At 69.4% G+C, this 55,100-nt stretch carries 58 protein-coding genes and 4 pseudogenes (2 of these 62 cut by a window edge); 23 read left to right on the forward strand and 39 right to left on the reverse strand.

Features of this window, described 5'->3' with window-relative positions:
* From OG927_RS01155 to OG927_RS01165, 3 genes are all read right to left on the reverse strand, one after another.
* Positions 1–255: the beginning of a hypothetical protein gene (locus tag OG927_RS01155; RefSeq protein WP_124283302.1), read on the reverse strand. The gene continues 339 nt to the left of window position 1, outside the view; 255 of the gene's 594 nt are visible here — the first part of the coding sequence; the start codon lies at positions 253–255; the stop codon falls past the left edge of the window.
* Positions 252–554 carry an RNA polymerase sigma factor gene (locus OG927_RS01160; RefSeq protein WP_241192008.1) on the reverse strand — a complete coding sequence of 101 codons (303 nt, stop codon included), beginning with the start codon at positions 552–554 and terminating at the stop codon, positions 252–254. Before OG927_RS01160 ends, OG927_RS01155 begins: the two co-directional genes overlap by 4 nt.
* Before the next feature lie 77 nt (positions 555–631).
* Positions 632–1,093 (reverse strand): hypothetical protein, encoded by a 462-nt coding sequence (locus OG927_RS01165; protein WP_124283300.1) that lies wholly within the window; start codon positions 1,091–1,093, stop codon positions 632–634.
* A 589-nt stretch (positions 1,094–1,682) separates the two neighbouring features.
* Between OG927_RS01165 and OG927_RS01170 the strand changes: the two genes are divergently transcribed.
* Positions 1,683–1,937, forward strand: coding sequence for a DUF6332 family protein (locus OG927_RS01170; RefSeq protein ID WP_056787584.1), 255 nt, complete (start codon positions 1,683–1,685; stop codon positions 1,935–1,937).
* A 531-nt stretch (positions 1,938–2,468) separates the two neighbouring features.
* On the opposite strand, the gene OG927_RS01175 is transcribed toward OG927_RS01170, so the two are convergent.
* The gene (locus OG927_RS01175) at positions 2,469–2,957 is read right to left on the reverse strand and encodes a hypothetical protein (protein ID WP_330319530.1); all 489 of its coding nucleotides are present in this window, start codon (positions 2,955–2,957) and stop codon (positions 2,469–2,471) included.
* Between the two features lie 256 nt (positions 2,958–3,213).
* A complete protein-coding gene (locus tag OG927_RS01180; protein ID WP_056787587.1) occupies positions 3,214–3,681 on the reverse strand; it encodes an NUDIX hydrolase in 468 nt (155 codons plus the stop codon).
* Positions 3,682–4,434: 753 nt separating this feature from the next.
* On the opposite strand from OG927_RS01180, the gene OG927_RS01190 reads away from it, so the two are divergent.
* Both OG927_RS01190 and OG927_RS01195 read left to right on the forward strand, forming a co-directional pair.
* Positions 4,435–4,611 (forward strand): hypothetical protein, encoded by a 177-nt coding sequence (locus OG927_RS01190; protein ID WP_199862721.1) that lies wholly within the window; start codon positions 4,435–4,437, stop codon positions 4,609–4,611.
* 576 nt (positions 4,612–5,187) lie between these two features.
* On the forward strand, positions 5,188–5,424 hold the full coding sequence (locus OG927_RS01195; RefSeq protein ID WP_242413070.1) for a MarR family winged helix-turn-helix transcriptional regulator: 237 nt from the start codon (positions 5,188–5,190) through the stop codon (positions 5,422–5,424).
* 429 nt (positions 5,425–5,853) lie between these two features.
* Here OG927_RS01195 and OG927_RS01200 read toward each other — a convergent pair whose 3' ends face one another.
* The 3 genes from OG927_RS01200 to OG927_RS01210 form a co-directional block, all read right to left on the reverse strand.
* Positions 5,854–6,045 (reverse strand): hypothetical protein, encoded by a 192-nt coding sequence (locus OG927_RS01200; protein ID WP_056787590.1) that lies wholly within the window; start codon positions 6,043–6,045, stop codon positions 5,854–5,856.
* A 101-nt stretch (positions 6,046–6,146) separates the two neighbouring features.
* Positions 6,147–6,752: a DUF5134 domain-containing protein gene (locus OG927_RS01205; protein ID WP_330319531.1), complete on the reverse strand. Its 606-nt coding sequence runs from the start codon at positions 6,750–6,752 to the stop codon at positions 6,147–6,149.
* 73 nt (positions 6,753–6,825) lie between these two features.
* Positions 6,826–7,272, reverse strand: coding sequence for a cupin domain-containing protein (locus OG927_RS01210; protein WP_056788223.1), 447 nt, complete (start codon positions 7,270–7,272; stop codon positions 6,826–6,828).
* 714 nt (positions 7,273–7,986) lie between these two features.
* Between OG927_RS01210 and OG927_RS01215 the strand changes: the two genes are divergently transcribed.
* Both OG927_RS01215 and OG927_RS01220 read left to right on the forward strand, forming a co-directional pair.
* Entirely contained in the window at positions 7,987–8,496 is a 510-nt protein-coding gene (locus OG927_RS01215; protein WP_056787595.1) for a hypothetical protein, read from the forward strand.
* A gap of 510 nt (positions 8,497–9,006) precedes the next feature.
* The gene (locus OG927_RS01220; protein ID WP_209471186.1) at positions 9,007–9,627 is read left to right on the forward strand and encodes a TetR/AcrR family transcriptional regulator; all 621 of its coding nucleotides are present in this window, start codon (positions 9,007–9,009) and stop codon (positions 9,625–9,627) included.
* 505 nt (positions 9,628–10,132) lie between these two features.
* On the opposite strand, the gene OG927_RS01225 is transcribed toward OG927_RS01220, so the two are convergent.
* The 3 genes and pseudogenes from OG927_RS01225 to OG927_RS35945 form a co-directional block, all read right to left on the reverse strand.
* Entirely contained in the window at positions 10,133–10,849 is a 717-nt protein-coding gene (locus tag OG927_RS01225; RefSeq protein WP_330319532.1) for an NADPH-dependent F420 reductase, read from the reverse strand.
* A gap of 972 nt (positions 10,850–11,821) precedes the next feature.
* A complete protein-coding gene (locus OG927_RS01230) occupies positions 11,822–12,808 on the reverse strand; it encodes an aldo/keto reductase (protein WP_056787606.1) in 987 nt (328 codons plus the stop codon).
* 299 nt (positions 12,809–13,107) lie between these two features.
* Positions 13,108–13,227, reverse strand: a pseudogene (locus OG927_RS35945) (SDR family NAD(P)-dependent oxidoreductase); the annotation flags it as partial.
* Between the two features lie 229 nt (positions 13,228–13,456).
* On the opposite strand from OG927_RS35945, the gene OG927_RS01240 reads away from it, so the two are divergent.
* From OG927_RS01240 to OG927_RS01255, 4 genes and pseudogenes are all read left to right on the forward strand, one after another.
* Positions 13,457–14,347 (forward strand): helix-turn-helix transcriptional regulator, encoded by an 891-nt coding sequence (locus OG927_RS01240; RefSeq protein WP_330319533.1) that lies wholly within the window; start codon positions 13,457–13,459, stop codon positions 14,345–14,347.
* 340 nt (positions 14,348–14,687) lie between these two features.
* Positions 14,688–15,170: pseudogene (locus tag OG927_RS01245) on the forward strand (succinate dehydrogenase); the annotation flags it as partial.
* Positions 15,171–15,423: 253 nt separating this feature from the next.
* On the forward strand, positions 15,424–16,170 hold the full coding sequence (locus OG927_RS01250) for an SDR family oxidoreductase (RefSeq protein WP_056787617.1): 747 nt from the start codon (positions 15,424–15,426) through the stop codon (positions 16,168–16,170).
* A 113-nt stretch (positions 16,171–16,283) separates the two neighbouring features.
* Complete coding sequence (locus OG927_RS01255) at positions 16,284–16,820, forward strand: GNAT family N-acetyltransferase (protein WP_056787621.1); 537 nt, start codon at positions 16,284–16,286, stop codon at positions 16,818–16,820.
* A 429-nt stretch (positions 16,821–17,249) separates the two neighbouring features.
* Here the strand turns inward: OG927_RS01255 and OG927_RS01260 are convergent.
* Together OG927_RS01260 and OG927_RS01265 are read right to left on the reverse strand one after the other, a co-directional pair.
* Positions 17,250–17,491: pseudogene (locus tag OG927_RS01260) on the reverse strand (WhiB family transcriptional regulator); the annotation flags it as partial.
* 104 nt (positions 17,492–17,595) lie between these two features.
* The gene (locus OG927_RS01265) at positions 17,596–17,718 is read right to left on the reverse strand and encodes a hypothetical protein (RefSeq protein WP_274923017.1); all 123 of its coding nucleotides are present in this window, start codon (positions 17,716–17,718) and stop codon (positions 17,596–17,598) included.
* A gap of 519 nt (positions 17,719–18,237) precedes the next feature.
* Between OG927_RS01265 and OG927_RS01270 the strand changes: the two genes are divergently transcribed.
* Positions 18,238–18,828, forward strand: coding sequence for an RDD family protein (locus tag OG927_RS01270; RefSeq protein WP_056787625.1), 591 nt, complete (start codon positions 18,238–18,240; stop codon positions 18,826–18,828).
* A 538-nt stretch (positions 18,829–19,366) separates the two neighbouring features.
* Here OG927_RS01270 and OG927_RS01275 read toward each other — a convergent pair.
* The 5 genes and pseudogenes from OG927_RS01275 to OG927_RS01295 all read right to left on the reverse strand — a co-directional run bounded on the left by OG927_RS01275 (position 19,367) and on the right by OG927_RS01295 (position 22,799).
* Complete coding sequence (locus OG927_RS01275) at positions 19,367–19,948, reverse strand: BLIP family protein (RefSeq protein ID WP_124283291.1); 582 nt, start codon at positions 19,946–19,948, stop codon at positions 19,367–19,369.
* 192 nt (positions 19,949–20,140) lie between these two features.
* On the reverse strand, positions 20,141–20,605 hold the full coding sequence (locus tag OG927_RS01280; protein WP_330319534.1) for an SMI1/KNR4 family protein: 465 nt from the start codon (positions 20,603–20,605) through the stop codon (positions 20,141–20,143).
* Positions 20,606–20,864: 259 nt separating this feature from the next.
* Entirely contained in the window at positions 20,865–21,491 is a 627-nt protein-coding gene (locus OG927_RS01285) for a glyoxalase (protein ID WP_330319535.1), read from the reverse strand.
* 10 nt (positions 21,492–21,501) lie between these two features.
* Positions 21,502–21,958 (reverse strand): annotated as a pseudogene (locus tag OG927_RS01290) (helix-turn-helix transcriptional regulator).
* Between the two features lie 430 nt (positions 21,959–22,388).
* Positions 22,389–22,799, reverse strand: a complete 411-nt coding sequence (locus OG927_RS01295; protein WP_056788229.1) for a VOC family protein — start codon at positions 22,797–22,799, stop codon at positions 22,389–22,391.
* A 1,428-nt stretch (positions 22,800–24,227) separates the two neighbouring features.
* On the opposite strand from OG927_RS01295, the gene OG927_RS01300 reads away from it, so the two are divergent.
* Positions 24,228–25,568: an ABC transporter substrate-binding protein gene (locus OG927_RS01300; protein WP_056787637.1), complete on the forward strand. Its 1,341-nt coding sequence runs from the start codon at positions 24,228–24,230 to the stop codon at positions 25,566–25,568.
* 381 nt (positions 25,569–25,949) lie between these two features.
* Here OG927_RS01300 and cpt read toward each other — a convergent pair whose 3' ends face one another.
* The 4 genes from cpt to OG927_RS01320 form a co-directional block, all read right to left on the reverse strand.
* On the reverse strand, positions 25,950–26,483 hold the full coding sequence (gene cpt, locus OG927_RS01305) for a chloramphenicol phosphotransferase CPT (RefSeq protein WP_330319536.1): 534 nt from the start codon (positions 26,481–26,483) through the stop codon (positions 25,950–25,952).
* Between the two features lie 228 nt (positions 26,484–26,711).
* Positions 26,712–27,374: a lysophospholipid acyltransferase family protein gene (locus tag OG927_RS01310; protein WP_330319537.1), complete on the reverse strand. Its 663-nt coding sequence runs from the start codon at positions 27,372–27,374 to the stop codon at positions 26,712–26,714.
* Positions 27,375–28,121: 747 nt separating this feature from the next.
* Complete coding sequence (locus OG927_RS01315; RefSeq protein WP_330319538.1) at positions 28,122–29,057, reverse strand: SDR family oxidoreductase; 936 nt, start codon at positions 29,055–29,057, stop codon at positions 28,122–28,124.
* 140 nt (positions 29,058–29,197) lie between these two features.
* A complete protein-coding gene (locus OG927_RS01320; RefSeq protein WP_330319539.1) occupies positions 29,198–29,923 on the reverse strand; it encodes an SDR family NAD(P)-dependent oxidoreductase in 726 nt (241 codons plus the stop codon).
* 706 nt (positions 29,924–30,629) lie between these two features.
* Here OG927_RS01320 and OG927_RS01325 point away from each other — a divergent pair.
* The gene (locus OG927_RS01325; protein WP_330319540.1) at positions 30,630–31,121 is read left to right on the forward strand and encodes a COG4315 family predicted lipoprotein; all 492 of its coding nucleotides are present in this window, start codon (positions 30,630–30,632) and stop codon (positions 31,119–31,121) included.
* Between the two features lie 14 nt (positions 31,122–31,135).
* Entirely contained in the window at positions 31,136–31,714 is a 579-nt protein-coding gene (locus OG927_RS01330; RefSeq protein ID WP_241192006.1) for a DUF6529 family protein, read from the forward strand.
* Positions 31,715–32,077: 363 nt separating this feature from the next.
* Here OG927_RS01330 and OG927_RS01335 read toward each other — a convergent pair whose 3' ends face one another.
* The 4 genes from OG927_RS01335 to OG927_RS01350 form a co-directional block, all read right to left on the reverse strand.
* Positions 32,078–32,407, reverse strand: a complete 330-nt coding sequence (locus OG927_RS01335) for an NIPSNAP family protein (protein WP_056788235.1) — start codon at positions 32,405–32,407, stop codon at positions 32,078–32,080.
* A 139-nt stretch (positions 32,408–32,546) separates the two neighbouring features.
* On the reverse strand, positions 32,547–33,857 hold the full coding sequence (locus OG927_RS01340) for an NAD(P)/FAD-dependent oxidoreductase (RefSeq protein WP_330319541.1): 1,311 nt from the start codon (positions 33,855–33,857) through the stop codon (positions 32,547–32,549).
* Between the two features lie 632 nt (positions 33,858–34,489).
* A complete protein-coding gene (locus OG927_RS01345; RefSeq protein WP_330319542.1) occupies positions 34,490–34,699 on the reverse strand; it encodes a hypothetical protein in 210 nt (69 codons plus the stop codon).
* 352 nt (positions 34,700–35,051) lie between these two features.
* Entirely contained in the window at positions 35,052–35,498 is a 447-nt protein-coding gene (locus OG927_RS01350; protein ID WP_330319543.1) for a hypothetical protein, read from the reverse strand.
* A 479-nt stretch (positions 35,499–35,977) separates the two neighbouring features.
* On the opposite strand from OG927_RS01350, the gene OG927_RS01355 reads away from it, so the two are divergent.
* Both OG927_RS01355 and OG927_RS01360 read left to right on the forward strand, forming a co-directional pair.
* Positions 35,978–36,610, forward strand: a complete 633-nt coding sequence (locus tag OG927_RS01355) for a LysE family transporter (protein WP_330319544.1) — start codon at positions 35,978–35,980, stop codon at positions 36,608–36,610.
* A gap of 157 nt (positions 36,611–36,767) precedes the next feature.
* The gene (locus OG927_RS01360; protein WP_209471171.1) at positions 36,768–37,265 is read left to right on the forward strand and encodes a hypothetical protein; all 498 of its coding nucleotides are present in this window, start codon (positions 36,768–36,770) and stop codon (positions 37,263–37,265) included.
* A gap of 67 nt (positions 37,266–37,332) precedes the next feature.
* On the opposite strand, the gene OG927_RS01365 is transcribed toward OG927_RS01360, so the two are convergent.
* Positions 37,333–38,100 carry an NPP1 family protein gene (locus OG927_RS01365; protein ID WP_056787679.1) on the reverse strand — a complete coding sequence of 256 codons (768 nt, stop codon included), beginning with the start codon at positions 38,098–38,100 and terminating at the stop codon, positions 37,333–37,335.
* A gap of 253 nt (positions 38,101–38,353) precedes the next feature.
* Entirely contained in the window at positions 38,354–39,445 is a 1,092-nt protein-coding gene (locus OG927_RS01370) for a hypothetical protein (RefSeq protein WP_330319545.1), read from the reverse strand.
* A gap of 240 nt (positions 39,446–39,685) precedes the next feature.
* On the opposite strand from OG927_RS01370, the gene OG927_RS01375 reads away from it, so the two are divergent.
* A complete protein-coding gene (locus tag OG927_RS01375; RefSeq protein ID WP_408058027.1) occupies positions 39,686–41,131 on the forward strand; it encodes a hypothetical protein in 1,446 nt (481 codons plus the stop codon).
* 248 nt (positions 41,132–41,379) lie between these two features.
* Here OG927_RS01375 and OG927_RS01380 read toward each other — a convergent pair whose 3' ends face one another.
* Positions 41,380–42,213 carry a PepSY domain-containing protein gene (locus OG927_RS01380; RefSeq protein WP_056787686.1) on the reverse strand — a complete coding sequence of 278 codons (834 nt, stop codon included), beginning with the start codon at positions 42,211–42,213 and terminating at the stop codon, positions 41,380–41,382.
* Positions 42,214–42,413: 200 nt separating this feature from the next.
* Positions 42,414–42,668, reverse strand: a complete 255-nt coding sequence (locus OG927_RS01385) for a DUF5133 domain-containing protein (protein WP_124283277.1) — start codon at positions 42,666–42,668, stop codon at positions 42,414–42,416.
* A 274-nt stretch (positions 42,669–42,942) separates the two neighbouring features.
* Here OG927_RS01385 and OG927_RS01390 point away from each other — a divergent pair, with 274 nt between their 5' ends.
* The 6 genes from OG927_RS01390 to OG927_RS01415 all read left to right on the forward strand — a co-directional run bounded on the left by OG927_RS01390 (position 42,943) and on the right by OG927_RS01415 (position 47,957).
* Positions 42,943–43,197 carry a DUF6296 family protein gene (locus OG927_RS01390; RefSeq protein WP_056787693.1) on the forward strand — a complete coding sequence of 85 codons (255 nt, stop codon included), beginning with the start codon at positions 42,943–42,945 and terminating at the stop codon, positions 43,195–43,197.
* A 139-nt stretch (positions 43,198–43,336) separates the two neighbouring features.
* Positions 43,337–44,098 carry a DeoR/GlpR family DNA-binding transcription regulator gene (locus OG927_RS01395; RefSeq protein ID WP_056787699.1) on the forward strand — a complete coding sequence of 254 codons (762 nt, stop codon included), beginning with the start codon at positions 43,337–43,339 and terminating at the stop codon, positions 44,096–44,098.
* On the forward strand, positions 44,095–45,042 hold the full coding sequence (gene pfkB / locus OG927_RS01400) for a 1-phosphofructokinase (RefSeq protein ID WP_056787702.1): 948 nt from the start codon (positions 44,095–44,097) through the stop codon (positions 45,040–45,042). Before OG927_RS01395 ends, pfkB begins: the two co-directional genes overlap by 4 nt.
* A 79-nt stretch (positions 45,043–45,121) precedes the next feature.
* Entirely contained in the window at positions 45,122–47,194 is a 2,073-nt protein-coding gene (locus tag OG927_RS01405) for a PTS fructose transporter subunit IIABC (RefSeq protein ID WP_124283276.1), read from the forward strand.
* A gap of 53 nt (positions 47,195–47,247) precedes the next feature.
* Positions 47,248–47,520, forward strand: a complete 273-nt coding sequence (locus OG927_RS01410) for an HPr family phosphocarrier protein (RefSeq protein WP_056787710.1) — start codon at positions 47,248–47,250, stop codon at positions 47,518–47,520.
* 2 nt (positions 47,521–47,522) lie between these two features.
* Entirely contained in the window at positions 47,523–47,957 is a 435-nt protein-coding gene (locus OG927_RS01415; protein ID WP_056787715.1) for a protein-tyrosine phosphatase family protein, read from the forward strand.
* Between the two features lie 51 nt (positions 47,958–48,008).
* On the opposite strand, the gene OG927_RS01420 is transcribed toward OG927_RS01415, so the two are convergent.
* Both OG927_RS01420 and OG927_RS01425 read right to left on the reverse strand, forming a co-directional pair.
* On the reverse strand, positions 48,009–48,296 hold the full coding sequence (locus tag OG927_RS01420; protein ID WP_056787718.1) for a hypothetical protein: 288 nt from the start codon (positions 48,294–48,296) through the stop codon (positions 48,009–48,011).
* 123 nt (positions 48,297–48,419) lie between these two features.
* A complete protein-coding gene (locus OG927_RS01425) occupies positions 48,420–48,857 on the reverse strand; it encodes a DUF2000 domain-containing protein (protein WP_056788241.1) in 438 nt (145 codons plus the stop codon).
* 87 nt (positions 48,858–48,944) lie between these two features.
* Here OG927_RS01425 and OG927_RS01430 point away from each other — a divergent pair, with 87 nt between their 5' ends.
* Entirely contained in the window at positions 48,945–49,784 is an 840-nt protein-coding gene (locus tag OG927_RS01430; RefSeq protein ID WP_056787723.1) for a helix-turn-helix transcriptional regulator, read from the forward strand.
* On the opposite strand, the gene OG927_RS01435 is transcribed toward OG927_RS01430, so the two are convergent.
* From OG927_RS01435 to OG927_RS01465, 7 genes are all read right to left on the reverse strand, one after another.
* The gene (locus OG927_RS01435; RefSeq protein ID WP_056787728.1) at positions 49,745–50,254 is read right to left on the reverse strand and encodes a mycothiol transferase; all 510 of its coding nucleotides are present in this window, start codon (positions 50,252–50,254) and stop codon (positions 49,745–49,747) included. The two genes, OG927_RS01430 and OG927_RS01435, sit on opposite strands and share 40 nt — an antisense overlap.
* Positions 50,255–50,327: 73 nt before the next feature.
* A complete protein-coding gene (locus tag OG927_RS01440) occupies positions 50,328–51,335 on the reverse strand; it encodes an alpha/beta fold hydrolase (protein ID WP_124283275.1) in 1,008 nt (335 codons plus the stop codon).
* A 99-nt stretch (positions 51,336–51,434) separates the two neighbouring features.
* Entirely contained in the window at positions 51,435–51,668 is a 234-nt protein-coding gene (locus tag OG927_RS01445) for a hypothetical protein (protein WP_056787735.1), read from the reverse strand.
* Positions 51,669–51,676: 8 nt separating this feature from the next.
* Entirely contained in the window at positions 51,677–52,348 is a 672-nt protein-coding gene (locus OG927_RS01450; RefSeq protein WP_319099899.1) for a TNT domain-containing protein, read from the reverse strand.
* Between the two features lie 125 nt (positions 52,349–52,473).
* Complete coding sequence (locus tag OG927_RS01455) at positions 52,474–52,914, reverse strand: nuclear transport factor 2 family protein (protein WP_372450654.1); 441 nt, start codon at positions 52,912–52,914, stop codon at positions 52,474–52,476.
* Between the two features lie 99 nt (positions 52,915–53,013).
* Positions 53,014–53,724 (reverse strand): DUF4230 domain-containing protein, encoded by a 711-nt coding sequence (locus OG927_RS01460; RefSeq protein ID WP_124283272.1) that lies wholly within the window; start codon positions 53,722–53,724, stop codon positions 53,014–53,016.
* Positions 53,725–53,854: 130 nt separating this feature from the next.
* Positions 53,855–55,100, reverse strand: partial view of a glycoside hydrolase family 48 protein gene (locus tag OG927_RS01465; protein WP_241192031.1) — the 3' end only. 1,592 nt of this gene lie beyond the right edge of the window; 1,246 of the gene's 2,838 nt are visible here — the last part of the coding sequence; its start codon lies off the right edge, out of view; the stop codon is at positions 53,855–53,857.

Raw genomic sequence — 55,100 nt, forward strand, 5'->3', positions numbered from 1 at the left:
GAGGACAAGCGCGGACGGGGTGGCATCGTGGGAGCCCATCGCGCCCCAGGCGATGCCACCCGCCACGATGAGTGCCGCTGCTGCTACGAGTGCCAGACGGCGGCGGGGCCGGTGGGAGGGTGACGGCAGGGTCCGCGCATCGCTGTCGACGGTCATGGTGGCCTCCATCAGCCGGTGGGGATCGAGTGGAGGAGCCACCGAGGCCGACGCGGGGTCGGCTTCCTTCAGCCGGGCGAGCAGTTCCGCATCGTTCACCGGTCGCTCCTTCCTTGTCCTTCTCCAGACTTATGTGCGGCCAGGACGCCGTTCTTTCGCTCCAGCATCGCGGCAAGTCTTTTCTTCGCCCGATGCATTCGGATGCTGACGGCGTTCGGTGTCATTCCGATCGCCTCGGCAATCTCGCGCGGCGCCAGCCCCTCCCATGCCCAGAGCAACAGCACCTCGCGGTCGACCGGGCTCAACCTCGCCAGTGCGGAGTCCAGCTCACCGTCACCGATGTCCTGAGTCCCCGGCCACGACGCAGGAGCCCGTGTGGCACGGGTCAGCCGCTCCACCAGCCGCAGCCGACGCGCTTCGGCCCGGCGCGCGTTGGCCAGACAGCCACGAGCAACCCCGTGTGTGCTGGCCGGCTTCAGCAGGCGTCGTACTTCCAGGCATCGTCCTCCCATGTCCAGGGCTGTTCCTTCTTGTCGAACTTCGGCAGGCCGGTCACCTTGTACGAGACGCTGGCAGTGTCCCCCAAGAGGTTCGCGCCGATGTCCGCCGCCTCATGGTCCGGGCCGTAGTCCTTCGCAGCCTGGGTGACTACGGCACCGTGTGCCTCTGGCGTGATCTGGGCCCGGCAGCGCTGGGACAGGGCGCGGTAGGCGGTGTCGGTGTCGCCCTCGAAGTACGCCTTCGTGTAGTAGCCCACGGCGTTACTCAGTTCGGCGGCATCGTCGCGGGGCGGGTCGGCGCTCTCCTTGGCGGAAGGGACGGCGGCGGACGAGGACGGTTTACTCTCGGCCGCGTCGTCGTCGTCCGAGGCGCAGGCGGTCAGTGCGGCAAGCAGCAGGGCAGCGGTGGTGAGCGAGGTGGTGGCGCGGGTGTACAAGGGGCCCCCAGGATGGTGCGGTCAGTGGAGGAATGCTGGCACAGAAGGCCGCGAACATTCCCATAGGTACGGGATTGAAGCAGGGCCTGCCCTGGTGGGCATAGCCGGCCCGACCGTGGTCAGGGACGGCGGGGGGGCGGGGCTGTCCGGTGTCGGCAGAGCGTGCGTTGGCCGTCGAGTTCGCGCTGGTCGAACCGCGGTGGGCCAGTGGGCTACCAACGCGGCCTGGCCACGCGGCCGGCCCGGCAGCACGAGTGCGCGGGAGCGGACCGTCACCGGCGCCCGTAACCCGTACTCAGCGAAGGACGGAAACAACCCCGAAGCCCACGCCAGTGTCTCGCGTCGGCCCGACGCGGCCTCCCCCGCCCCGTGCAGCTGCCCCGTGACGTCGGTGTGGCAGGGTGCCTGAGTCCGGGGCGGGTAGCTGGTGCCCGTTACCAGCGACCCGCCCGGGACACGCCCGGGACCGCCCCGACACCACCAGGACGCAGGCGGTGACGGCGTCGATGCCGTCAGCCAGGCGGATGTGGGCGCACAGGAATTCGGAACACCCGTACCGCCAACTGACGGTCTGTGTGAAAGTGGCAGCATGGTTACAGGACGGGAGTCGCGGTGGGAGAAAGACGCGATGACGGTGGAGATCATGTTCGCCCTCGTGACCGCTGCCGTTCTGGCCGCGGCCGTGTTCGGCTTGCTCTTGGTCCCGGCCTTGGTCGTCGGTCTCTCCGAACCCGCAGGGAGAACACTGACCGCCGTAGGGACCGTGCTAGCCATCGTCGCTGCCGTCTGGCGGGTGGTGCGGGTGCTGCTCCGCTTCGACGCGCGTCGACACCGGAGGCTTTGACCCCCGGCGCAACAGCCAGGCCGCGGCCGGCCGGAACACCCGACGCGGCCCCCAGGAAACCGCCGTGCAACCGGACAGCAGACACGACGACGACCACAGAACGCACGTCGATGCGAGGACCCCACGTGCGCGGGGAGCAGAGCTGTGGGCCCTGCTCGCGGTTCACCAGGCCGTCCGCCGCTCCGCGGATTCCGCCGCTGCCAGTGGGCCGGTCTTGTGTATGCCGATCATCTCTCCTAGCTGCGCGGTGTCCGCATCGCCCGGCGTACTGTGCCGTCCCAGCAGGACACCTCCAGGCGCTCGCTGTCCCACGCTTGGAAGAAGGTCGGCCAGGAAGCGCGGTCCCGTCTGCTGCCGTCCCGGTCCGGCCAAAACTGGCCCCGCGCGGTCAAGAAAGCGATGCGGTGGCCGATTTGAGACTCGGAGCGGCCGTAGCAAGGTCAAGCCGGAGCGATGGGCGCACGATGAGACCACCAAACACAGAGCGAGCACCGGGGCGCCGGCAGACCCCGGACTTCGCGCTCAATCGCCTTACAGCTGATCGCCCGCACCGGGTGATTCCGGAGGATGCGTCCCGCCACCGTCCTTGAGATCTCTCTCGCAGGTCGGTCCGTTGTAGGACTGGTCATTGGGGATCAAGAGCACTTCGGCAACTTGCTCAGGGTGTTCGAGGGTGAGCCAGTCGTCGCCCGTGAGGGCATCGTCCTGCCCGAGCCGCGCCTGGGACGGATAGACCGTCAGACACCCCAACGCCACACGCTCCCTATCGACCGCGCAGGCATCGACTGCAGGGGCGGATGTCTCGTCCGCGCCATCGAAGCGGTAGTGGAAGTTGACCCGGTCACCTTCGAAGGGCACTTGCGGGTGGGTCTTCAGGCGCCAGCCAACGACCTCGGCGGTGACCCCGAGAGGCTGACCAGACGTGTCCTCGACCTGCACCCTGACACCGGCCTCACCGCGCTCCGCCCTCGTGTCGGTGCAGTGCCAGAGGGCAGAGCAGCCGGACAGAGCGAGAACCATCGGAGCCAACGAGACACCGGCGAGTACCCGTGCGGGAAACACTGACATGACCTCCGGTCAGAGTGAGGCGGAGCAGTCTATCCCGCGGCCCGGTAGCTGCGGGTGATGGCGACGAGTGCCTGCGGCGGCGGAGCCGAAGCGCAGAGATGCCCTGCGAACTGGGCGGGTGCATCAAGCAACTGCGTCACGGCTTGAGCCCGCGAACCCCGGAGCCCCCGCGGGTGCGGGGAGCAGGCCAGGCAGATATGAGTGATGCCTAGTGTTGGATCAGGCCATCGACCGGGACAGGATCGACGTGCCCGGTTGCCGGAAGGGCTTGGGCCAGGGAGAGCCCAATGTCGACCAGCGATGATCGGCGCAGGCCAGCGACGTCGGAGATCGTGGTCCAGACTGACTCGACGATATCGCCGTTCGGCTCAGGCCGGAGCCGGCCGCCAGTGATTCGGACCCGGTAGAAGACGCCGACATTCTGGTGTTCGACTCCCGCCCGAGCCTCGGCCGCAGGGATCACTCGTGAGTCCACTCCGATCAGGCGATCCACCACCGCGGTACAGCCTGTCTCCTCGGCGACCTCTCGGATCACCGCATCGAACGGATCCTCCCCGCGCTCGACCCGGCCGCCCGGAAGAGTCCAACTACTCTCGCCTGCCGGTGACACGTAGCGGGCGAGCAGCACCCGCCCGTTTTCGATGCACACGGCATACGCAGCCAACCGAAAACTCATCCCCCGCACCTCCCGACCGTGACCCTATCCAACGTCCGAGATCCGCGCATCGCTCCGCGAGTGGAGCCGGAACAACTTCCGATTTCCCTCGACCGGGGCTCGAGTCATACGGGGCCGAAGGGACGGGACCCTCATCGCGAGACCACGAGAACCGTAACGGGGCCCCGGCGGCCGAGCCGCACGACCACGCCATCGGCCGGTCGCGCGGGGAACTTACGCCGAAGATCCATCTTGCTGCCGACGGCCCTGTAGCCCTCTCGCTTTCGTCCTGGCCGGCGGCCAGGCGAGCGACGCACCCCACTTCATGGACGTCATGGCCGGCCTCGCTTACCGCGTCGCCGCGGACGGCCTCGATTCAGACCGGACGTAGGACTACGACTGACCGCGAGGACGGACGGCCTGTCCCGTAGCCGAGTACCGGCTCGAAGGCGAGGTGTCGGATACAAGGCAGGGCGAACGGTGTTCAGCGGACCTGTTGCGAGTGCGGGAGAACTTCCACGTCCGTGCATGGCATCACCGCCCTCAACGGGGAAGACGAGTTCAGTGTCAGACGGAGCCAGCTCGTTCCGTGACGGCGGGGTTGTGCAGCCGGGCGATGCCGAGCATGGCGGTGTGAACGCCATCGCCCTTCAAACGGCAGTCACGGAGGATTTTCCATGCCTTCATCCGACTACTGCACCAACAAGCACGGCAAGCTGGCTTCTCGTGGGGAGCCAGGCACGCCCCATCTCATGAACTGAAAGGAGAGGCCCGATGCCAGGAAAACGCTGGTGGCTGCTCATCGTCCTGATCGAGACGCTCATCTTCTGCACCATCGGTTACAACCTCAACGGCGGTAGACCAAGCATCCCTTGGGCGCTCGCAGGCCTGGGTTGCGGCGCACTCACGGTACTCGTGATCATCAGAGCCCAGACGAGCCCGAAGAAGTAGAGACGGCACGGTGCGTGCGGCCACCTCGACTCGCAGGGTGGCCGCACCGCTGCGGTACGCGGCGAATTTAGGTCCGGGGTCCTGTTCCGGACCCCTCCCGCTCGGTTCGGACCCTCAGTATCCGTAGATCGCCGCGTGCGCCACCTCCGGGTGGAACTGCCCAGCCGCCGATGTCGCCGGACACCGTCGAGGTCGCGGTCTTGGCGGAGGCGATGGCAGTGTCCGGGGACGCGAATGCGGCTGATGTGCCTCCGAGAGCGAGCACCGCACCCCGAGCGTCGCGAGCCGGAATCCGGTGTTGACGGGTGGGATGGGTGGGACGGGTGGGGCGCGATCGCACGAGACTGCACCTCTTCGTCGTCAGGGGGATGTCCATGGGAACTGGGGGTTCGGAGCCTGTTGCACGGGGCGCCAGAGCCGGATGCCGTGGTGATGCATCCCCTTTGGCTCTCGGCCTGCTGCTTCGGCGGGCTCATCGGCATGCGATGGCGGTGATGATGGAGGCACTACGGCCGCTCGGCATCGAGTTGCGGACACTTCTCCGTACTGCTGGTGCTGGTCGATCGCGGCCCTACGGTGCAGCGAGACCTCTCGACAGCGACCGGGCTGGACAAAGCAGGAATCATGAGGGTGGTGGACGACCTTGAACGCAAGGGACTCACCACACGCAAGTCCGTCCCCGGGGACAGGCGAGCACGGGCAGTGGAGATCTCACCTCGGGGACTCGACCTGTTTCAATCAGCACACATAGCGGCCGAGCCACTGGCTGGACGGCTCGTCGCCGGCCTGGAGCCGGCGAACCCGAACTGCTGACGGACCTGAGGGACACGGCTCGGCCCCGGACGAGCCGATCGATCCGAGCAGCACGGTGTGGGCGCACCCGTTCCCGACGACGCTGGACAAGGGCGGTGCGGGCGGCGCTCACGCACCCCCACCGACATGGACGAGGCGCCCCGAGTCCGATGCCGGGTCCCGGCGGGAGACCCCGGCTCGAGAAGCAGCGCCGCCCCACGGAAGTAAGTATCTCGCGTGGTGTCTGCCGGGAACCCGCCAAGACGTCCTCGAGCCCTCAAGCAGCAGCACAGACACCGGCGGGAACGACTGTGCTGCGGGCGGCGCATCGGTGGCCGCAGCTGCGCCGCCCGCAGCCGGACGGTCAGAGCGCAGCGACAGGAATGCCCTGGGCCGCCGTGGAGCGCCCCGGGAGAACGCCACGACGGCCGTGCCCCGCGTGAGTTCCCGTCAGTTCAGGACACGCAGCACCAGCCGCACCACCGCCATGCCCCCTCGCGCGATCCACCCGAGCACCCCGATCTCCACGGCCACCTCCGCGACATCCGCGACCGTCTCCGCCCGGTCGGACGCGGGATGGCACCGGGAGCAGGAACGGGGCCAACGACGCTTTCGCGCACCGCACTTCTTGCACATTCTCATAGCTCGATTCTCCCTTCTCGCCCGCGCCCCCAAGTCACTTCGACCCATCTCCTGGATCGCCCGGGCAGTGAATGCGGCTACCGACTGGAGGGACGGGCTGTTCAGTGGGGCATCAACAACATGACCACTGTCCCCAGGGCCATCGTTCCGTCCCAGAAGTGGGCGTACGGATGCTCGGCGAGGGGTGCACCCTCGAGGTCCGGGATGTTCCGAAGCGTGGGCATGCCAGGGGTCAGCGACCACAGCGAGCAGATCAGCAGGTACAGGGCCAGCACCACGGTGATCAAGTCACCGGCCGCGGATCCCCCGGCCTGGGGGCCGGAATGCTCGGCTTGGCGCACCGTATGCCCACCGTGCGAGGAGCTCGCCATGGAGTGGGACATCCAAGCCATCGCAGCCATGCCGGCTGCCGCCTGCATACTCCTGGCGGTCGTAGTCCTTCTCGATCCCCGGCGGTGACTGACTGCGGTCGAACAGAACCACAGCGCGGCAGCAGCGAAGAAGGCCGTCTGCGGCATCAGGGGCAGCGCCCGACCCCAGCTCCAGGGCATCGCCGCCATGGCGAGGGCCATGGCGGCGTGCAGGAGATGGTCGACCCTGCTGCGCCATCCCGATTCCTGGCGCAGCAGCCCCTGCCTCAGTCCGTGGGTCGATGCGGCCACGAAGAGCACCGTGAGCATGCAGTACACGACGTCGGGGGCGCTCATGTTTCTCCGAGCTCTCCTATGGAGCGGACAGGCTGCTTCAAGGCCCCTGCCTTGAACGGGCTCGGGCAGCAGGTCAGTTGGTCGGTCGTGGGGCGCGCAGGTGGATACGCCGCGCCAGCTCCTCCTCGTCGACCAGCTCGAGCATGGGCTTGCCCGGCGCGCACAACATCGTCACCACGAACGTGGTCTTCGCGTCGGTCAGGGCGTTGCCGTCCTGGTAGTGGATCGCGTCGCCGCCGGGCTCCCAGAAAGTTCCACCGGCCTCGACGATGCGCTCGGGCTCGCCCTCGAGTTCAAAGCGGACGGCGCCCTCGATGACGTAGCCGAAGGCGGGACCTGAGTGACGGTGCGGAGGGGTGCCGGGGTCTCCGGGCTCCCACTCGACGTGGATCGTCATTGCAGAGGCACCTTCGGGGACCGTGACCGGGGCGGTGTCCTGCAGCATCCTGGCCGCTGTCATCCAGCCTGCCGACCCCGCCTCGTCCGTCCCGTGCACGTGTGCAGAGTGGTCATCCGACATCATGTTGTACCTTCCGTGGGTTCCACCGCGTCATGGGGGATGCGCCGTCAGCTGCTCCCGCGTGCCGCAGCATCCGCCCCAGGACCGTTCTTCCTGATGACCGGATGCACCTTGCATCTGTGACACGGGTGACCATTCCGATCCCGTTCGTCTGCCCTTGCAAGACCTGGAGCGTCGGTGTGCTCTCACATGAGCGAATGCAGCGCTGTCCGGTAGGTCCACCTACGCGGGGAAGGCGTCGACGTCTCCCCGCGGCAGTGCCTCACGAGCGCACTGCCCGGTGCCGAAGCCGTGGTCGATGTCACCGATGCGGCTTCTCGGAGGGAGACAGCGGGCGTGGACTTCTTCGGAATGACGACGGCCACCCCCCTACAGGCTGCGGTCGCGGCGGGTGCTGAGCACTACGTCGTACTGTCTGCCGTGGGCCCCGAGCATGCCCGGCCGGCTACTGCCGCGCGGCTGCTTCAGGAGCATCGTGTGCGGCACTCCCCCGCTTCCCTGCTCCATCGCGTGCCACACCGTCCTTCGAGTCCGTTGAGACTGCCCCTCGCCTGTGAACAAGCACGAGGACGGCGGGCACGTGGTCTCCGGCATCGCGAGAGGACCACCATCCGCTACGCGGACTCGGCACGCGCGCTTTCGGAGAGGCTGCCGAGCGGGTGTCGCAGTGAAACCGGCTCGCTTTGCGCGACCTGGCGACGAGATCATGGACAGATGACGTCGACCGAACCAGCAGCCCGCGAGCTTCAGGACCGAGCCGTTCTCTGGAGCATGGGCGAGATTCGTGCGACCGATGTCGTCGCTGGCGCCTGTGATGCGCTCGTCGCCGGCCTCGACAGTCCCGCTCTGCGGATGCTGGCCGCGTGCACACGCGCGGAGGCGGATTATGACGTCCCCGATCTCCTTCTCCCAGCACTCAACGAACTCGGCCTCACCTTCTACCCAGCGGACAGCGTTGCCGGACAGGAAGCCGCCGCACGAGCACTCGCCGCCCGGACGCTGGCCGGCGAGCTGACACCACGCGAGCTGGCCCTCCGGATCCACCAGCGCTTCGGGCACGAACTGCCCTTGGTCGAACAACTTGCCAACCTGGACGACGAGTACGACATCGTCGAATACGGCGACAGGGCACCAGCACAGGTCGACGCCGAAGTTCTGGCCGAAGCTCATCGGCTCACTCAGCATCCTCGTGTCGCACCCGACCCCAGGGATCCACCGACCTGAAGCACACATTGGTGGAGCAGCGGCTTCTCACGGAGGAGGCGGATCAAGGTGAAGGCGTTCGGCGTCAACGGGACCGAGGTCACCACCCGCAGGGGGTGAGTCGGACGCCGTCGTGACCCACCCCCGTGTTCCGGGGCCGGCCGACGCAGGTCCACCGGCCCCGCAAAGACCGACTGGGCCACTGCAGAGTCCCGAGTCGTCCTCCGCGCGGGCCGGGAACGGGGTGGTGCACGCCTTCGGCGCACCATAGGTCGAGGCCCCGCGTACGTGCGCGGGCAGGCTCGCCGCACACCGTGGAGCCGGCGCGTCAAGGTATGCCGCCCTGGGCTACGGAGGTTCGCCGGCGGCCATCGGCGTGCGGACCCCACTGTGTGCCTCGCCAAGCTGCCCCCGGAGTTATGGGTGCCCGCCGAGGCCGGCTGTAGCATCGAAACCTATAAGGAGATAGCCTCCGCTTCGTTCCGGCGATACGGAGTTAGTCCCCGCATCGTCAACGAGAGGTGCACCGACATGGGTGATGCAGCCACCGGCGAGCGTCGACAGCGGACGGACAAGCAGCGCAACCGCACGCACATCCTTGAGGTCGCGGAGGAGTTCTTCGCCGAGCAGGGCATCACCGGCTCCATGGACGCCATCGCCAAGCGGGCCGGTGTCGGCCCGGGCACGCTCTACCGGCACTTCCCCAACCGCGAGGCGCTGCTGGCTGCGTTGCTGCAGGCGCGCGACGAACAGCTTGTGGCCCGTCGCGCCGCCATCCAGCACGAGGTGACCGACTCCCGCGCCGCGCTCGCACTGTGGCTTCAGGCACTGGGCGAATGGGTGACCGCCTTCGACGGCATGCCCGAACCCCTACGGGCCGCTCTGACCGAGGGCACGTCCCCCCTGGCGATCACCTGTCAGGGCTTCGTCACGACCACCGAGGACTTCCTGCAAGCGGCCCAGCGCGACGGCGGCGCCAAATCCTGGGTGCGGGGACGCGACCTGTTCCTCAGTACGTTGGCCACCGCTTGGGCACACGGTGCCGCCATGGCCGACGATTCGTCGCCCGACGCACTCGCTTCCCTCATGCGCAGCGGGTGGGAGATGCCCGCGCCGGGCACGGACCCCGGGAGCGGCGAAGGCCCTCCGTAACCGCAGGAGGAAACGTCACGGCCCTGCGAGGGCATTCTCTCGAAAGCTCACCACCGGGCACGCGCACCCTCACCCACGACCGCCAGGTGGCCATGGCGCTGATCGAAGACACCGGGTTCGACGCCGGGACGCTCGCCGAACCCTTGCACCGGCAGCCGGGCGCGCCGGGCTACTGCACAGACCTCACACGCGCGAGAAGATGCCGTGCGCGCTGGTGGCGGCAGAGGCGGGGCGGCTGCCCAAGCGGCGCGCCCTGGCCGTCGCCGCGATCCGGGAAAGGGTCGGAGGCGCCGCCGCCACGAACCCCGACGCGGAGTACGGCGTCCGCCTGAACCGGGCCCTGTTCATGCGAGCCCCCGGAACGTGTGCCGCACTCGGGCATCTCGTCGGCTGTGGAGCGGTACACGGCGCGCCCACCCCAGACGCCTCGGCCCGGCGTCGGTCGACGCCGGGCCGAGGTTCGCGGACAGCGCACGGGGTTACCGCACTGCCCGGACACGTGCTGTCAGAAGGTGCGCGCGGCGACCTTCACCCGCTGGGCCGTCCGCAGCGCGTCGCGCAGCTTGAAGGCCGGCACCGGAGCCGCGGGAGCCTGGAGCATGCGCTCGGCCGGCATGTCGGGATCTGCCAGGTAGATACGGGTGTAGGCGCCGGCCTCGGGCTCGAAGCGCCAGCTTTCGTCCAGGGCTCCGGCATCCACCGTGTCGAAGCCGAGTCGGCCGATCAGTTCAGCCGCCCGGGCCTTCGCGTCGGGGTCGCTGCCGGCGATGGGGAGGGCGCTGCGGTCCGGAGCCCCGGCGGGCCGGGCCAGCTGGGGGATGTGGTGGGCCAGGATGTTGTTGAAGGCCTTGATCAGCAGCGCGCCGGGCAGGAGCTGCTGCTCCAGCTCCGCCGTGGTCACCTCCTCGGAGTCGAGTTCGGTGATCCGGCCGTCGCGGTACGGGTAGTAGTTGCCGGTGTCCAGCACGGTCCTGCCCGTCAACAGGCCGGCGGGCAGGTCGCGGTACGCGGTCAGGGGAATGCTGAGCAGGGTCGCCTCGCCGGCGCGGGCGGCCTCCTCGGCGGTGCCTGCCGTGGCGCGCGACCCCAGTTCGCCGATGAGGTCCGTCAGGCTCTCGGGACCGCGCGAGTTGGCGATCACCACCTCGATGTCCGCAGCCACCGCCAGCCGTGCGACGGCGGACCCGATGTTGCCGCTTCCGATGATTCCCAGCGTAGTCATCGTTGCTCCTTGCTTCCTTGATGTGTGCCCGGGGCCGAGCGGCCCGGGCAGGTTTCGGTGATCATCGCCCGCAGTGCCACGTGCCGGGTGGAGCAGGGCGTGTGCGCCGTCTCGTGCCTCGGCCCGTGATCAGGGCCCGCATCCTGCCCGCTGGTGGAGACCAGCCCGATCCGCTCCGTCTCGCGCGCTATGGACGTCATCACGAGCAACGGGTCGATCGGGAAATGCGGGCCTGGTGTTCGTGGTCCGCATCCAGAACCGGAGTGTCCGCAAAGAACAGCAACTGGATCTTGCCTCACTCAGTTGCCTGCGCGTACCGCACGAACCGGTCCCTGTCCGTATGGCTGCGCAGGTTCGTCCAGGGAAGGCGCCACGACCCGGGTTCGGCTCCGTAGCCGCTGGTGAACTGCATGCACAGGAGCATCAGGCGACGTGACACGACCGCCCTCTCCAGGCGGGACAATGAAGCGGAGGGTGTCTCCGATTGGTTGCTTCCGACGATACGGAGACATCCTCCGCATTGTCAAAGGGGGTAGGCCGGACAAGAAGGGAAGGACGGCCGGGATGCGGGAGCCGCAGGCGTACAGGCCGGCACCACACGTTGAACCGGTCCCGGTCCCCTTTCTCCGACCCACGGTGCGAGGTCCCGAGGTCGTTGGCGTAGGCCTTGCGCTGTTCGGCGGTCCCGCCGTGGGCACCAGCCGACGGGGAGCGTCATTCGACGTACGGGGTGTCCGCCGTGATCCGAGGTGCCGAACCGAGGGGGAACCTTGATTCCGGCGACGGCGGGAGGGAGGGGCCGGGTCGACCGCAATCCGGGTCGACAACGGCCCGGCCCCCGTGCCCGCGCGGTCGACCCGGCATTCCCGGCGCGGACCATCGCACCGGCTCTCCCGCTGTTCGACCCTGGCTGAAACCGGGATGCGCTTCCCGGCGACCGCAGCGGGATGCACTCCGTGGTCTGTGGGTGGGTCAGCGGTCGATGGCGGCCATGTTCGCCTCGTCGTGGCGCTCGCCTGCGGCGGGGGTGAGGTTGTTCAGCCGCTCCAACTGCGCTGCGGTGAGTTCGATGCCGTCGGCCGCGGTGTTCTCCTCGACGCGCGCGACTCGCCGGGTCCCGGGGATGGGGGCGATGTCGTCACCGCGGGTGAGCAGCCACGCCAGCGCCGTCTGTGCCGGCGTCGCGCCGATCTCGGCGCCGATCGCCTGCACCTCGTCGACTATTGCCAGGTTGCGCTGGAAGTTCTCGCCGGTGAACCGCGGGTTGGTCTTCCGCCAGTCGTCGTCGGGGAAGTCGTCGACGGAGCGGATCTGCCCGGTCAGCAGACCGTGTCCGAGCGGCGAGTACGGGACGAATCCGATGCCTAGCTCGCGCAGCAGCGGGAGGATCTCGTCCTCGACGTCGCGGGTCCACAGCGAGTACTCGGTCTGCAGGGCGGCGACCGGGTGTATGGCGTGCGCGCGGCGGATCGTTGTGGGGCCGGCCTCGGAGAGGCCGATGTAGCGGATCTTGCCCTCGGCGACCAGCTCCGCCAAAGCGCCGACGGTCTCCTCGATGGGCGTGTTCTGGTCGACGCGGTGCTGGTAGTACAGGTCGATGTGGTCGGTGCCGAGCCGCTGGAGGGAGCCCTCGACGGCGGCCTTCACATTGGAGGCGCTGCTGTCGGTGACGCCCGGGGCGGGGCTGTCGCCGGAGTGGGAGACGAGACCGAACTTGGTGGCCACGACGACCTGGTCGCGTCGGCCCCTGATGGCCTTCCCGACGACCTCTTCGCTGTGGAAGGGGCCGTATATCTCGGCGGTGTCGATGTGCGTGACGCCGAGGTCGAGTGCCCGGTGGATGGTGCGGATCGACTCGCTGTCATCGAGCCCTCCGCCAGTGGTGTAGGTGCCTGCCATGGTCATGGCACCCAGGCCGATGCGCGAGACGTCCAGTCCGCTCAGCGATACGTGCTTCATCAGGTACTCCTTCGTGGTGGTGTGACGTGCGGTGGTCGGGCTGGTCGGTGGGCCGGGCCCGGAGTTCGGCGACGGCCGTGTGCCGGGACCGGCTCGCTGTGCAGGTGATCCCGTCGGCGATGTCCGCGGGGAGGAGGCGCTCGTGCTGCTCGTTGTACGGATTGAGGATCTCGGTGTGGATGGTGTCGCTGTCGTGCGAGTTCAGCTCGGTGTCGACAGCGCCCGGCTCCAGGACACCCCTCCGTACATGGCACCCACCCACCCGTACATGCCGGCCTGCCGGCTCCTGGCGCCCTCTTGCGGCGGGCCACCAGAGCGACCGTGGCGCCCTGGTCGGTAAGCCGGCGGGCGGGGTCGGCGCCGATACCGCTGCTCGCGCCGGTGACGAGGGCGACGGTGCCGGTCAGTTTCGAAGCCATGGGTCTTCCCTGCGCGCGGGGCAGGCGGTGTCACACCGTGCGGGCCGCAGCGGGTGTGAGGGCCGTCGGCCTGCCAGTGCCATGATCAGTGCGGTGCAACAGGCCCGCTATCCAGGCAACCACTCGCCGACCCGCCGCGGAGGCCCGTACGGGGGCGCGTTCGTCCGGGGGTCCAGCAGTACCCCTTTCGCTGCCCGGCAGGTCCACGGGCGCGCCGTACCGTGGATGCATGGACCGCAGCAGCGAGATCCGCGAATTCCTGCGTACCCGCCGGGCCCGGATAACCCCCGAACAGGTCGGCCTGACCCCCCACGCCGGGCCCCGTCGTGTCTTGGGTCTGCGCCGTGAGGAAGTCGCCCAGCTCGCCGGGGTCAGCGTCGACTACTACATCCGACTGGAACGGGGCCGCACCCAAGGCGTCTCCGAAGCTGTCCTGGACGCCGTCGCCCGGGCCCTGCGCCTGGACGACACCGAACGCGCCCACCTCTTCGACCTCGCCCAGCCCACCACCGCTGCCCGGAGCCGACGCAAGCGCCCCCTTGCCCCGCAACGAGTCCGCCCCGCCCTCTACCGGACCCTGGACGCGCTCGGTGTGCCCGCCGTCGTCCAGGGCCGGCGCCTGGACGTCCTGGCCGCCAACCGGCTGGGCTACGCGCTGTTCGCCGACTTCGCCTCCCGCCCGCACCGGGACCGGAACTTCGCCCGCTTCGTCTTCCTCGACCGGGCTGCCCTCAGCCTCTACGCCGAGTGGGAGCGAGTGGCCCGGGACACGGTGGCGGGCCTGCGCCTGTACGCCGGGCGCCACGCCGACGACCCGCAGCTCACCGAACTGATCGGGGAGCTGTCCCTGCACAGCGACACCTTCCGCCGGCTCTGGGCCGACCACGACGTCCGCGCCCACACCACAGGAACCAAGCGTCTGCACCACCCGCTCGTCGGCGACCTCACCCTGGACTACGTCGTCCTCGCCGCCGAAGACGACCCCGAACAGAGCCTCGTCGTCTACACCCCCGAACCCGCCTCCCTCTCCGCCGAAGCACTCGGCATACTCGCCAGCTGGACCACCAGCACGTCCGCAGCCGCGCCCGCGCCGGAACGGACTCCCAACCCGCCCAGCTGATCTCATAGGCCGCTTCTGCGACTGTCCAGTGCGCCGCCGCCCCTCGCGGGCCCGTGTACGTCGGCGCACGGCTGACGCCGCCGGGGAGGCGCCTGGATGTTCCGGCGACTCTCGCATCTGTCGCATGACGTCGCCGGGAATGGGCGCGCGCTGGCTGGGGCTTGGCGTCGGCTCCCTTGCGGGCGGACCTTGAACGGCTGCTGCTCGCGCATCCCTCGATCGCGGCCGGCGGGAGGCAACCGCTGGCGTCAGCAGGCCCGGGGGAAGGAGACCCGGGCCTGCTCAGGCGGCCATGCCGCGGCGAAGGTTGTAGGGAGCGGCCGTGTCACACGTGTGCGGCCCGCTCTGTCCTACAGCGGTCGCACAGGCACGTGCCGAGGTCGACGAGCTGCTCGTGGCCGATGGAACCGAGAACGTGCGCGCTCTGCAGCGCGCCATCCGCAACACCATGACCGAGCACGCCGGCGTCGTACGCGACGAGGCGGGGCTGAGCGCCGGGCTGGCGGAACTGGACGACATCGAGAAGCGTACGGAGAACGTCGGTGTCCACCCCGACATCGCCGGATTCCAGGACCTCGCGCACGCCTTCGACCTCAAGTCCTCCGCCCTCGCGGCCCGGGCCACGCTGGAAGCGGCGCTGGAGCGCCGGGAAACCCGCGGCTGCCACAACCGCAGTGAATACCCGGCCATGGATCCCGCGCTGCAGGTCAATCTCGTGTGGTCTCCGAAGACAGACATCACCCACGAGAGCATCGCGCCGATCCCCGACGAGATCTCCGCCCTCATGCAGGAGGTCTCGACCGAGGGAAAGCTTGTGGAGTAGACACCTGCGACTGCGTCTCACGGCGACTCCTGCCCGCACGTCATCGCTGGCCCGCTCTCGATGGCAAGCGGGCGCGCGGACGCCTGCCTCAGTTTGTCGCCCGGCCTTGTCGGGGGATGTCCGGCTCGGGTCGCGGCGCGTGTCACACCTACGTTCTCTGCCCTGTCATACCTGATGCGGACGGTTCGCGAAGTGCAGCAGCACCGCCAACCCCGCGCAGATCGCGTAGAGACAACTCCGAAAGGATCCCATCATGAAGGTCGTAGTCATCGGCGGAACTGGGCTGATCGGCTCGAGGGTGGTCAGCAAGCTCAATGAGCACGGCCACGAGGCAGTGCCGGCGGCACCCAACACGGGCGTCAACACAGTGACGGGTGAGGGCCTGGCCGATGTCCTGAAGGGGGCCTCGGTCGTCGTCGACGTCTCGAACTCTCCCTCCTTCGAGGACGATGCCTGCATGGAGTTCTTCCGCACTTCGACCGGAAACCTGCTGAAGGCGGAGGCGGAGGCCGGTGTGGCCCATCACGTGGCCCTCTCCGTGGTCGGCACGGACCGGCTCCAGGAGAGCGGCTACTTCCGTGCCAAGCAGGCTCAGGAGAAGCTGATCGAGGACGCGGGGGTCCCGTACTCCATCGTCCACGCCACGCAGTTCTTCGAGTTCATGAAGGGCATCGCAGCCGCGGCGACCGACGGTGACACCGTGCGTCTCGCCCCCGTCGGCATCCGACCCATCTACTCCGACGACGTGGCCGCCCTCGTGAGTCGCACCGCGGTGGGCACGCCCGTCAACGGCGTGGTGGAAGTCGCCGGCCCCGAGACGTTCCAGCTGGACGAGCTCATCCGTAAGGGTCTCGCCGCGAAGAGCGACCCCCGCGAGGTCGTCGCGGACCCGCACGCCCCCTACTTCGGTGCCGAGCTCCAGGAGACCACGCTCCTCCCCGGCCCTGACGCGCACTTCGCCGAGACGCGGTTCGCCGACTGGGTCGCCCAGCAGCAGTAGCCCCGTCGGGCACGGGGCGGCCCCGTGCGGGCCGCCCCGCCCGTGTCCGGTTGTACTGCCCGGGAGGAGAAAAGGGGTTGCCCGGGGGCCGGAGCTCCCGTTGGCTGGGCGGTATGGCCGAACTGCGTACCGATCGCCTCACACTCCGTCGATGGCTTGCCTCCGACCTTGAACCATGGGCGGCGATGAACGCTGATCCAGAGGTTCGGGAGCACTTGGGCGACCTGCTCACCCGTGAGCAGAGTGCTGCTTCCCTGACACGATTCCAGGCCGAGTTCGAACAGCGAGGTTACGGGTGGTGGGCGGTCGAGGTGGAGGCCACAGGCGAGTTCATCGGCTTCGCGGGCCTGGACCGCGTGGAGGACGGCATGCCGTTCGCGGGAGTGGAGATCGGCTGGAGGCTGGCCCGCCCGGCCTGGGGCCGGGGCTACGCGACCGAGGCCGCTCTCTCCGTTCTGTCCTACGGTTTCGACACCCTGGATCTGCACGAGGTCCTCGCTGTCACAACAGCCACCAACCTCCGCTCGCAAGCGGTGATGCGCCGGATCGGCATGACCCGGGACCCGGCCGACGACTTCGATGACCCGCAGGTGCCGGAGGGGCCGCTGCGTCCGAATGTGCTGTACCGCATCTCGGCGGAGCGACACTGATGCCCGCCATCCGGACGTCTGGCTCGGCTCCGGAACGATCCCGGATCCGCGGCGAGACGGCGATTCCCCGGTGCAGCCCACTCGTGCCCACGGTCTGATCGAGGGACCCGGCGGAGACCGTCAGATCTTTGTTTCACGGGCTCGGGATGAAGCACGGAAGGTGTTCGCGGTGCCGTTGGCGTCGGTGTGCCCCGACTGCCGGGGCACACCGTCGTCACCGGGATTACGAGTGACGGCAACCAGCGCAGCCTGTTCGGCGTCGAACCGCGGGTAGTTCGAGCGGGGTAGCTGTGCTGTCACCGCGCACACGCCGAAGAAGGTGGACAGGCCCTCCCGTGTCTGTCGCGCGCCCACAAGGGATCAGCGGGCAGCCCTGCCAGCAGACGTATCGTCCCACGAAGCCGCCCTGCCGCGTCGTCCCAACTGACTGGCTCCCGCCGCGGATCGACTCATACGCGACAGACGGCGCCTGACGACCAGCCCTTCGTTCTCCGAAGTGCCGCCCCACACCCCCCCGCCACCGGGCCGGCTTCAAGTGCCCAGTCCAGGCAGTCCTGTCTGACCGGACAACGGTGGCATACCGCCTTGGCCTCTTCCGTCTGGAGCAGCAACGGCACATTGTTGTTGTTGCCCACGGGGAAGAAGAGGCCAGGATCTTCCCCTCGGCACATCGCCTTGTCACGCCAGGCCACAGCTGGGCCTGTTCCTCGAAGAACGGTGGCCCGCACACCTGCACATTGGGCCCCGCTGCCGGGGTGTCACGAAGACGGTGCATCTACGGGCTCGGAACCGCCTGACTCTCCTCGGCGGTGGCGGTTCCCGTCACACTGAACGACATCGCCACCGCGGCCACGGTCGCGCCGATCGCGGGCAGGGTTCTCCTCAGTCGCTCATACATGTGTCCTCCCGTGGAAGCCGATTCGGTGACCGTCCGCGCTGCGAATGCAGCCTCGGTCGCGCGGACGGGAGGACTTGAAGCGCCACGAGAATCAGGGGCGGCGTTCCGAATGCCGGCCGGGGCCGTGACAGAGCGAGTCGAGGTGCAGGCCCTTGGCCGATAAGCGCTCTCGCCTCGCGAACAAGGAGTCCCCCACACGCATAGCGACGAGCACTCATGGACGATTGACGAGGGTCTGCTCGCCCTTCGCAATGAGGGCCCTGTGCTTGTACGGGGTGGATGCCGGGAACCACTTCACCCGCGTGGATGCCACGTCGGCGCGTGCATGGTGGCCCGGGGTTGCCCGACCGCTCGAGCCGACCGTCCGTGGTCTCCACCGATCAGATTAGACAAGCGGCCGATCTTATAACACGATGAGCGCGCAATGCTGCGGCTGCACGGGGGGCGACTGCTTTATGGCGTGAATTAGCCCTCCGCTCACGTCGCTTCGTCCCCATCTCGGAACTGGAGAGCTTCGCCATGAGCTTCGGCGATCCCAACAACCCTTACAGCCAGCAGCCTCCGCAGGGCCAGCCTGGCCACCCGCAGCAGGCGCCGCAGGGCGTGCCCCCTCAGTACGGTTACCCGCAGCAGCCGTACGGTGCGTACCCGCCCGCCGGAATGCCCGGCGTCCCAGGGGCAGGGATGCCGCCGCTGGCGCACTGGGGGCAGCGCGTCGGCGCGTACCTGCTCGACATGCTGATCATCCTCGGCCCGATGTACGCTCTCGGCTTCATCGACCTCGCGGGCAGCGACGACCCGGCGAACGCCGAGCCCGGGGCCTTCTTCCTGATCGGCATCGTCTACACCCTCGCCATGGGCATCTACCAGCTCTACCTGGAGGGCAAGACCGGTCAGACGACCGGCAAGAAGGTCCTCGGCATCAGCCTGCACCGGGAAGCCGACGGCAGGACCCTGGGCTTCGGAATGGCGTTCGTGCGTAAGCTCGCACACTTCCTGGACAGCGCCGCCTGCTACCTCGGCTGGCTGTGGCCGCTGTGGGACGCCAAGAAGCAGACCTTCGCCGACAAGGTCTGCAGCACCGTCGTCGTCAAGGTCAACAAGGGCTGAGCCCTGGCCGAAGGCTGGAGGGGGTGACCCGGCGACGCACCCTGGTCTCCGGGGATCCCACGGCTTGAGGACGAAACGGTGAGCCGGCGACTCGCCGGCCGGGCCATGCAGGGAGCCTGGGCTGGGCGGCGGGCCACCGTATTCACGCAGATCGCCTCCAGGAGACTGCAGCTGCGGCTGCCCGTCCCCACCGTGAGCGCCACTGGTCCTGACTGCCGGGGTGGCGCATCTCGACGCCGTCTTCGGCCGCTCGCTCGGCCGAGGCGGCCGGCATCGGCGTGTACTGGCCGGCCACCGGGCGCGGGCAGGGTGCCGAAGATGGCAGCCAGTACGTCCTGGAGGGTGCATCGGTCGCACAACCTGCCCTGATAGAAAGCGGGTTGTTGCAGCACGAACAGGCGTACGGTCATCTTGACCGGCACATGAGTCTCAGGTTCGGTGTCCGTGCTTGCGGCGAACAGCACCCGCTCGCCGTTGCGGCCGGGTAGTCGCTGAGGTGACCGCGAGAGGCGCGATACGACCGCGCATCGCCGCAGCGTCAGGTGAGCCGAGCCTGGTACTTCTCCGCCACCTTGCCATCGGTCAGGTAGAAGCTCGCGTTCGGGGGAAAGAGGCCCGTGGCCGCGGTGCACCCGAACATGAGCTTCTTGCCGGATGTCGCCGGCCAGTTCGGGTAAGCCTCCTGCCTGAGGACGCACGAGTCCTTGGGAACGACCGACCAGAGCTGATCCTCGGTCATGCCCACAGTCACCTTGTTGTAGTGGGAGAGCCGAATGGACGGTGTCTTCGCATTGAACAGATACTGCTGGTTCTTGCCCCACAGCTTTCCGTCCGCGGTGAAGGCGAAGGTGCCGTACGGCGCGTAGTCGGCGGATTCGGTGAAGCAGAGGATCGAGGCACTGCTCCGCTCACACCATCCGTCGCCGTCACCCGGCTTGGTGAGATCACCGCCCAACTGCTCCCAGACGTCGGCCTGTGCCGTGCCGAACGGGATCTGACTGTACTTCTCGGCGGTGAAACTGAACTGTTCGTCCGCGTGCGCACTCGCTGTCGCACCCAGAACGGCCGCGCCAGCGGCGATCAACGCGACTACGGAACGCCATGGAGTTGCGTTCGCCATCCGATTCATCTCCTTTGCCTAAGCTCTCTCCTGCCTGGTCCTCATCGTCACCGGCCACACTCTTCGGAGAGTCTCGGAACGCTCCGTGCGCCCTTGTCGGACCGAACCGATGCCTCGATCGCCCCAGCACGGTAGGTGGTGGCCGGGGCCTGAAGCCGGGTGCGAGGTTGGTGCCGGGCCGCGATGCACAGCTCAGTCGGACGTGCGCACCGTGCCCGTGTCCTCGAAGTCGGCTGCGGCAGTGAGCCCCTCGAGGAAGGACCGGAAGTCCGGAGCGAGGGACAGCTCTGTGTGCCGTTCCGCGTCGAACCAGGTCACGGAGGGTTCTCCGTGCCGACCGCAGACCCGGTAGTCGAGCCCGATCCAGCACGGCGCGCTCTCCGAAATGAGTACCACCGGAGTGGGTAGCCCCCACTCCGCGACGAGGTAGGGGCTCGTGAGGATGGACGGGCTTTGATCACGGAGCCCGATGCAGTTCTGCTCACGGAGTCCGATGCCCATCACGAAGTCGAACGCCACGTGGTGAGGGCTCCAGGAGGTCGGGCGGGTCGTGGGGAAGGCATCCCAGCTGTCCGCGACCCCGCCTCCGTTCCGATGGCGCAGGAGGACGAGCAGGGCACTGGGAAGCGTGACGTCCAACAGGCGTTCGGCGTTCACGATCGCTCGGGCGGTGAGCGGCGGCTGGACTCCGTAGGCGCTGCTGGTGTTAGGGAGTGCTGAAGGTCCTCGAAGCGTGCCATGGCAGCACATCGTAGGTGCCTGCGCGGATCGCGTCCGCCAGGGTCGGGGCACCGATCGGTGGTGACGCGGCGACGAGCGACGGTACTCCGGTCAGCTCCGGGCAGGCACGTTGCACCGGCGAGGCGCCGTCCACCAACCCGCCGGACTACCCGGCCAGGTGGAGAGCAGTGACACCTCAGGGCGCAGGTGTCAGCGAGGCGGCCTCCCATGCGAACCCGTCCGGGTCGGTGAACGGTCCGGCCTCGCCACCGATCGCGAGCCGATGCGATCCGCTGCCGTCGGCGGAGACGCCGACGTCCTTGGCAAGGGCGCGGCGCCTGTAAAGCGCCAGCTTTACGGGGCCCTCACCGGCGGCGAACTCGACGTACACGCGGCCGAAGCTCTTCCCCACCGCAAGACCTTGTTCGACGTAGAACCGCTTGCTCGCGATCACGTCCGTGACTCCCAGCAGGAGCACGATCTCGTCGATCTTCCGGGTGGTGGGACCGGTGTCCTTCTTCGCCGAGGTCGCCACCTTCCAGATCGTCCCGTCCGGGGCCCGGACGACACCGCCGTAGCCCCAGAGCGACTTCGTGGCGGGCTTCAGCGACGTGGCACCCGCTTCGAGGGCGGAGTCGACCAGGGCGCGTACGTCGGCCGGCTGGGACACGGTGAGTGTCAGCGTGAACCCGCGGAAGCCGGTCGAGGGCGCCTCGGAGGCCCGCAGGCGGATCTGCGTGTCCAGCCCGAAGGCGGTGGTGCAGAAGTGCTGGGCGGCCGTGGGATCGGCCACGTCGAGGGTGACTGCGTCAATGAATGTCATGGTCATCACGCTAGTTGCGGCCGAGGACCGGTGCTTCTCGATTCCTGATCGGTCCGGTCACCGTGTTCGTGACGCGCCGACAGGTCCGCGGGCGTACGCGCTGTCTCGCGCCGGTAGGCGCTGGGCGGCATTCCGACCAGCTCCGTGAAGCGGATGCTGAAGGTCTCCAGGGACGAGAATCCGGCCTCGGCGCAGACCTCGGGCAGGCTGATGTCGTCACGACGCAGCAGCAGCGTCGCGCGCGCGATGCGCCGCGTCATGAGGTAGTCGTACGGGGACCGGCCGTAGGCCTGCCGGAACTCACGGCTGAGGTGCCGGGCCGTCATGTCCTCGCCGCGGGCGAGGGCCTCGACATCCAGCGGCCGCGCGTATTCCCGGTCGATCCGGTCACGGATGCGGCGCAGTCGCACGAGGTCCTTCAGGCGCTGGGCCGAGGTGCGTGCGCGCGCCCACGAAGGGTGACACATGGAAGGACTCCCTTGTGTAGATGTCCCCCGGCACCTGAGGTGTACGCCGGGCCGAGCGGCAAGGTACCTCATGACGATGACCGGCCTGCCGAAGTCGACGAGCCGATCAAGAGGAGGGTCCGGGCCGAGCACGCCGGGTACCGGCCCGACCGGCTGCGGAGCGGGCCCTGAGCTACTGGGCCCCTCGGGCGGACATGAACGGTGCGCGGGCTGATGCGGACTCGTGTGAACCTTGACCGCGGACCCGCGCGGGCCCGGGCCGCGGATGCGGGCGCACCCTCGTTGCGGGTCGGGGCCGTACGCCCCTCCGCCCGGGTGGCCCGAAGCGCGGCCGCCGAAGGCTGGTGAACGTCAACGATCCGGCCGGTCGCAGGCTTCGCCGCAGGCGGTCGCGAACCCCGCGTTCACGGCGGATCGAATCCGGGCCGGCTCAGCGAAGCTCCTGGATGCGGATCAGGTTGCCCGCGGGATCACGGAAGGCGCAGTCGCGGATTCCGTAGGGCTGCTCGGTCGGCTCCTGGACGACCTCGACGTCACCGGCCTGCACCTTCTCGAACGTGCCGTCGAGGTCCGGGGTGGCGAGCAGGATCCAGCCGTAGGTGCCCTTGGCCATCATCTCGGCAATGGTGCGGCGCTCGTCCTCGGTGATACCGGGGTCGGCGGCCGGAGGCGCCAGGAGGATGGAGGTTCCGGGTACGCCGACGGGGCCCACGGTGATCCAGCGCATCGTGCCCTGCCCGACGTCGCTGCGGACCTCGAAGCCGAGTACATCGCGGTAGAAGGTCAGGGACGCGTCCGGGTCGACGTGCGGCAGGAAGCTCGTGTGAATGGTGATGTCCATGACGATCATGCTAGGCACGGTGCCGCGCTCAGTGCTTCTTGATTCCTGACTGGTCCGGACGCCCTGCCCGTCGGGCCACCTGTTCCCCGTTCCCTCTCGCTCAGGTGACGGGTGCGGACCGTCGCGCAACGGATCACGGCGCCACGCACGTGTGGTGATGGCACATCGAGCACAGCAGACGCTCAGATCCCCTGTCCGGCAGACGCCTGATGACTGCGGCCCATCCTCGGCTCCACGCCTCTCACCGCACTTTTTATGCGGTGCCGAGGGCCGGCGGCACTTTGCGCGTGCCACCGGTCCAGGTCGTCCGATGGTCGGGCAACCCGGCACGTCGGCCCGGGCAGGTCTGCATACGACACGCACGGCGAGGTCTTCGGCGGGCGACGGATCGGAAGGGAGGGGCGTGCCGCCGACCATGACCGTCGTGATCGGGAGAAGCCAGGTCCGCGGGATCCACCGCGGTAGGGGACTTGTCGCGCAGACCCTCACCGTAGAGGAAGCCACCGGCCGACGGGAAGAGCCATGGGCTGCCAACGTACTCGGCAAAACAACGATCGCGTGGGCGTGGTTGCACAGAAAAGGGGTGCCGGCACGTCACAGGCCGGTGCGACGGGAGCCCGAAGGTGGTTCACCACGTTGGCGTCAGGGCGCCGCACACTCCCGGGCACACGACTCCCGTACTCGCTCGGCGCACCTCCCTGGCACACAGCCGGAAGCGAGCTGACACCCGAAGCCGGGGCCCATGGCGGGAGGCCCGAAGGCTCCCCTTCCGTGTGCCCGGCAGCCCCCGCCGCTCCTCCCCCGGACCCGGTCGGCCCCGATGCCGATCGGCTCGGAAGCAATGGCTCCGAACGGCTGCGGCGGCCGGTCGCACCCATGAGAAGGCCGGGACTCCGCATACGACCGTGCCCCCGCCTCCGGGGGAGATTTCTGCCCTAAACGTGACGTTTTCGCAGGCCCGATGCCAGCCAGGAAACTTTCTTTTGTCCAGCGCATTGACGACACCGGTGGGCCGACTTACCTTCATCGCGTTGTTCTTCATATGTCATATATGAGACGCGATACGAGATCTGAGAGCCGCCATGTCGACAAGCCCACTCCCCGTCCGTCCCCGCGTGCTGTACGTGCCCGAGCGAATCGACTTCCGTATCCCCGGAGGACGACGGCTCACGGGCAGACGTGCGCAGGGACCGGGGCAGTGCGGAGTCGGCAACCTGCGCCCCCGGTAGCGCGGCGTTCAGCACCGACACCGGTTGCCGGGCATCGGACGACGCGTCACCGACCGCCCCGGGGGCCGATTCCGGAGCGGAGTCCACTCAGCTGCTGGCCCTCCACCCTTCCGAAGAAGTACCGAAGACATCCCGCACGGTTCGCCTTACCGACTGTCCGGTGAGCCCGGCAGTGAGCACGCAGAGAAGAGAGCCCTTCATGAAGATGCACCGCAGTCGCCGACTCGCATCCGCGATCTCCCTGGTCTCGGCCCTGGCCCTGACCGCAACCGCCTGCGGTGATGACGGCAGCGGCCTGGCCGATGGGGGCGGCGAGGGCTCGGGCACCGGAAGCATCGTCTTCTGGGACGAGAACGGCGGTGTGCGGACAGCCGTCTGGAACGAGATCATCGCCGACTTCGAGAAGGCCAACCCGGACATCGACGTGGAGTACGTCGGCCTCGCCTCCACCGAGGCCCAGTCCAAGTACGACACCGCCATCCAAGGCGGCGGCCTGCCGGACGTCGGTGGTGTGGGTGCGGCAATGATCGCCGGTATCACCGCGCAGGACGCGCTGGAGCCCCTGGACAAGCGCATCGGGGGCAGCTCCCTGGAGGGGAAGCTCAACAAGGCGATGCTCGAGAACGTCAAGTCGGCCGGCGGCCGGGACGAGATGTACACAGTGCCGATATCAGCCACCAACGGCGTCCTGTACTACCGCACCGACCTGTTCGAGAAGGCGCAGCTGGACGAGCCCGAGACCTGGGACGACTTCTACAAGGCCGCCGAGGAACTGACGGACAAGAAGAAGAACGTGTTCGGCTACACGATCCGCGGCGGCCCCGGTTCCATCGCCCAGGCACTGGACGCGATGTACGGGCAGTCCGGGATCGACTCCTTCTGGGACGCGGCCGAGAAGAAGACCACGGTCAACGATCCCAAGAACGTCGAAGCGCTGGAGAAGTACGTCGGCCTGTACCGGAAGGTCACACCCGCTGCCGATCTCAACAACGACTTCACCAAGATGGTTGCGCAGTTCGACTCGGGCAGCATCGGCATGCTCAACCACAATCTGGGCTCCTACCAGGACCACGTGCAGGCGCTGGGCACCGACAAGTTCCGCGGAATCCCGCAGCCCAAGCTGGCCGACGGCACCCGGGTGATGGTCTCCAACCCCGTCTCCGGCCTCGGCCTGTTCAAGTCGTCCAAGAACAAGGCGGCGGCCTGGAAGTTCATCGAGTACGCGGCATCCCACGAGGCCAACTCCAAGTTCAGTGAATCCGCAGGCCTCATCCCGGCGAATCAGGAGGCCGCCGAGGACGCATGGCTCGACAAGGCCGAGGCCACCAAGTTGGGCGCCGAGGCGCTCTTCTCCGGCAACACCAGGATCGTCCAGCTCCCGTACTACCTGCCGGACTGGAACACCCTCTCCAAGGCCGACAGTGAGCCGGGCTTCCAGAAGGTGATTCTCGGCAAGATGACAGCCAAGGAGTTCCTCGACACTCTTGCCGGTCAGCTGAACGAGGCCCAGGCGGAGTGGAAGGAACGGCAGGGCAACTGACGCGCGGGACGAGGGGCGATGCGGGCATCCCGGGGTGGTGCGATGAACCACCGCACCACGCCGGAGCCGCCCGTCGTACGCCCCGGGGCCACCGGGTCCTGCACCCCCGTGGCCCCGGCCCCGGAACGAATCCTGCTGGTACGCGACCTTGGCACGGCCCTCAGTCGTACGCCGACAAGAGGGGAAGCCTCGTGCGCTGTGCCGGTTCGACCGGTGACGGAAAGGTCGCGCTGTCTGGTGAGACGGTACGGCTTCGGTTGCCGCAGACGGCACGCACTCCTGACCCCGGAGTCCTCGCAGACCGCCGTCGCGCTCCCACCGCACACGTGAACCCTCGCGTGGATGCGAAGGCGTCCGGGGGCTCGGAGCAGCATCCTTCGATCAGCTGACGTGAGCAGCGATCGTTCGCGCACACACGAGGGATTCGGCGCGCGTCGTGTCGACCTCCAGGTCGTAGATCACGCTTTGGTGCACCGTATCCGCCTGGGACGCGGCCATTCCCCACGCCCGATCTCCTCGCGCGATCTCACGGCCTGCGGCGACGTCACTCTCGCATCGGACGCCGACCCACAGCACCGCCAGTCCGCCGAGTGCCTTCTGCCACCGCTGTTGGGACTCGGCACCGCCGAGGAAGACCTCATCGACGATGATCCTGGCGCCTGCACCGGCCATCGCTACGATCCCCTCGCCCCAGGCCGCCTCCAGCGCCCGGAACTCCGCGCCGACGCTCACTCGGCCGTCCGCCGCGATCTCGATTCCCGCGTCGGACGCCTGCATCCTCGCGGGCATCGCGTCGACGAACGAGTCCGCCCCGAAGGCCAGCCATGGATCGGGGAGCACCGCCTGCAGGCACCGCACGATCCCGGTCTTCCCCGAGCTGGAACCACCATTGAGGATGATCATCTGAGTTGTCACCGCGCCACATTAGGGTGCCTCCCCCGGACAGGAAACGAATTCCGGACAGAAGGGGATCAAGCTAATGTGCTTCACCACGGCCCGCACCAAGTCGAGCGGACCACGCGGCTCCCCCGCGCCGCACAGGCCGCCGCTGCGGCCGAGCCGGCACCACCTCTCAGAGCGACATGGTGCCCACGGCATCAGGCATGGTTGTCAATGGTCCCAGAGTCCCCCCACTGCCGATCATCAAGCAGCCAGGGCGATGCGTTGAGCGAGACGCTCTGCGGCTTTCCGCCACGCATCGGTCACCGCTGCACGGGCATGGAGGGTGCGGTTCGGCACGTCCCCCGTCAGCACGACCGGTGCGCCGACGTGGACATGGAGGCCCGGCCTGCGCAGCGGGGCGGTGCACAGGCCCGCGATCTGCTTGGTCACGCTTCCTGAGGTGATACGGCGAGAGCCTGCCTGTCCCAGGGGGATGACGGGTGCTCCGGTTCGGTCCACGAGTCGAGCCAGCCCACTGCGGAAGGCTTCCGGGGCTGCTTCCCCCGCGTCCCTGCGCAGCGGAATGCCGCCCTCGCCATAGATCAGGACGAGGCGCCCCCGAGCGAGGGCTTCGGCGGCGCCGTCGAGGGCGTCTCGAGCGCGCGCGTCGCGCCGGTAGACGGGAATGTGTCCGTCGCGGGCAAGCGCTCGCCCGAGTACGGGGATACGCCAGAGGCCCGCCGCAGCCAGAACGACCGGCTTGACGCCGAGACGACGCAGAGCCGCGAGGACCACGGCCGGGTCGGCCAGGGAGCTGTGGTTGGCGGCGATGATGCTGCCCTCGGCCAGGTCGGCGTCGCTGTCCGTGGTGACCGTCAAACGGCCGACGACGGGCACCAGGGATTCGGCGAGGCGACTGAGCATGGGTGGGTCCTCCGGACTCGGATGCTGGTGCCCTCCATCGTGGTCCGGGAGTGTGCTGCGAGCCTGAGTACTGGTACTCACATCTCGGATTCACAAAAGATTCGACACCGCTGCCTCCACACACGACGTTCGGCGATCTGCGTGCGACCGGTTGCCGCTGGTGACGCGGTGCTCCTTCCGGCACCTGAGGACCTGCGGATTCGGCGGCTGCAGCTTGCCGAGCACAAGAACTCGCAGGGTTGGCAGGTAGCAACCGCCGCCTGCTGTAGGCCCATTGGGGAGACGTGGATCCGCAGCCGCACGTTGCGGGGGGCCTCGGCGTCGACCTGCGCCGCTGCTCTGTCGCCGTGTTCGAGGACGTCGTACCGCAGCACAGAAGCGTCTGGCGCTGCTTGCGATGCGCACACCATGTACGGGAAGCGTGGGCGACGTCGCCCGCGTGCCGTCGGAAAGGACTGGCCCACAGGCCCGCGGTGTCGTGAGGGAGCCAGCCCTCACGTGCTACGAAGCGGTACCAGGCCTTGGTACGCATGCCGATGGCTGTGGCCGGTCCCTCGGATGTCGGCGCGCTCGTGACCGACATGGTCTCGCACTCGGCCGGTGGCGCGAGCACGAGAACGCGTCGGTCATGCGCGTTGCCGTCCGGTCACACCACGCCCGGCCGCCCGGTGCGGCCGATGGCCCCACTGCCGGGCGGCGCGTCGAACTGCGACCTCTGTGGGTGCCCGGGCCCGGAATCGGTGCCCGTCACCGGTACCCGGCCGCGTCCGCCGGCTTCCCGGCGTTGTCGACCTCGACCAAGTAGCGCCAGCAGTCCGGGCGCGAGCCGTCGAGGTCAGTGAAGTCGTATTCCTGGGCGAGTTGACCGCTGGACAGCGACTGACCGTTCCACCGTGCGACGTCGGCGTCACCAGCCAGTGCCGCGACCGCGCGGCCGACGTACGACGGGCTCTCCGAGATGCAGAAGTGCGGCACCGCGGCCAACGCGTCGCGCCAGTTCTCCTCAGTGACGCCGAAAGCGTCGAGCATCATCTCCGAGCGCATCCAACCAGGGGTGAGCGCCACCGCCGCCCCTCCGTGCGGCTTCAGCTCGTGTGCGAGTACGAAGGCCATGCGGAGCACACTGTTCTTGGCCAGGTCGTAGAAGTACGAGTTGCGGTAGTGCGCGTCGTTGTACGCGGACGTGCCGTCGGTCATCTCGACCACCAGTCCGCCCGGTCGGCGCACCAGCAGTGGCAGCAGGAAGTGGCTGGTGATCGCGTGGGTCTCCACGCCCAGCCGGAGCAGCCGCAGTCCGTCGTCGAGGTCGTGCTCCCACACCGGCTTGTCGAACGCGAACAGCCGCTCTCCGCCCCAGATGTCGTTGACCAGCACGTCGAGCCGTCCCTGTTCGGCGTCGATGCGCTCGGCCAGCGCGCGGACCTGCTCGGGCACCAGATGGTCGGTCGGCACCGCGATGCCGGTTCCGCCCGCTGCGGTGACGAGCTCCGCCGTCTCCTCGATCGTCTCGGCCCGGTCGTACTCCGAGCGCCGTTGCCGGGTCGTGCGGCCGGTGACATAGACCGTCGCGCCCGCCGCGCCCAGCCTGGTGGCGATACCGCGGCCCGCCCCCCGTGTAGCCCCCGCGACCAGCGCGATCCTTCCCTGGAGGTCTGGTGACGATGTGCCGGGTGTAAGTGCCATTGAGTTCGCTTCCCTGTCTCTGCACGGCCCCGCCGACGTCCGTCATCGGCGCCGACCGGTGAACAACGACCATGCTCGACCGGAAACCCGACACCTTGTGTCGTATTTCTTCATCGGGACCGGGCCGAATCGCCGACCCCTCAGAGCGAGGTGCCTGTCTCCTCGGCCAATCGCTGCAGGAGTCGCTCCTGGAACGCTTCGTCGTGGACTGACCGGTGCGGCTGCGTCAGCTCGCGGTGGTACCAGTACCCGCCGGTGCTCAGGGCCTGCGGATCGTCGCTGGAGGCGAGCCATTCCTGGGTCCGATGGCCGAGTTCCAGGTCGTCCGGTGCACCCGGGCCGCCCATTCTCGTCGGAACCCACCCCGGGTCCACCGCGTTGCTCAGCACCCCTGGGCGCAGGCGGGCCACCGCGGCCATGAGGGCTGTGACGTACAGCTTGCTGTCGTCGTAGGAGCCTGCGCTCTCACCCCTCCAGTCGACCCGGTCGAGCACGGGTCGTCCGCCGAAGTGCGAGCTGCTGCTCAGATACACCAGTCGGCGCGGTCCGTGAAGCAGGGCGGTGAGGAGGTACGGAGCGATGATGTTGACCGGCATGACCGCGGGTCCACTCCACACGCCGGCGTTGTGGATGACCACGTCGAGGGGTTCGGCGTCGTTCAGCTCGGCGGCGATACGCCGTACGGCGTCCCGCTGCGTGAAGTCCCCCACCACGACGCGGGCACCCCGGTCGGCCAGGGCGAACAGGTCCTCCGCACGCTCCTGGTTGCGGGCGTGCACCATCACGTCGTGCCCCTGGGACAGGAGCGTATCCGCAGTGGCTCGGCCGAGGCCGTCCGCGGAACCGGTCACAAGGACGCGAGTCACGCTCGCACCGCCTCTCGGGTGCCCGTCCCGTCGCCGGGCACCGCGGCGGGACGCTCGCGTCGTGCGGCGCGGGCGCTTGCCAGGTCCGTGGGCGCACCGAGAAGCACCTGACATGAAGGTTTCTCCCCCTCGCCGGCGTGGGCGTCGTCGGTGACGTCCATGACTGCTGCTGGTCGCACAGGCCCTCCTCCTACGTTCGTGATGGCCCGGTCAGGCTTCGGGATCCTCCGGCCAAAGCCGAGGAAGCCCCTCGGGTCGTCCGGGGCGGTGGTGCCACCGCGCTCAACCAGGTGCCGGCCGACATGCGCGGGCCGGATCGCGGCGCCGTCCTGTTCCCATCTGATCATCCCCGGCGCCATCACCCCCGGCGACCTTTACACCGACCCCGCCACCCTCGCCGACACCGGTGCGACATCCACACCAACAAGGCGCAATCCGGCACCACGCCGCCCCATGGACACCTGCTTCCACCCGACCGACATCCCGCCCTGGCCACCACGGCCACCGTCGCCGTCCTGACCGCAGCAGGCTGCACCGGAGTCCCGGACGGGGACCAGTTCGAGTCTCCGCGACCTGGAGGCGTCTTCCTCGCGGGCGGGCCACTCGTGCCCTCCGGGTGAGTGGTCTTGGCGAGAGCGCTGTGAGGAGACGCGCTCAGACGGGGAGAGACCGGAGGTCCCGCTGCACTCTCACACACGGAGCCTCGATGAAACGCCCCACCGCGGCGGCCTCTGGTACCGCCACACTGCTGCTCGCTGCCGTCCTGACCGGCTGCTCCGACAGCACCACGGCGGAGGGCCACGGCCCCACCGCCTCCGGCGCCTCCCCCTCGGCGCCGGCCACCGTGGACACGAAGTCCGAGGGCAAGCTCGGCAGCATCCTCGTCGACGACAAGGGCAACACCGTCTACCTGTTCCTGGCCGACAAGAAGAACAAGTCGAACTGCACGGACGCCTGCGCGAAAGCATGGCCGCCGCTGCTCACCAAGGGGGCTGCCAAGGTGGGCGACGGCGTGAACAAGAAGCTGCTCGACGTCACCAAACGTTCCAACGGTGACGAGCAGGTCACCTACAACGGCCACCCTCTGTACTACTACGCCGCCGACACGAAGCCCGGTCAGACGAACGGCCAGGGCCTCAACCAGTTCGGCGCCGAGTGGTACGTCCTTGACACCAGGGGCAATAAGGTCGAGAGCTGAGTCGGCTGCAGGACATGAGGGCGCAACGCGGCAAACAGGGCGGCAGGAGCTTCGTGCCCGCCGTGTGCGCTGTCCTGGTGCCTGTCGCGGTCGGGGTCGGGATCTACCTCTTCGGAACCCACCACACGCCGAACTACGACAACGGACTCTTCGGTGCCCACGGCACCGCCGCAGTCGACCTCAAGGCCCGACTCAGCACCGCGCTGCTCGGCCTCGCCCTCGTCCAACTCTGCCTCGCCCTCTGGATGTACGGCCGCATGCCGGGCGCCCGCTCCGCACCCCGATCGGTGCGCCTGGGGCACCGTGTGCTCGGATTCCTCGTCCTTCTCTTCTCCCTGCCGATCGCCTACCACTGCCTCACGACCTACGGGATCGAGACGACATCCCCGCGGGTCGCGATCCACTCCTTCACCGGGTGCGCTCTCTACGGGGCTTTCGTGGCCAAGGTCATCGTCGTACGCAGCAGGCGCCTGCCCGGCTGGCTCCTCCCGGCGGTGGGCGCCCTGCTCGTACTCGGCGTAGTCCTCCTCTGGTACACCGCAGCTCTCTGGGCCCTGAACGGAAACTCGGTACCAGGGTTCTCCTCCGTCTGAGGGAACGGTCCCCCACGTGTACGTGCTACCCGTCCAGGCGGCGTGGAGGTCGGGAGGGGCTTTGTCCCCTGACCGCGCGGGAGTGAACCACACGCTGCTGGTCGCCTACAGCATGATCGCGGCGGGGATATCGCCGGGTGCGAGGCCCTGACATTCCCTGTCAGGGTCTCGCACCCTGCTCACCGACTAGCAGTTTCCTCCCGGCCGGGAGGACATGAGCAGACGGCGACCTCACGCAGGAAGGCTGCCGACGGCCGACCGCGCACCACCGTGTCGATCTTGGAGTCCCCCCTGGGCGGCTGAGGACCCCAGGTTCGCCGTCGTTGCGAGCGGGCCCATGCCTCCGGCCTCGTAGACCGCGCGTCACCCCGAGACAGTCGGTTGGGGCACGCCGTCGAGCGGCCGGAGGAATCGGCGCTCGTACCGCTTGATGCATCGGGTCTCACGAGCCAGTGCGAATGCCTCCTGGCACTCCGGGTCGGACATGCTGTCCATGCGGTACTGCTCGTAGGCGGCGAGGCTGGGGAACGAGAAGAGGGCGAACGCGATGTCGCTGTCGCCCTCGCTCGGCAGGAAGTAGCCGTGGTGCGTACCGCCGAAACGGTTGACGAGCAGGACCCAGCGGCGGCCGTACTCCTCGAAGTCCTCGAGCTTGTCGGCGTCGATCTCGTACTTCAGATGAATGGTGATCACGCCCTGCATCTTGCCGTGCGACGGATCGGACGCGTAGCCGGCCAGTGCGACCAGGGGCTGTCCGAAAAGTTCGACGGCGTGGAGGACGTCGCGCTGGGGCATGCCGCCGACGTCCATGCGCGCCCTCGATCTTTCATTCCTACTCCGCTCGCCCGGGCCCGGTCGCGGCCTGCACTTCGTGTCCGGACGGTACGGTCAACGTCGTGTCCGGGGCCAGGTCGGCCCGCACCTCGCGCGCGGCGCGGGTGCCGGATGCCATGGCACCCTGCACCGATCCGGTCGCCCGGTGGTCCCCGCATACGTATCGGCCCGCACCGAAGCGGGTGGTGCGGCTCAGCGGCCAGGGCGGCGTCATGGCGGGCAGCGCGTCCTCCACCGTGTACGTGGCGACCGGCTTCCACCCGCTCGTCCCGGTGCCGTACAGCTCGGCCAGGCGTCCGCGTACCGCCGATTCCCTGCCCGGCAGGTCGGCCCCGAGTACGGAGGTCGACACCAGAGCAGTACCTGGCGGGGCGTAGGTGGGCGTGACCTCGGTCAGAACACAGGTGTTCAGGACGGCCAGGCTGCTGTCCACGACCAGGGTCGGCTCGGTCAGTGGCGAGGCGTCGGCCGCGTGGTAGTAGGTCGTCACCGTACGGCCGTCCGGCACCGGCAGGCCCGGCAACAGACGGGCGGCCGTCGGCCCGTCCGTCGCCACGACGACCGTGGGAGCCGGCCGTTCACTGCCGTTCTCCAGGAGCACTCCGAAGTCGGTCACCGCGGCAACCGGGGTACCGAGTCGGAGGGTACCGTCCGGCAGGCCTGCGGCGAGCTGGGCAGGCACCGCACCGATGCCCTCGGCGGGCAGGCAGAGGGAGCCCCGCGCCATACTGCGCCAGACAAGGTGGAAGAACCGGGCGGAAGTCACCAGATCGTCTTCCAGGAAGACTCCGGCCAGGAACGGCCGCAGCAGGTCCTCCACTGCACGCGGAGAGATTCCGGCGTGACTGAGGGCCGACGAGGTGGTCCGGTCCGGCCTGCGCTTGAGAGATCCGGCGGGAAGCAGGACATCACGCGCGGTGAGGGCGACGAGCGCGGCAAGGTCGCGAGCCGAGAGAGCCCGCCCGGGCAGCAGGCCTGCGGCCTCCCCCGGATGCCTGGTCGGGTCGGCGATCCGCACCTGACCCGAGGGCGTCTGGGCGAGGAGCCCGGCGGTGAACGGCCGGAGGCGCAGCTCTCGCAGGGCAAGGCGCCTCTTCACCTGCGGATAGGCGGTGTTGAAGACCTGGAAGCCCCGGTCCAACAGGAAGCCGTCCTGACGGTCCGTTCGCATCCGGCCACCGACGCGGTCGGAGGCTTCCAGCAACTCGACAGTCAGCCCGGCCCTGCTCAGATCCAGCGCGCAGACGATGCCGGCCAGTCCGGCACCGACGACGAGGACGTCGGGCAGCGGACGCCGCTGTTCGGTCATCACCCATCTCCTCCCTCACTGTGTGAAGTACCTGCCGCTGTCAGCCGATCACGAACCGGACGCCGATGCCAGGAACCGCCCCGGAGCTCGGCCGATCCGTCACGGTTTACGAGCCGTCAAACCGGCCGTGACCGCATGGTGTGGAACGGTGAGGCCATCGGGCCGCCCGGGTGGCAGAGCACCTCGTATGGGCCCTTCGACGATGTATGGACCAGCGTGGCGCCGTCTGTATCGGTGTTCCGTCATGGGGCACACCCGCCGAGTGAGTTCCGTAGGGCCGGATCCATGACCTCTTCCGCCGATGCAGCGCGCCGGCGCCTGAGGTCAGGGCCTCCCCCGGCTCCAGGTCCCGACGTACGGTGTCGAGCCGGGTCAGCAGGCGCTCGCCCCGGCACTTGGCCAGCATGGTCGCGGACGCCCTTCGGCGGAAGACGGCAACGATCTCAGAGCAGTCGTCCGAGCATCCGAAGGCCACACCTCAAGCCGGGCCCTGCCCGGCACAGGCCCAGCAACGGCCGTGTGTGGAAAACCTGTTCGCGACAAGGAATCGGGTGCCTGCCGGCCCGGAAGCCACCGCAGCCGCCGTCATCCGGCTCCGCACATGGTCAGTCCGGCAGAACCTACTCGGCGGACTACAAGCCCGTGCCACCCGTGAACGGGAAGAGCGGATAGCTCTCCACGCACGGCCCTCCGGGCGGGTGGTCCGGCCAACCCATGCCCAGCCGGTACAGCAAGGTCAGCGCGACGACGACTACGAGCAGTACGAGCCACAGGAGCGGCTGCCCGCCCCGAAGCGTCCGCCGTCGCAGCGTGAGTGGGAGCGGAAGTAGCAGCAGAGTCATGCACAGCCACACGACAGGCATCATCATCTGCAGCCCGATGTTGTTGCTCGCGTCGTTCCCGAGTGGGCAAGTCGCCCACGACCGGATGGTCCACGCTGTGCCGCCGTACACGCCCAAGGCCGCGAGAGCGGGAGCGGACACGTACCAGCCGCATCCAGGAGCGGAAGCAGGCGATCCGTCTGCCGCCTTCGAGACGTGCATCCCCTCTGCCACCCCCTGGAAGTCGCTCCGCAGAGTGACCGAACGAACGAACTGGCCGACAATCCGCGGCGACTGCGGCGACTGCGGCGACTCTACTGACGCTGACCGAAGAACCAGCAGTTGTCTCCGTGCAAGCCACCCACATCAAGCCTCACAGGGCCCACCAGCAGTACATACGGCGACCGTCCGCTCGTGCGCGACCGGCCAGACCCGACAGCACCACCAGCGCCTCGGCTGCGTCGTCGGCGGCGATTCCGGATGCCTGGAGCTCCTCGGTCTCGGACCATGGCCCGGCGGCCTCGACGAGGGAGGCGTGCGCGGCCGATGCCAGCGCCTCCTGCAGAGTGTCGGAGACACTCACGATGAACGCGCTCTCCGCTTCCGGAGACGAGAGCAGTTGCCCCGAGCGGGGGCGTCGGGTTGCTTCATCGTAGGCACAGCCGGTCAGGATCGCTTCGAGCTGGGCCGTCACCACAACGGGATCGATGCCTCTCAGCGCCACCACGTCGTAAACAGAAGGGTCGGGTCCGCCTGGCTGTTCCAGAACGCGGACAGCTGTGTCGTCGTCGGCCGCAGAGAAGTAGTCGCACATCACCATGCGGTAAGGCTCCCATCCAGCACTGACAGCGCGTCCGGCTGCGCGTCGTTGACCAGTCAGGACTGGCTCAAGGGGGGCCGCCAGCATGTCGGCCGACCAGATTCGAAGGTGGCGGCGGCCCTTCCGTGATCCTCGGTGAGTGGTTGTCGGTGAGCTGGGTGAACGACTGCGGCTCCCCACGGCCGGCAGACGTCCGTGAGACGGGTCGCGGTTCCAGGCCGCGTGGGGCATCTGCTCCCGTGGAAGGCGGACTTCGCCGGCGCCACAGGGCAGGCGAAGCGGGTCCGGCGGGCAGGGGCGTTTCGAGTGGGGTGACCGACTGGCGCCACTTCCGGAAAACAGTTTGCCCGGGTGCCCGCGCTGCCCCACCATCTGCCCATGACTACGACCCTGGCCGTTCCGTCGCCGATGTCCACCGATCGATCGGTGCGGGCCCAGCAGCGGTCCAGCCGATCGCGGAGACCTGCTCACCCGCACTTGTGACCGCCGCCCTGGTCGCGGGACTGCTCGCCGGCTATGGCATCGCCCTACCGGTGGGAGCGGTCGCGGCGTACCTGGTGGCTCTGACAGCCCGCACGTCTCTGAGGATCGGCGTGTTCGGCGCGCTGGGTGTCGCAACTGCTGACGGCCTGTACGCGCTGATCGCCGTGGTCGGAGGCTCCGCGCTCACCCCCTTCATCGAGCCGATCGTGCTTCCACTCCGCTGGGCCTCCGCCGCCCTGCTCGTCGCGCTGGCCATGCAGGGTGGTGCCACCGCCGTCCACCGGTACCGCAGCCGGCAGGCGACGATCCGTATCGACGAACCGCCTCCCACCCCTGTTCGGGCCTATGCGGTGTTGTTGGCGATCACGATGATGAATCCCATGACCGTGGTCTACTTCGCGGCACTCGTGCTCGGCAGCGAGGTCACGGCCACCGCGGACCGCCCGCAGCAAGCCGTGTTCGTCATCGCCGCCCTCGCGGCATCCGCCAGTTGGCAACTGCTCCTGGCCGGTGGGGGCGCGCTGCTGGGCCGGGCGCTGACCGGCCCTCGCGGACGGCTCCTCACCGCCATGGCGTCCAGCAGCCTCATCACCGCGCTCGCCGTCCATCTTCTCGTGACGGCACCCTGACGGCCCCGTGCTCGCGAGCGTCGGACGCGGATCCGGACGGTCGCGTCGGGCGGACGGACGGGCGGTCGCGTCGGGCGCGGACGGCCGGACGCGCCCGTGAGGGGCTGCGCTGCGGTGCCGTCCCGGGCCGTCGGCTCCGGCTGACACACTCCCCCTCATGGACACCACACCCGAGCACATGGGTTCCCGGATGGCGGCCGGTTGGACCGTGGCGCTCGCAGGCCTCGGAGCGGTCACCGGATTCGTCTGGGACGGGCCTTTCCTCGCCGTCGCCTGCGCGCTCTCGCTGGGAGGCGGCGCCGCCCTGGGCGCGCTGCTTTCCCACCGCCGAATGATCGCGACCATCCGCGAAGGACAGGGCGAGGCCGCTGCCCTCGGGTACGCCGACGGGATCGGGGACATGGTGGTGCTGGGCATATCCGCGTACGGGGTCTCGGTCTTTCCGCTGTCCGGCCCCGATGCGGTGAACCCCGCCGAGCGCACGGCACGCCGCAAGGCCGCTTATCTCCTCACCGCCGCCGAAGGGCTTCCTCATCACATTCGTGAGGCCGCTGCCGCCGCTCTCGAGGCCATCGACGACGCGCGTGACGCGGACGCCCGGTCCGCGATCGACGTACTCGTGAAGGCGGTCCATGAACAGCGTCGCCGCACGTGACCGTGACCGGCCGACATCCCGTCGGGCAGGGCTGCCGGCCGGTCACACCGTGATCGGCCCCGGCCCGTCAGGCGTTGGGGTCGAAGGGGATTCCGGCGGGCTTGGCCTTTGCGAGGTGGGCGTTGAAGTTGCCGTCCTTGAGCCCGAACACCGCACTGCCGAAGTTCGCCTGGACCAACTTGTCCCGTACGCCCGCGGGATAACCGTTCCAGCCGACGAGGGTGGGGTACCTCCACCCGTGGTAGTGGTTCTCCGGCGGCTCGTCGTTGCTGTTCGCGGGGCGGAAGCAGTGCGTGCTCAGGCCGTCCTTGTGGTAGACGACCTTGGGGTGCGTTCCGTCCCACCGGATCTGGTCACGGTTGTAGATGTCGAAGTTGCCGTGGGCCGAGGTGGAGACGTAGCGGGCCTCGTTGTTCTGCACCCAGACCACGACGTGCTCCCAGTCGTGCCGGTGTCCGCCCAGCCCGCTGCCGGCCACCGCCTGGTCCTTCTCGAAGTAGAGCCCGTAGATGATCGCGCACCAGCCGTTGTTGCACTTGTAGCGCGCATACCCGTTGGTGTTGTCCAGGTCTCCGGCGTCACGGCAACTGCCGTTGACCGCACCGGTGGTGTTCAGGCCCGGGGATATCGCCCCGTCGGGACCGATCGCCGGAGTCGGGTAGCAGCCGTCCGTGTCGTAGTCGAAGGCGGGCTGGAAGGTCTGCTCCATTCCGTCCGCGTTCGCGGGGAGGGCGGGCGGCGGGGCAGCGAGCGCACTGCTCGCGGAACCGATGACCAGCGTAAGGGCGCCGGCGACGACGAGCGACACCCTGCGGAAGCGGGCTCCGGACTTCATACATCCTCCAGGTTGGCGCGTGGCGGGGGCACGCGACCATCCTTGGCATGCCCACCACAACCGTAATGAACCCTTCCACCTGGCCCAACACCCTCTGGAAGCCGAAGCGATGAACGTTCGGCCAACGCACGGGGACGAGCCGCGGTGCCCGGCGCCCTCCGCATCGCGCGCACGACGCCGGAGAGTCAGGGCCCACCGGTGGGGCCCTCGGCCCTGGTGCACCACCCTCGGCCGCTGTTGAGCAAAAGCGTGTTCACTCCGGGTGCGTGGCGGAGGCGGACCGCGTGGCCGAGGCGGACCGCGCGGCGGGGGCGGCTCCGCCCGGGCGGAGGGTCCACGGCACGGGCTCCGTGTTCGTCAGCCACTGATCGGCGATCAGGAGCCGGATGACCAGGAGCCGTAGCCCACGTGGCTGCTTCCCCCATCCCATCCCCGTGCACAGCTGCTTCACGGACGGGCCGTGGCCGTGCGACGCACGGAAGTCCGCGGCGAACCGCGCGACGCGAGGCCCTTCGTCGGGATTGCTGTCCTTCCACGCGTCGAAAGCGGCCCGCACCGCCTCGTCGAACTGGGCGGGAACCGGAGTGCGCATGAAGGCCTCCGCCACCCTCACGGGGGACATCGAGCACAGCGTGCACTTCTCGACGGCCTCGGCGTGCCGGCGCAGCGCCGGACTCGCCTGCGCCTTCCACTCGTCCCAGGTCATCGCCGGCGCCTTCGTGCGGGGCGTGACGAGCGGCAGGGCGTGCATGCCCGACAGATGCCGCACCGCGTCCCCCAGGAGGTAGCGGTTGCCGTCAAGTTCGCTCAGGAAGCCCTTGGCCAGCAGCTCGGGCAGGGCGGCATGACAGTGCCCGGGCAGACCGGCCGGGAGGCTGCCGTGGTCGTCGGCCGGTGCGTGGGCGGCCAGGAACAGTGCGGCCAACCGTGCTGCGACCGAGGTCTTCCTGGCCGGTTTGGCGGTCAGGACCCGGCTCGTCCACCCCGACACCCGGGACCGGGTCAGCTTGGCGAAGGGCAGCGGGCGGTCCGAATCGACCGCGAACTCCGGTACGGCGATCGCCACGGGCACATCGGGGTCTCCCTCGATCAGATCGACCCGCGCCTGCCATCCCAGAGCGCCGACAGCGGCGACAGCGCCTTCCGCGTCAACGAGGCGCAGCGAACGCAGATCCTGCCCGGTGAGGTTTCCGATGCCACTCCGTGCGGCACGGATGGCGACGACCACGGCGAGGAGCTGCGCGTCGGCCCCTTCGAGCGGCAGCGAGCCGACGTAGGACAGCAGCCGACGGGCGGCTTCTCCCTGTCGGGCCGTCAGCAGGAAGGGCTTCGGAGGCTTCGCCACCGCCGGGGCGGCCGGGACAGGGGACGTACTGGGCGAGGAGAGAGGCACGTCCGGTACAACGTGCGCCCGGGGCCGAGGTCACGGTCACCGCCGTACTGCTGTGCGACATCGGCCCGGTGGGCAGGCACGCGCGCCGGTAAACGATATGAACGCAATGACGTGACCCCTGGCCATCGGACGGAGCGTGGCCCAGCATCGGCCGCCTCACCGACATGCGCTCAGCAACCAGGAGGACACATCGTGCCCACGTCCGTCATCAGGCCGGGTTCCCGCAGACGACTGCTCACCGTGGTGGCCTGCGGCCTGGCGGGACTCCTCGGCACGGGGCTCCTGGGCCCCGCCCGGCCCGCCGCCGCGGCCGGGCCGCCCGTCGGGGTGCCCTGTCCGGCGGAGGTGACGACCGAGGCCACGTGTTATGCGGGGCAGGACTCCCACGGCGCCCACTACGCCATCGCCGTTCCGCGCGACTGGAACGGCACTTTGGTCATGCACGCGCACGGTGGCCCCGACCTGGGAGCGGGATCGGACCCGCAGCGGAGCATGGACGACCTCGGGCGCTGGTCGGTCATGGTCGAGGAGGGCTATGCCTGGGCAGGGTCCTCCTACCGCCGCGGCGGGTACGGAACGAGGATGGCGGCCACCGACACGGAGAACCTGCGCCGTCTGTTCGTCAAGGAGTTCGCACGCCCGCGGGCCACGCTGATCCACGGCCAGTCCTGGGGCGGCAATGTGGCGGCGAAGGCCGTGGAGATGTACGCGGCCGGCGGCAGGCCGGCCTACGACGGCGCGCTGCTCACCAACGGCGTCCTGGCGGGCGGTTCCCGGGGCTACGACTACCGTGTGGACCTCCGTGTCGTCTACCAGTACTACTGCGGAAACCACCCGCGCCCTTCCGAGCCCGCGTACCCGCTGTGGATGGGGCTGCGGGAAGGTTCGACGATGACCGCCGCGGGTCTGCGCGCCAGGCTCGAGGAGTGCACCGGCTACACCACGCCACCGGCCGGCCGGACACCCGCCCAACAGCGCAACCTGGACGACATCCTGGCCGTGACGAAGATCCCCGAGCGGACGTTGGAGTCACATCTGCGCTTCGCGACCTTCACCTTCCGCGACATCGTCCAACGGCTGGACGGACGGAACCCGTTCAGCAACGACAAGGTGCGCTACAGCGGGTCCCACGACGACGGGGCGCTCAACGCCGGTGTGCAGCGCTTCGCCGCCGACCCCGTCGCACAGCGTGATCTGTCGTACGACAGCGACCTGACCGGGCGCGTCTCCATCCCCGTTCTGACGATGCACGCGATCGACGACCCCACCGCCTTCGTCGAACACGAGGATGCTTACGGCGCCACCCTCGAAGGCGCCCACCGCGACCGCCGTCTCGTCCAGACGTTCACGCAGGAGAGCGAGCACAGCGGGCTGAGCACTGCGGAGTACGCCAGTGCCGTGGAGGCGCTGTCCGACTGGGTGCGGACGGGCCGGAAACCCACCCCCGCCTCCGTCTCGGCCTTGTGCCCCTCCTTCGACGCGGCCTACGGCACGGGTTGCTTCTTCCGGCCCGGTTACGTCCCCGGCTCCTACGCGTCACGGGTGAACCCGCGGCCGGGAGCGGAGCACTGGCCCGCGATGACAAGGGCGCAGGAACGGAAGTGGAGCCGCCTCGAAAGCGTGGGCATCGCCCCCTGAACCGAGGGCGGGCCACAGGGAGGAGCGCCGGACCGGGGAAGGCGGGGCAGCGTTCGCGATCCGCCCGGTGCTCCCCCGCGTCTCCTGTTGCACGCCGCCTCGACGCGCCGCCCTGCCTGCGCCTCACCGGGGGCCTGCGGGATCCGGCCGGCAGACCCCGCTGACGACTGCGCGGCTGGTGGGCACGGACACACAGCGGCGGCGGACCGCGATGCGGTCCGCCGCCGCTGTGTGTCCGTCGTGGGGGATCAGTTGTCGTCGGTCTCCTCTGCGGTGATCTTGCCGTTCTCCGCGTTCACCTCGAAGGCGGTCCTGTTCCAGTCCTCAGTGACGACGTCGACCTCCCAGACCAGGGTCTGGGTGTCGTTCTCGTCGAGGTCGACCGAGGTGACCGTGCCCTTCTTCTTGTCCGTGGCGACCTTGGCCGCCTGCTGCGGCGTCTGCGTCGCCTTGGTGAGCCAGTCCGCGAGTTGCTGCTTGTCGGCGTCGGTCTGGTCCTCGTCCGGGACGGAGTCGATCACGTCGCCCGACACCGCGTCGATGGTGACGGTGTGCGCGGTGCCGTCCTTCTCGACAACCTCCGCGATCCACTTCGGGCCCGTGGAGCTGCCGCTCGGGCTCGGGCTGCCGCTCGCACTGCCGCTCGGGCTCGGGGTGCCGTAGGGGCTCGGGCTGGCGCTTCCGTCACCGCCGGCGCTCTCACTGGGGCTCGCGCTGGGGCTGGCGTTGTCCTCGTCGTCCAGACCCTCGAGGTCGATCTCCGTCAGCTTCCCGCCGGACACCTCACCCACCGCCGTCGTGGCGGCCTTGTCGAAGGTGACCTTGACGGTCGACAGGAAGTCCTTGCGCCGGGTCTGGGCCTCGGTCAGCTGGGCCGTGCTGGAAGGACTCCCGGACGGGGTGGTGGTCTGCTTCGGAATGACCTTCGCAGCCTCTGAGGTCGCCGCGGCTGTCTTGTCACCGCTGTCCTGCCCGCAACCGGTCACGAGGGCGGAAGCAAGGACGGCGCACAGGGCGCCGACGACACGGAGTCGGCGGGTGCGCGAGGAAACGGTCTTGTTTCGGCGGGTCTCAAGTCTCATACCCGCATGCCTAGCCGCCTCGGCGATCAGTCATGTTGTCCGCCCGGTGGCTGTCACCCGATCGACGGTGCGGTCCGCCCATTCGCCGGGCCGCACGGTCCCCGGGCGCGGCGGAGGCCGTCCGGGCATCCACGGGCCCCGCCACACGGCGAAGGGCGCCGGTTCGGGACCGGCGCCCTTCGTACGGGGTCCGCGGGACGTCAGGCGGTGAGCCGGACGTCGGACGGCACGGCCGCCGGCATCACCGTTCCCGCCGACGGTACGGCTCGCAGCTGCGCTTCCGCGGCATGCAGGGCTTCGTGGACGGTCCTGGTTCCGGTGGTGACACACAGGGTGTAGGACACGTCCTCGAGTTGCCGGACGCTCTCGGGAGTTCCGAGCCGTGCACGAGCGCTTCGGAGTGCTTCGTAGCGCTTGACGAGATTCCGCAGCGTTGCGGGATGGGCCATCAGCACGGCAGTTCCTCTCCACAGGGCGGCCGGGAGCGTATGGCCCCGCGCCGACGATGTCCGATCGCGCCGGCGTTCCGCCCGGCGTCACGGGCGGCCGTGCGAAGCTGACAGCACGCGTCCGGTCCCTTGCACACGATGGTCGCTCCGCCTCACCGAATCCGCATCCGCAGTCACTCGGGGTGACGAGGCAGGGCTTCCGAGCGCCGCGCGCGCCGGTGCGAAACAATGGGAGCACGAGAGGTCTGCCGTACAGCCGGTTCCCGGTCGGGAGGTCATCATGAATTGCCCGGAGAGCTACGAACTGATTTTCCGGACGACGGCTGCCGAGGACGATGTGGTCGTCGTCCACCTGACAGCCCGGTCCGGTGCCGGGGGCTACCCGGTCTACGAGGACGAGTCCGGGATCGTCCGTGCGGAGGTCAGCGAGCGCGGCGAGGTGCGCATGCTGGCGAGCGGCGGGCACCAGGCGCCGCGGGTGCCACTGCTCGCCCGTCCGCTGACCCACGGGGCGGCCGGCCGCACCGACCAGTGAGGTCTCCGCCCCTGCTCGCCATGCCGTCCTGATGCCTGTTCATGCCCACACATCTTCCGAATGTGTTTACTTTCCAGAGATGCGACCGTAGCCTGCTGGTGAAACCACAGACTCGGGCATGAAACGGAAACGTAACCACATGTACGGACCGGAGCGTCAACAGGAGATCCTCCGCCTCGCCGGAGAGAGCGGCCGCGTCGATGTGCTGTCCCTGGCCGAGGAGTTCCAGGTGACCGCCGAGACCGTCCGGCGTGATCTCAAGGCCTTGGACCGGGCAGGGCTGCTGCGCCGCGTGCACGGGGGCGCGATCCCTGCCGGGCGGCTGGGTTTCGAGCCCGGTCTCGCCGAGCGCGACACCGTGGCGGCCGACGAGAAGGACCGCATCGCCGCCGCCGCGCTGGGTGAGCTCCCCGCCGAGGGCAACATCATCATCGACGCGGGAACGACGACCGTCAGGCTGGCCTCGGCCGTGCCGCTCGACGCCGGTCTCACCGTGGTCACTCACGCGCTGCCGGTCGCCGCTCGACTTGCCGACCATCCGGGGATCTCGCTGCACCTCGTCGGAGGCCGGGTGCGGCACCGCACGAGCGCCGCCGTCGACGCCTGGGCCCTGAGCGCGTACAACGAGATCAATGCCGATGTCGTCTTCCTCGCCACCAACGGCTTCTCCGCCGCCAGTGGCCTGACCACTCCTGACCTGGCCGAGGCCGCGGTGAAGCGCGCGGTGATCACAGCGGCCCGCCGCGTGGTGCTCCTCGCCGACTCGGGCAAGTTCGGCCAGGAGCACTTCGCTCGCTTCGGCGACCTCGCCCAGGTGGACCTGCTCATCACCGATACGGGGCTCAGCCCCGAGGACGCCCGGGCCATCGAGAGCCGGGGCACGGAAGTAGTACGCGCATGATCCTGACCGTCACCCCCAATCCCAGCCTGGACCGGACGTACGAATTGCCCGGGCTCACCCGGGGCGCCGTCCTCCGGGCCACCGCGGACCGTGTCGATCCGGGCGGCAAGGGCATCAACGTCTCGCGTGCGGTCGCCGCAGCCGGGCACCGCACGGTGGCTGTCGCACCTCTGGGCGGGCCGGAGGGCAAGTTGCTGGCCCGCCTCCTGGGCGAACACGGCATCGAGGCCGCCGGAGTGCCGATCGCCGGCAGCACCCGTGTCAACATCACCCTCGTCGAACCCGAGGGGACACTCACCAAGGTCAACGCGGCGGGACCCGACATCTCCGAGGCAGAGGCCGAACGCCTGCTGGACGCCGTCCGCACCCGGTCGGCGGGCACGGAGTGGATCGCGTGCTGCGGCAGTCTGCCGCGCGGCCTGCCGCCCGAGTGGTACGCCGAGCTGGTCGCCCGCAGCCACCGCGCGGGAACCCGGATCGCCCTCGACACCTCCGGGGCCGCGCTGGTCGCGGCGCTGCGCGAGCGCCCGGACGTGATCAAGCCGAACACGGAGGAGCTCGCCGAGGCCGTGGGCCGCCCGCTCGCGACGGTCGGTGACGCGCTCAAGGCCGCGCAGGAGCTGTGCGAGCTCGGGGCACGGTCCGTGCTGGCCAGTCTGGGCGCCGCGGGCCAGCTGCTGGTGGAGGGATCCGGAGCGTACTTCGCCGGCGCGCGGGTGGATGCCGTGCGCAGCAACGTCGGCGCGGGCGACGCGTCCCTCGCGGGCTTCCTCGCCGCCGGCGGGACGGGCCACGCGGCGCTCTCCGCCGCGGTGGCCCATGGCGCGGCCGCCGTGCAGCTCCCCGGAAGCGTCATGCCGGCCCCGGCCGACCTCGATCTGTCCGCGGTCGTCACGACCTCGGACATCCCCATGGACCTCGCTCTGACGGAGCCGTCCCCATGACCGTCGTGCGACTGTCCAGCCGCACGAACCACGTCCCCCGCCCCGTCCCCAGGACGGTCCACGAGCAAGGAGCCCCGCGATGAGTGAGCTGATCACCGCGGAACTGGTCGACCTCGATCTGTCCGCCGAGACGAAGAACGAAGCTGCCCGTTCCCTGGCCGAACGGATGGTGACGGCCGGCCGTGTCACCGACCTCGACGGTTTCCTGGCCGACGTGGCGGCCCGCGAGGCACAGATGCCGACCGGTCTGGACGGCGGCATCGGCATTCCGCACTGCCGGAGCGAGCATGTCGCCGCGCCGACGCTGGCCTTCGGCCGCAGCGCGCGGGGCATCGACTTCGGTGCCGCTGACGGTCCGGCGGATCTGGTCTTCCTGATAGCCGCGCCGGCCGGTGCGGACGACGCCCACCTCACCATCCTGTCGAGCCTGGCACGGCGGCTGATGGACCCCGCGTTCACCGACGCGCTGCGGGCGGAGGCGAACCCTGCCGCTGCGGCGGCCCTGATCCGCGGCGAGCAGGCCCCCGCACCGGCCGTCACCTCTCCCGCGGCCGAGCGGAACGCGTCGGCCGACCGGGACACGGCCGACAAACACGTGGCCGACAAGCACGTGGCCGAGGAGGACGTGGCCGACGAGCACGTGCCTGACGAGCCGGTGACCGGCGAGCCCTTCAGGATCGTCGCCGTGACGTCCTGTCCCACCGGGATCGCGCACACCTATATGGCCGCCGAGTCGCTGGAGGCGGCCGCGCGCGCCGAGGGCGTGGTCATCAGTGTCGAGACGCAGGGTTCGGCCGGGTTCAAGCCCCTGGACCCGGCGGTCGTCGCCGCGGCCGACGCGGTCATCTGGGCGCATGACGTCGAGGTGCGGGAGAAGGCACGGTTCGGCGGCAAGCCGGTGGTCGACGTCGGGGTGAAGGCGGGGATCAACCGGCCCGCCGAGCTCATCGCCGAGGCCCGGCGCAAGGCCGAACGCGGCGAGGTCAGTCGCTTCACCGACGACCACGACGGCTCGGACGCCGGAGCGGGAGCCGGCGTGTCCGGTGGCTCCGCCGGGCACTTCGGTGTCCGGCTGCGGACGTACCTGATGTCCGGCGTCAGCTACATGGTGCCGTTCGTCGCCGCCGGGGGCCTCCTGATCGCCCTGTCCTTCGCCATCGGCGGCTACGAGATCGCGAGCGCCCCGTCCGTCGCCGATCACTTCGCCTGGGGCGAGGCGAACAGCTGGGCCGCCCTGCTCAACCAGATCGGCGGCGCCGCGTTCGGCTTCCTGGTCCCGGTGCTGGCGGGGTACATCGCGTACGGGATGGCCGACCGGCCGGCGCTCGTCCCCGGCTTCGTCGGCGGTGCCATCGCGCTCACGATCGACGCGGGCTTCCTCGGCGGCCTGGCCGCCGGTCTGCTGGCCGGTGCGGTCGTGATGGCGATCCAGCGGGTGAAGGTGCATCCCACCCTGCGCGGCATCATGCCGGTGCTGGTGATCCCGTTGCTGGCGTCGATGGTTGTCGGCTTCCTCATGTTCATCGTGGTCGGGAAGCCGATCGCTTCCCTCCAGAAGGCCCTCACCGACGGGCTGAACGGTCTCTCGGGCTCCAACGCGGTGATCCTGGGTGTCGTCCTCGGCCTGATGATGTGCTTCGACATGGGTGGCCCGCTGAACAAGGTGGCGTACGCCTTCGCGGTGGGCGGTCTGGCCGACCCGACGGACGGCAGCCTGAAGGTGATGGCCGCGGTGATGGCGGCCGGCATGGTGCCGCCGTTGGCGATGGCGCTCGCCACGACCGTGCGCAGCAGGCTGTTCACGCGGGCCGAGCGGGAGAACGGCAGGGCTGCGTGGGTCCTGGGCGCCTCGTTCATCAGCGAGGGCGCGATCCCGTTCGCCGCGGCCGACCCCCTGCGGGTGATCCCCTCGGTCATGGCCGGCGGCGCGGTCACCGGTGCCCTGTCCATGGCCTTCGGCAGTACGCTCCGCGCCCCGCACGGTGGCGTCTTCGTCGTCCCCCTCATCGGTGGACCGTTCCTCTACCTGCTGGCGATCGCCGCGGGTACGGCGGTCGCCACGGCACTGGTCGTGATCCTCAAGGGCATGCGGCGCAGTCCGGAGGAGACCCCGACGGCCGCCGACGAGCCCAAGGTCCCCTTGGCCGCCTGACTCCCAGCCCGTCCGCGACCAGCGGATCGGAATCCGTCCCTCAGGAGGAACCCATGTACCAGCGCACTGTCTCCGTCGGCTCCCGTAGCGGGCTGCACGCCCGTCCGGCCTCGCTGTTCGTCCAGGCTGCCGCGCGTCAGCCGGTCAAGGTGAGCGTCGCACGCGACGGTCACGACCCGGTCGACGCGCGCAGCATGCTCTCGGTGCTCGCCCTGGCGGCCCAGCACGGCGACGCGCTGGTGCTGTCCGCCGTCGGCGCGGGCGCGCCGGAGGCGGTCGAGGAGCTGGCGACTCTGTTGGCGCAGGACCTCGACGCGAAGGCCTGATCATGACGGTGACGTGGGATCCGGCGGGTGCGGGCGTGCTCCGGCTGCCCTCGGGCCGACTGGTCCGAGGGCGCGGGCTGCGGTACCCCCTGCCCGCGGGCCCCGCGCCCGCCTTCGCGGTGTACCTGCTCGGCAGGCGGCCGCCCCCGGTCGCCTGGGAGGCGCGGTGGCTGCGCTGGCCCGACTTCCGGCTCCCGGCGGACCGTGCGCAGGCGCGGACATTGCTCCGTGAGGCATGGGACCGCGCCGCGACGGACCGCGTCGAGGTGGCCTGCGGGGGCGGTCGGGGACGGACCGGCACGGCGCTGGCCTGCCTCGCCGTCCTGGACGGTGTCCCGGCGGACGAGGCGGTGGCCCATGTCCGGCGGCACTATCACCCCCGGGCCGTGGAGACACCCTGGCAGCGGCGTTACGTAGAGCGCTACGACCAGGGGTGAAGGACGTCGCCCGGAGGCCGGGGGCACGGGCGACGGATCAGCCGGCGGGGCTCATTCCACCGCGTGCGGCACCGGAACCGTGGCCCCGCCCCCGGCACGTACCGCCTCGACGACGTTCTGGTGGAAGGAACGGCTGGCTTCCTCGGAAGGGCACGGCACCGGACTGCCCGCCAGCGTGAACCAGTCCGAGGCGCCGCTGAACTGCACGGCCACCTCCGCCTGCCCTTCGGACCATGTCGTGTGCACGGTCAAGTCCCCGTCCACGACGCCTACCTCTTCGGTGCGCACTCCGCCTGTTCCCGCGAAGACACCGCAGGTAGTCCACGATGCCCAGTTCATGACGCGTCACCTTTCGGGACGAAGACAAGCATGCCCTGCGGACTGCTTCCGAGTATGGCACCGCAGCCATTCACTCGCACGGGTGTACCCCTGCGTATCCCGCCGGTAGCGCACCGCTGCCGGTCAGGGGTGCATCGACGCACCCTTGAGGATCTTGTCCACGGCGTTGCGGGGCCCGTAGACGGCCAGGCCCACGAGATCCAGTCCGTCACGCCCGACGGCCCGCACCGCGGCCCGGTTGGCCTTGTCGTGGCCGGTCGCGAAGAGGTCCGAGGTGAACACGGCCGTCATCGTCCCCCGGCCGACCGCCCGGGTGTGCGCCGTGGTCAGCATCTCCTTCGATCCGGCGAAGACGAGCACGGGCTGGCGGAACATCGGCAGGTACGGGGTGTCGTCGGCGTCGGCGTACGGTTCACCGATCGCCTCCGGCGCCTGCGTACCGAGGCCGCTGACCAGGAAGGCGGTGACGTTCAGGCGTTGCCAGGTCTCCAGGTCGTCCCGGAGCAGCACGGCGATCTTGGTGTCGAAGCGTACGGGCGCGTTGGCGTTGTCGTCGGTCATGACCAAGAGCCTGCCGAGCCGCGGGCCGAGAGTCTTGTACGAACTTTGCACGACGGCCCGCGTCGTCCCTCCTTGTAGGCTTTCCTCATGGCTGCACGTCCGGACATCACCGCGTGGCGTCCGCGGGTCGAGGGGATCGACGAGGTCTTCCACGCCCACTTCGCCGACCACGCCTACCCCATGCACACGCATGACTCCTGGACGCTGCTCATCGTGGACGAGGGCATGGTCCGGTACGACCTGGACCGTCATGAGCACGGGGCGCCCAGCTCGGTGGTCTCGCTGCTGCCGCCGCACATTCCGCACAACGGCGACGCGGTGACACCCGAGGGCTTCCGGAAGCGCGTCCTCTACCTGAACACCGCGCAGATCGCCCCGGAGCTCATCGGACGGGCGGTCGACCGCCCCGCGCTGCACGATCCGCAGCTGCGGCACCGTATCCACCAGCTCCACCTGACGCTGGAGCGCCCGGGGGACGAGCTGGAGGCCCAGAGCCGTCTCGCCCTCGTCTCGGAGCGTCTCGCCCATCATCTGCGCGACCAGCTCGGCGTGCCGCGGCCCGCTCGCGACCGCCGGGTCGCCCGTGAGCTGCGGGCTCTGCTGGACCGGCACTACGTGGAGGGGCTGACGCTCCGGGAAGCGGCGGAGCGGCTGCACACCCATCACACCCATCTGGTGCGGGCGTTCAGCCGCGAGTACGGCATGGCTCCGCACCAGTACCTGACGGGCCGGCGCATCGATCTGGCCCGGCGCCTGCTGCTCGGCGGGATGCGCGCGCCCGACGTGGCGTCGTCCGCCGGTTTCTACGACCAGTCCCACTTCTCGCGGCACTTCAAGCGCGTGGTCGGTACGAGTCCGGGGCACTACGCACGCACCGGGACCGCTCTCTACCGACGCTCCAGCGAGCCGCGGACGAACGCCGCCTGACCCGCGTGCTGCAGGTCGTCGGCGATGACGCTGACGAGCCGGGCGCCGAGCGTCACCGGGGGCGACCAGGACGCGTCGACGATGCGGTCCAGGGCCTTGCCGTCGAGCCCCCGGACGAAGGCCAGGCTCTGCTCGTGCACGGCGTCGAAGTAACCGAGGAGCAGGTCGGCCGAGGACACCCGCACGGAGGCCACCTGCGCTGTGCCCTGGCCGTAGCCGGTGGCCTCCTTCGTGAACGGCAGCTCGTAGCGGTCCGCCCAGCCTCGCGCGAACCACACCTGCTCGGTGCCGGCCGCGTCGGAGACGTGGTCGTCCTGCACGCGCGTGAGGTGCCACACGAGCCAGGAGATCGAATTCGCGTCCGCGTCGAGCCTGGCGTTGAGCTCGGCGGGGGCCAGACCTTCGACCGCGGCGTGCACCGTTTCATGAATGCGTTCGAACGCGTCGACGAGAATGTCCGCACTGTTCATGGACCCACCTTCGCCGGTCCTCGTGCGGGCCCTCGACTCCGACACGCGACCGCGCAGGCACGGGCGGGACCTGTCAGGCGTGCACGGTGTGCAGCCACCGCGTCAGCAGGTCGTTGACCTCCGTGGCGCGTTCCTGTTGGATCCAGTGCCCGCACCCCTCGAGGATGTGCGAGGAGACCAGGCCGGGAAGCGTGCGCGGGTAGGCGGCGATCGCGTCGGCCATCCAGGTGGTGGAGGAGTCGAGGGCGCCACCGATGAACAGCGAGGGCCGGGTGAGCCGTGCTCCGTCCCAGACCGCCAGGTCCTCCCAGTCACGGTCGACGTTGCGGTAGCGGTTGAGTCCGCCGGTCAGGCCCGTCCGCGCGAACTCGGCGCTGTACACATCGAGGTCCGCCTCGGTGAGCCAGGAGGGCAGCGGGCCGCGGGGAAAGCGGTCGCGCATGCGGGCGCCCGAGGGCACGAAGAAGGGACTCGCACCGTCGGGCGGGGGCATCGTGTCGGCGGAGAGTGCCGAGTAGAAGCCGGCGAGCCACCCGCGCACGTCGGGGTCGATCTCCGCCTCGGCACGGCCGGGCTCCTGGAAGTAGCTGACGTAGAACTCCTCGCTGCCGCCGATGCGGGCGAATCCTTCGGTGGGCCGCATCGGGTTCCACGGGGCGTAGGGAACGCTGAGCATCGCCGCGGCGGTGAACATGTCGGGCCGCAGCAGCGCGCTGTTGGCGGCGACCGGCGAGCCCCAGTCGTGTCCGACGACCGTGGCCGTCTCCTCCCCCAACGCATGGACGACTCCGACGTTGTCGCCGACGAGGGCCGTCATCCGGTAGGCGTCCACATCGTCGGGGGCCGACGAGCGCCCGTATCCCCGTACGTCCACGGCGACCGCTCGGAAGCCCGCCGCGGCGACGGCCGGCAGCTGGTGGCGCCAGGAGTACGACGTCTCGGGGAAGCCGTGGATCATGAGGACGAGGGGGCCGGTGCCCTGCTCGAGCAGATGGATCCGGCCACCGGGGACGTCCACCAGCCGGTGGACGGCCCCGGGGACGGACGAAGAGGGCTCAGGCGTGGAAGCGGGCTGTGGCATGGATCCTCCTGGGGTTCCCGGTACCGGTCTGCGTCACGATCATTCGGCGCGACCGCGTCCCCGGGCAAGTGATCTTGCCGTTCCGGCAAGCCACCGGTCTCACACCAGCAGGTGCAGGAGGTGACCGCAGCCCGTTGCCTCGTCCGGGTGCCGGGCGAGAACCTCGTACGCACCGCGTTCGTACGCGCCGGTCTCCCACACCCCGTCGGGAGCCCGCCTCAGGAACAGGAAGTCGGTGGGGGTGGGGACCGGTTCGTGGACGCCTTCGATGCGGTAGTAGTCGTCGGGCACCCGTGCCGCGTGGAGCGCGGCCCGCAGTTCACGGCGTTCCATGGGGGCGGTTACGCGCCCGCGGGCGTCAGGTAGGCGTGGTCCAGCAGCCACTTCACGTTGAGCCTCTCCCCGGCACCCGGGTCGAGGAAGACCGCGTCGAGCTTGATCTGCTGCCCGCCGCCGCGCTGCTCGAACCACGGCGCGATGCCGCCCTGCCAGACCCAGAACGGCTTGGCGACCTTGTAGACACGGTAGTCGCACGGTACGGCGGCGTCACGGGCGTTGAGGTTCTGCGGAGGCAGGGCCCGCTCGGTGTAGGCGTCCCCGGCCGGTGCCAGGTAGCTGCCGTACTCCGATCCGAAGCGGTCCAGGCGCTGTCCCGGGCGCAGCTTGGCGGGCTCCTTGTCGATCTCTCCGTTGACCTCGGCGAAGCCGTCGTTGGGCGGGTACTTCCAGCTGCCCGTGCCGGCGGGGCCCTCCCAGTACTTCGTCAGGAAGGCGGACGGCGACAGGTCTCCCGTGCGCTTGTACCCCTTGAGCAGCGGGCCGACGGGGGCCTGGGCCGGCTTCGGCAGCCACTTGGGTCCCAGCCGGGCATCGTCGAGGTACTCACCGGTGCACGGGTCGTGGCGGACGGCCGCCGACGCGGGCCCCTGGTGCGGCGCGGCACTCGCGGCGGGGGCTGCCACGAGCCCTGCGGCGATGCCGATCGTCGCAAGTGCGGTGCGGATGCGGTTCATTCGGAGGTCCCCTCGATTGCCGGTGAACATACGGGCCGAACACGAAGGGTAGTTGCTCGCTGGCGCGGAGTGCTCACGCCATGCCGTCGGGAGCCCGGCCGCCGAGGACGGCCGGGCTCGGCGTGTCAGCCCGCGGCGGGATCCGGTACGAGACCGTCGGCCGCCAGGCCCTCGAGGACCGCCGCCCCCAGGGCCTGGACGGCGGACATCGGGCGGACCATCACGGTGAACTCCTTGATGCGGCCCGCCTCGTCGAACTGGAGCAGGTCGATCCCGTGGATCTCCCTGCCGTTCACGGATGCCCTGAACAACAGGATCTCCGACGGGACCTCGGCGCCCTCCGCGCTGGTAAGGGCCTCGCCCTCGAGGTGTCCGACGTACCGGAAGCCCTCGAAGGTGCGCAGGAGCACGCCGAAGAGCCCGAGCACCATAGGCCGCCCTTCGAACGGCGTGAACTTCACCGGGCTGAAGAGCCGGACGTCCTCGGTGAACAGTCCGTCCAGCGCCGCGAGATCACGCTTCTCGACGGCGGAGCGGAAGCGTTCCGTGGTGTCGGCGGCGGTCATGGCCATCACTCCTCAAAGTACCTAGTCAACAAAATGACTGATCACTTCGGTGAGTATGGCGTAGGACGGCCGTTCACGCGAGGAGCCCGGGGAGGGGTTTCAGGAGGGCGGGTCGACGAAACGCACGGTGACCTCGTCGAATCCGAGGGAACCGAGGAGGCCCTTCAGCATGGCGGCCGTGTTCTTCTCGGCCCGGCCGGTGAGGCCGCTCTCCTTCGCCGCTTCCCCTATGTGCTTGGCTGCCAGCTTGTTGACCGCCTGTTCACTGCCGGGGTTGTCGGAGAAGAAGTCCCCGAGCCGGTCGAGGAGGCCGCGCTGTTTGGACACCGCGTAGGAGCGGTCAGGGTCCAGCGCGGGCTTGCCGAGGACGGCATGGGGCAGGCGGAGTTCGGCCGTGGTGCGGTCCTCGTTGACGACCACCCCGTCCCGGGCGACCTTGCCGAGGTCCACGGAGGCCCCGACGGTGCCGGCGCCCACGTAGAGCGTCCGGGTGCCGCGGATGGCGTCGGGCAGGAACTTGGCGTCCTTCTCGAGGTCGACGACGACCTGGAAGTTGCCGGAGGCCGCCTCGTACGCGCTCATGTCCTGGATCGACTTGAGCACCGCGGGCCCGGATCGGTCCTTGGTCTCCTCGCCGAACATGCCGCCGAGCCCGGGCAGAAGGCTGAGCCGGGTGCCCACGAGCAGCAGGACCACGCCCGCTGCGCACACACCGGCGAACGGCAGGCATCCGCGCATGCGCCTGCGGCGGCGGGGCGCTTGGCCGGCGGGGTCCGGGGTGCTGTCTGTCCTTACGTCTGTGGACGTCATGTCCTCCGTGTGACCCGCTCCGGCCGTTTCAGTCCAACGAGCGGGTCGACTACGCCAGATCATGTACGGGCACCCCGGTGGGCGGGGTGCGGGGCCCGGCAGACCGCCGGACCCCGCACCCCTCGGTCACTCACTCCAGGAGGTCGGAATACGCACCCAGAGCCAGTGCGATGTCGGCCTGGGCCCAGAACCGGTGGTAGGTGAAGACCGGTGCGGCCCCACCGTCCAGGTAGCTCTGCACCTTCGGCCAGTTCGGGTCGTCCTCGTAGAACGACCGGATGGAGAGGAACGTCGAGTCGTTGTCGACGGTGTCGCCGTTGGGCATGGCGCCCGTCCAGCCGTTGGGGACGTACACCGGGTCGTCGAACCGGTTGTAGTCGGCGCGGGTCTCCGGAACTGCCACCCCCGCCCCGTCCTGGTAGTGCTCCCACATGCCGTCGAGCAGCGCCCGGGCCGTGGTCTTCGCCTCCGTGTCACCGGACTTGGCGGCGTAGTAGGTCAGGGTCCTGGCGTAGGCGCCCGCCACCCCGACGTCGTTGGTGTAGTCGGCGACCGTGACGTGGAGCCCACCGTTCGCACCGGGGTTCGACGCGTTCCAGGTGTCGGGTGCACCGGACCACTTGAGCGTGGACGGCATGAGGTAGGTGCCGTCCGGATTGACGGTCGTCTCGGACAGGGCCCAGTCGACCCACTTGTCGAGTACCGCCTTGGCCTGGGCGTCACCCGACTCGTGGTAGTACTCGGCGACGCGCTCCATGGACCACGCCTGGAAGCCGAACCACTGGTTGGACGGCGGGTCGTGGTAGACGGGCTTCTCGTCGTAGTACATGCCGTGGAACGTGGGCGTGCCGGCCGGCGGCTGCGCGTAGCTGCCCTTCCAGCTGTTGGTGGCGCCGCCCGCGATGGCGCCCTCGTCGGACTGGAGCCACTGATAGAAGTCCAGCTGCCGGTCGAGGCTCTTGGCCCAGTCCTGCTGGCCCGTGGCCGACTTGGGCTTGAGATCGGCGACCGAGCTCAGGGCGTACGCCGCCATCGGGTTCTGGTATCCGCCGTGGGCGTGGCTGGACCCGATGCGCCAGGACCAGCCCGCCGAGGTGTCGGTGGCACCGCCCCAGGCGTAGTACCAGGACATCAGGTAGTGCGCGCTGTCCTTGCCGCTGCCCGCGGGGCAGGTGGTCGGGCCGACGCAGTTGCCGACCTTCTTGAAGTACTTGTCGAACATGGAGTAGCGCAGGTAGTCGCCCATCTTCGCCGCCTTGGCGACGGTGGCCGACACCTCGCCCGACTTGCCCTGCTCCTCGGCCCAGATGTCGGCCCAGTAGGCGGCCTGCACGGCACGGGCGTCCGCGTCCGGAGCGTTGGTGAACTTCCACTGC

It is taken from the genome of Streptomyces clavifer (assembly GCF_036345975.1).
In the GTDB taxonomy this organism is placed as follows: Bacteria; Actinomycetota; Actinomycetes; order Streptomycetales; family Streptomycetaceae; genus Streptomyces; species Streptomyces clavifer.

Coding starts and splice junctions, on each gene's coding strand:
- OG927_RS01170 (WP_056787584.1), top strand. CDS start 1,683: ATGGTTACAGGACGGGAGTCGCGGTGGGAGAAAGACGCGATGACGGTG.
- OG927_RS01175 (WP_330319530.1), bottom strand. CDS start 2,957: ATGGTTCTCGCTCTGTCCGGCTGCTCTGCCCTCTGGCACTGCACCGAC.
- OG927_RS01180 (WP_056787587.1), bottom strand. CDS start 3,681: ATGAGTTTTCGGTTGGCTGCGTATGCCGTGTGCATCGAAAACGGGCGG.
- OG927_RS01190 (WP_199862721.1), top strand. CDS start 4,435: ATGCCAGGAAAACGCTGGTGGCTGCTCATCGTCCTGATCGAGACGCTC.
- OG927_RS01200 (WP_056787590.1), bottom strand. CDS start 6,045: ATGAGAATGTGCAAGAAGTGCGGTGCGCGAAAGCGTCGTTGGCCCCGT.
- OG927_RS01205 (WP_330319531.1), bottom strand. CDS start 6,752: ATGAGCGCCCCCGACGTCGTGTACTGCATGCTCACGGTGCTCTTCGTG.
- OG927_RS01210 (WP_056788223.1), bottom strand. CDS start 7,272: ATGTCGGATGACCACTCTGCACACGTGCACGGGACGGACGAGGCGGGG.
- OG927_RS01215 (WP_056787595.1), top strand. CDS start 7,987: ATGACGTCGACCGAACCAGCAGCCCGCGAGCTTCAGGACCGAGCCGTT.
- OG927_RS01220 (WP_209471186.1), top strand. CDS start 9,007: ATGGGTGATGCAGCCACCGGCGAGCGTCGACAGCGGACGGACAAGCAG.
- OG927_RS01225 (WP_330319532.1), bottom strand. CDS start 10,849: ATGACTACGCTGGGAATCATCGGAAGCGGCAACATCGGGTCCGCCGTC.
- OG927_RS01230 (WP_056787606.1), bottom strand. CDS start 12,808: ATGAAGCACGTATCGCTGAGCGGACTGGACGTCTCGCGCATCGGCCTG.
- OG927_RS01240 (WP_330319533.1), top strand. CDS start 13,457: ATGGACCGCAGCAGCGAGATCCGCGAATTCCTGCGTACCCGCCGGGCC.
- OG927_RS01250 (WP_056787617.1), top strand. CDS start 15,424: ATGAAGGTCGTAGTCATCGGCGGAACTGGGCTGATCGGCTCGAGGGTG.
- OG927_RS01255 (WP_056787621.1), top strand. CDS start 16,284: ATGGCCGAACTGCGTACCGATCGCCTCACACTCCGTCGATGGCTTGCC.
- OG927_RS01265 (WP_274923017.1), bottom strand. CDS start 17,718: ATGTATGAGCGACTGAGGAGAACCCTGCCCGCGATCGGCGCGACCGTG.
- OG927_RS01270 (WP_056787625.1), top strand. CDS start 18,238: ATGAGCTTCGGCGATCCCAACAACCCTTACAGCCAGCAGCCTCCGCAG.
- OG927_RS01275 (WP_124283291.1), bottom strand. CDS start 19,948: ATGGCGAACGCAACTCCATGGCGTTCCGTAGTCGCGTTGATCGCCGCT.
- OG927_RS01285 (WP_330319535.1), bottom strand. CDS start 21,491: ATGACATTCATTGACGCAGTCACCCTCGACGTGGCCGATCCCACGGCC.
- OG927_RS01295 (WP_056788229.1), bottom strand. CDS start 22,799: ATGGACATCACCATTCACACGAGCTTCCTGCCGCACGTCGACCCGGAC.
- OG927_RS01300 (WP_056787637.1), top strand. CDS start 24,228: ATGAAGATGCACCGCAGTCGCCGACTCGCATCCGCGATCTCCCTGGTC.
- OG927_RS01310 (WP_330319537.1), bottom strand. CDS start 27,374: ATGCTCAGTCGCCTCGCCGAATCCCTGGTGCCCGTCGTCGGCCGTTTG.
- OG927_RS01315 (WP_330319538.1), bottom strand. CDS start 29,057: ATGGCACTTACACCCGGCACATCGTCACCAGACCTCCAGGGAAGGATC.
- OG927_RS01325 (WP_330319540.1), top strand. CDS start 30,630: ATGAAACGCCCCACCGCGGCGGCCTCTGGTACCGCCACACTGCTGCTC.
- OG927_RS01330 (WP_241192006.1), top strand. CDS start 31,136: ATGAGGGCGCAACGCGGCAAACAGGGCGGCAGGAGCTTCGTGCCCGCC.
- OG927_RS01340 (WP_330319541.1), bottom strand. CDS start 33,857: ATGACCGAACAGCGGCGTCCGCTGCCCGACGTCCTCGTCGTCGGTGCC.
- OG927_RS01345 (WP_330319542.1), bottom strand. CDS start 34,699: ATGACTCTGCTGCTACTTCCGCTCCCACTCACGCTGCGACGGCGGACG.
- OG927_RS01350 (WP_330319543.1), bottom strand. CDS start 35,498: ATGGTGATGTGCGACTACTTCTCTGCGGCCGACGACGACACAGCTGTC.
- OG927_RS01360 (WP_209471171.1), top strand. CDS start 36,768: ATGGACACCACACCCGAGCACATGGGTTCCCGGATGGCGGCCGGTTGG.
- OG927_RS01365 (WP_056787679.1), bottom strand. CDS start 38,100: ATGAAGTCCGGAGCCCGCTTCCGCAGGGTGTCGCTCGTCGTCGCCGGC.
- OG927_RS01380 (WP_056787686.1), bottom strand. CDS start 42,213: ATGAGACTTGAGACCCGCCGAAACAAGACCGTTTCCTCGCGCACCCGC.
- OG927_RS01390 (WP_056787693.1), top strand. CDS start 42,943: ATGAATTGCCCGGAGAGCTACGAACTGATTTTCCGGACGACGGCTGCC.
- OG927_RS01395 (WP_056787699.1), top strand. CDS start 43,337: ATGTACGGACCGGAGCGTCAACAGGAGATCCTCCGCCTCGCCGGAGAG.
- pfkB (WP_056787702.1), top strand. CDS start 44,095: ATGATCCTGACCGTCACCCCCAATCCCAGCCTGGACCGGACGTACGAA.
- OG927_RS01405 (WP_124283276.1), top strand. CDS start 45,122: ATGAGTGAGCTGATCACCGCGGAACTGGTCGACCTCGATCTGTCCGCC.
- OG927_RS01410 (WP_056787710.1), top strand. CDS start 47,248: ATGTACCAGCGCACTGTCTCCGTCGGCTCCCGTAGCGGGCTGCACGCC.
- OG927_RS01415 (WP_056787715.1), top strand. CDS start 47,523: ATGACGGTGACGTGGGATCCGGCGGGTGCGGGCGTGCTCCGGCTGCCC.
- OG927_RS01420 (WP_056787718.1), bottom strand. CDS start 48,296: ATGAACTGGGCATCGTGGACTACCTGCGGTGTCTTCGCGGGAACAGGC.
- OG927_RS01425 (WP_056788241.1), bottom strand. CDS start 48,857: ATGACCGACGACAACGCCAACGCGCCCGTACGCTTCGACACCAAGATC.
- OG927_RS01430 (WP_056787723.1), top strand. CDS start 48,945: ATGGCTGCACGTCCGGACATCACCGCGTGGCGTCCGCGGGTCGAGGGG.
- OG927_RS01435 (WP_056787728.1), bottom strand. CDS start 50,254: ATGAACAGTGCGGACATTCTCGTCGACGCGTTCGAACGCATTCATGAA.
- OG927_RS01440 (WP_124283275.1), bottom strand. CDS start 51,335: ATGCCACAGCCCGCTTCCACGCCTGAGCCCTCTTCGTCCGTCCCCGGG.
- OG927_RS01445 (WP_056787735.1), bottom strand. CDS start 51,668: ATGGAACGCCGTGAACTGCGGGCCGCGCTCCACGCGGCACGGGTGCCC.
- OG927_RS01450 (WP_319099899.1), bottom strand. CDS start 52,348: ATGAACCGCATCCGCACCGCACTTGCGACGATCGGCATCGCCGCAGGG.
- OG927_RS01455 (WP_372450654.1), bottom strand. CDS start 52,914: ATGACCGCCGCCGACACCACGGAACGCTTCCGCTCCGCCGTCGAGAAG.
- OG927_RS01460 (WP_124283272.1), bottom strand. CDS start 53,724: ATGACGTCCACAGACGTAAGGACAGACAGCACCCCGGACCCCGCCGGC.